Source organism: Geobacillus sp. FSL W8-1251 (assembly GCF_038005945.1).
Taxonomy (GTDB): Bacteria; Bacillota; Bacilli; order Bacillales; family Anoxybacillaceae; genus Geobacillus; species Geobacillus stearothermophilus.
The window spans coordinates 282,069-339,739 of the sequence record NZ_JBBOUF010000001.1; the positions used below are offsets into that span (position 1 = coordinate 282,069).

Annotated in this window: 35 protein-coding genes and 6 pseudogenes (2 of these 41 cut by a window edge); 12 read left to right on the plus strand and 29 right to left on the minus strand. The window is 50.4% G+C overall.

Annotated elements, in window-relative coordinates; genetic code table 11:
- Positions 1 to 262, minus strand: the start of a protein-coding gene (locus NSS88_RS01565; protein WP_341082674.1) for a GDYXXLXY domain-containing protein. The gene continues 1,832 nt to the left of window position 1, outside the view; the window shows 262 of its 2,094 coding nt (coding positions 1-262); it begins with the start codon at positions 260 to 262; its stop codon lies off the left edge, out of view.
- Positions 263 to 403: 141 nt separating this feature from the next.
- Here NSS88_RS01565 and NSS88_RS01570 point away from each other — a divergent pair, with 141 nt between their 5' ends.
- Positions 404 to 1,282: an IS982-like element ISGsp1 family transposase gene (locus tag NSS88_RS01570; protein ID WP_047818946.1), complete on the plus strand. Its 879-nt coding sequence runs from the start codon at positions 404 to 406 to the stop codon at positions 1,280 to 1,282.
- A 146-nt stretch (positions 1,283 to 1,428) separates the two neighbouring features.
- Here NSS88_RS01570 and NSS88_RS01575 read toward each other — a convergent pair whose 3' ends face one another.
- The 4 genes from NSS88_RS01575 to gltB all read right to left on the minus strand — a co-directional run bounded on the left by NSS88_RS01575 (position 1,429) and on the right by gltB (position 9,384).
- Entirely contained in the window at positions 1,429 to 2,259 is an 831-nt protein-coding gene (locus NSS88_RS01575; RefSeq protein ID WP_341082679.1) for a hypothetical protein, read from the minus strand.
- Positions 2,260 to 2,435: 176 nt separating this feature from the next.
- Entirely contained in the window at positions 2,436 to 3,032 is a 597-nt protein-coding gene (locus NSS88_RS01580) for a phosphatase PAP2 family protein (protein ID WP_055358757.1), read from the minus strand.
- Positions 3,033 to 3,196: 164 nt separating this feature from the next.
- The gene (locus tag NSS88_RS01585; protein WP_055358758.1) at positions 3,197 to 4,681 is read right to left on the minus strand and encodes a glutamate synthase subunit beta; all 1,485 of its coding nucleotides are present in this window, start codon (positions 4,679 to 4,681) and stop codon (positions 3,197 to 3,199) included.
- A 143-nt stretch (positions 4,682 to 4,824) separates the two neighbouring features.
- The gene (gltB, locus tag NSS88_RS01590; protein ID WP_055358759.1) at positions 4,825 to 9,384 is read right to left on the minus strand and encodes a glutamate synthase large subunit; all 4,560 of its coding nucleotides are present in this window, start codon (positions 9,382 to 9,384) and stop codon (positions 4,825 to 4,827) included.
- Positions 9,385 to 9,509: 125 nt separating this feature from the next.
- Between gltB and NSS88_RS01595 the strand changes: the two genes are divergently transcribed.
- Complete coding sequence (locus NSS88_RS01595) at positions 9,510 to 10,421, plus strand: LysR family transcriptional regulator (protein WP_033016617.1); 912 nt, start codon at positions 9,510 to 9,512, stop codon at positions 10,419 to 10,421.
- A 162-nt stretch (positions 10,422 to 10,583) separates the two neighbouring features.
- On the opposite strand, the gene NSS88_RS01600 is transcribed toward NSS88_RS01595, so the two are convergent.
- Positions 10,584 to 12,134, minus strand: coding sequence for an IS1182 family transposase (locus NSS88_RS01600; RefSeq protein WP_201027872.1), 1,551 nt, complete (start codon positions 12,132 to 12,134; stop codon positions 10,584 to 10,586).
- Between the two features lie 254 nt (positions 12,135 to 12,388).
- Entirely contained in the window at positions 12,389 to 13,375 is a 987-nt protein-coding gene (locus tag NSS88_RS01605) for an NADPH:quinone oxidoreductase family protein (RefSeq protein WP_033016618.1), read from the minus strand.
- A 193-nt stretch (positions 13,376 to 13,568) separates the two neighbouring features.
- Here NSS88_RS01605 and NSS88_RS01610 point away from each other — a divergent pair, with 193 nt between their 5' ends.
- Positions 13,569 to 14,156: a Uma2 family endonuclease gene (locus NSS88_RS01610; protein WP_033011094.1), complete on the plus strand. Its 588-nt coding sequence runs from the start codon at positions 13,569 to 13,571 to the stop codon at positions 14,154 to 14,156.
- Between the two features lie 222 nt (positions 14,157 to 14,378).
- Here NSS88_RS01610 and NSS88_RS01615 read toward each other — a convergent pair whose 3' ends face one another.
- Both NSS88_RS01615 and NSS88_RS01620 read right to left on the minus strand, forming a co-directional pair.
- Positions 14,379 to 15,731, minus strand: coding sequence for an aspartate aminotransferase family protein (locus NSS88_RS01615; protein WP_341082697.1), 1,353 nt, complete (start codon positions 15,729 to 15,731; stop codon positions 14,379 to 14,381).
- Between the two features lie 29 nt (positions 15,732 to 15,760).
- Positions 15,761 to 17,227 carry a CoA-acylating methylmalonate-semialdehyde dehydrogenase gene (locus NSS88_RS01620; protein ID WP_055358506.1) on the minus strand — a complete coding sequence of 489 codons (1,467 nt, stop codon included), beginning with the start codon at positions 17,225 to 17,227 and terminating at the stop codon, positions 15,761 to 15,763.
- A 447-nt stretch (positions 17,228 to 17,674) separates the two neighbouring features.
- Between NSS88_RS01620 and NSS88_RS01625 the strand changes: the two genes are divergently transcribed.
- Positions 17,675 to 19,048: an IS1380-like element ISGsp2 family transposase gene (locus NSS88_RS01625; RefSeq protein WP_047752210.1), complete on the plus strand. Its 1,374-nt coding sequence runs from the start codon at positions 17,675 to 17,677 to the stop codon at positions 19,046 to 19,048.
- A 176-nt stretch (positions 19,049 to 19,224) separates the two neighbouring features.
- Here NSS88_RS01625 and NSS88_RS01630 read toward each other — a convergent pair whose 3' ends face one another.
- The 3 genes and pseudogenes from NSS88_RS01630 to NSS88_RS01640 all read right to left on the minus strand — a co-directional run bounded on the left by NSS88_RS01630 (position 19,225) and on the right by NSS88_RS01640 (position 23,493).
- Positions 19,225 to 20,838, minus strand: coding sequence for an IS1634 family transposase (locus tag NSS88_RS01630; RefSeq protein WP_340994618.1), 1,614 nt, complete (start codon positions 20,836 to 20,838; stop codon positions 19,225 to 19,227).
- Positions 20,839 to 21,137: 299 nt separating this feature from the next.
- Positions 21,138 to 21,833: pseudogene (locus NSS88_RS01635) on the minus strand (PucR family transcriptional regulator); the annotation flags it as partial.
- Positions 21,834 to 22,212: 379 nt separating this feature from the next.
- Complete coding sequence (locus tag NSS88_RS01640; RefSeq protein WP_012749092.1) at positions 22,213 to 23,493, minus strand: IS110 family transposase; 1,281 nt, start codon at positions 23,491 to 23,493, stop codon at positions 22,213 to 22,215.
- Positions 23,494 to 23,598: 105 nt separating this feature from the next.
- On the opposite strand from NSS88_RS01640, the pseudogene hydA reads away from it, so the two are divergent.
- The 4 genes and pseudogenes from hydA to NSS88_RS01660 form a co-directional block, all read left to right on the plus strand.
- A pseudogene (hydA, locus tag NSS88_RS01645) lies at positions 23,599 to 24,573 on the plus strand (dihydropyrimidinase); the annotation flags it as partial.
- A 79-nt stretch (positions 24,574 to 24,652) separates the two neighbouring features.
- Entirely contained in the window at positions 24,653 to 24,883 is a 231-nt protein-coding gene (locus NSS88_RS01650) for a hypothetical protein (protein ID WP_011230920.1), read from the plus strand.
- A 304-nt stretch (positions 24,884 to 25,187) separates the two neighbouring features.
- A pseudogene (locus tag NSS88_RS01655) lies at positions 25,188 to 26,078 on the plus strand (PucR family transcriptional regulator ligand-binding domain-containing protein); the annotation flags it as partial.
- 105 nt (positions 26,079 to 26,183) lie between these two features.
- Positions 26,184 to 27,464, plus strand: a complete 1,281-nt coding sequence (locus tag NSS88_RS01660; protein WP_014195603.1) for an IS110 family transposase — start codon at positions 26,184 to 26,186, stop codon at positions 27,462 to 27,464.
- Positions 27,465 to 27,847: 383 nt separating this feature from the next.
- On the opposite strand, the pseudogene NSS88_RS01665 reads toward NSS88_RS01660, so the two are convergent.
- The 7 genes and pseudogenes from NSS88_RS01665 to NSS88_RS01695 all read right to left on the minus strand — a co-directional run.
- Positions 27,848 to 28,291, minus strand: a pseudogene (locus tag NSS88_RS01665) (amidohydrolase family protein); the annotation flags it as partial.
- Between the two features lie 294 nt (positions 28,292 to 28,585).
- Positions 28,586 to 29,386, minus strand: a complete 801-nt coding sequence (locus tag NSS88_RS01670; protein WP_069303982.1) for an ExeA family protein — start codon at positions 29,384 to 29,386, stop codon at positions 28,586 to 28,588.
- Complete coding sequence (locus tag NSS88_RS01675) at positions 29,379 to 30,632, minus strand: IS481 family transposase (RefSeq protein ID WP_033017076.1); 1,254 nt, start codon at positions 30,630 to 30,632, stop codon at positions 29,379 to 29,381. The genes NSS88_RS01670 and NSS88_RS01675 overlap by 8 nt, the downstream gene beginning before the upstream one ends.
- A 140-nt stretch (positions 30,633 to 30,772) precedes the next feature.
- Positions 30,773 to 31,330: a DUF6431 domain-containing protein gene (locus NSS88_RS01680; RefSeq protein ID WP_341082712.1), complete on the minus strand. Its 558-nt coding sequence runs from the start codon at positions 31,328 to 31,330 to the stop codon at positions 30,773 to 30,775.
- 152 nt (positions 31,331 to 31,482) lie between these two features.
- Positions 31,483 to 32,709 (minus strand): annotated as a pseudogene (preA, locus tag NSS88_RS01685) (NAD-dependent dihydropyrimidine dehydrogenase subunit PreA); the annotation flags it as partial.
- A gap of 19 nt (positions 32,710 to 32,728) precedes the next feature.
- Positions 32,729 to 34,078: an NAD(P)-dependent oxidoreductase gene (locus NSS88_RS01690; RefSeq protein WP_200910079.1), complete on the minus strand. Its 1,350-nt coding sequence runs from the start codon at positions 34,076 to 34,078 to the stop codon at positions 32,729 to 32,731.
- 74 nt (positions 34,079 to 34,152) lie between these two features.
- On the minus strand, positions 34,153 to 35,043 hold the full coding sequence (locus tag NSS88_RS01695; protein WP_055359056.1) for a nitrilase-related carbon-nitrogen hydrolase: 891 nt from the start codon (positions 35,041 to 35,043) through the stop codon (positions 34,153 to 34,155).
- Between the two features lie 326 nt (positions 35,044 to 35,369).
- Between NSS88_RS01695 and NSS88_RS01700 the strand changes: the two are divergent.
- Together NSS88_RS01700 and NSS88_RS01705 are read left to right on the plus strand one after the other, a co-directional pair.
- Positions 35,370 to 36,873, plus strand: a pseudogene (locus NSS88_RS01700) (NCS1 family nucleobase:cation symporter-1).
- 261 nt (positions 36,874 to 37,134) lie between these two features.
- Positions 37,135 to 37,446, plus strand: a complete 312-nt coding sequence (locus NSS88_RS01705; protein WP_055359055.1) for a hypothetical protein — start codon at positions 37,135 to 37,137, stop codon at positions 37,444 to 37,446.
- A 102-nt stretch (positions 37,447 to 37,548) separates the two neighbouring features.
- Here the strand turns inward: NSS88_RS01705 and NSS88_RS01710 are convergent, their stop codons facing one another.
- The 6 genes from NSS88_RS01710 to NSS88_RS01735 form a co-directional block, all read right to left on the minus strand.
- Positions 37,549 to 38,982, minus strand: a complete 1,434-nt coding sequence (locus tag NSS88_RS01710) for a site-specific DNA-methyltransferase (RefSeq protein ID WP_055359054.1) — start codon at positions 38,980 to 38,982, stop codon at positions 37,549 to 37,551.
- Between the two features lie 227 nt (positions 38,983 to 39,209).
- Positions 39,210 to 41,834, minus strand: coding sequence for a DEAD/DEAH box helicase (locus NSS88_RS01715; RefSeq protein ID WP_055359053.1), 2,625 nt, complete (start codon positions 41,832 to 41,834; stop codon positions 39,210 to 39,212).
- Entirely contained in the window at positions 41,779 to 43,059 is a 1,281-nt protein-coding gene (locus tag NSS88_RS01720) for a hypothetical protein (protein ID WP_055359052.1), read from the minus strand. Before NSS88_RS01720 ends, NSS88_RS01715 begins: the two co-directional genes overlap by 56 nt.
- Positions 43,056 to 43,727 (minus strand): OmpA/MotB family protein, encoded by a 672-nt coding sequence (locus tag NSS88_RS01725; RefSeq protein ID WP_055359051.1) that lies wholly within the window; start codon positions 43,725 to 43,727, stop codon positions 43,056 to 43,058. Before NSS88_RS01725 ends, NSS88_RS01720 begins: the two co-directional genes overlap by 4 nt.
- A complete protein-coding gene (locus tag NSS88_RS01730) occupies positions 43,724 to 45,670 on the minus strand; it encodes a MotA/TolQ/ExbB proton channel family protein (protein WP_055359050.1) in 1,947 nt (648 codons plus the stop codon). Before NSS88_RS01730 ends, NSS88_RS01725 begins: the two co-directional genes overlap by 4 nt.
- A 407-nt stretch (positions 45,671 to 46,077) precedes the next feature.
- Positions 46,078 to 49,839, minus strand: coding sequence for a bifunctional RecB family nuclease/DEAD/DEAH box helicase (locus tag NSS88_RS01735; RefSeq protein ID WP_341082742.1), 3,762 nt, complete (start codon positions 49,837 to 49,839; stop codon positions 46,078 to 46,080).
- Between the two features lie 171 nt (positions 49,840 to 50,010).
- Between NSS88_RS01735 and NSS88_RS01740 the strand changes: the two genes are divergently transcribed.
- On the plus strand, positions 50,011 to 50,697 hold the full coding sequence (locus NSS88_RS01740) for a hypothetical protein (RefSeq protein ID WP_328058704.1): 687 nt from the start codon (positions 50,011 to 50,013) through the stop codon (positions 50,695 to 50,697).
- A gap of 38 nt (positions 50,698 to 50,735) precedes the next feature.
- Here the strand turns inward: NSS88_RS01740 and NSS88_RS01745 are convergent, their stop codons facing one another.
- The 3 genes from NSS88_RS01745 to NSS88_RS01755 all read right to left on the minus strand — a co-directional run bounded on the left by NSS88_RS01745 (position 50,736) and on the right by NSS88_RS01755 (position 55,793).
- On the minus strand, positions 50,736 to 51,695 hold the full coding sequence (locus NSS88_RS01745) for a siderophore ABC transporter substrate-binding protein (protein WP_341082744.1): 960 nt from the start codon (positions 51,693 to 51,695) through the stop codon (positions 50,736 to 50,738).
- A gap of 526 nt (positions 51,696 to 52,221) precedes the next feature.
- On the minus strand, positions 52,222 to 53,943 hold the full coding sequence (gene cysI, locus NSS88_RS01750; protein ID WP_341082745.1) for an assimilatory sulfite reductase (NADPH) hemoprotein subunit: 1,722 nt from the start codon (positions 53,941 to 53,943) through the stop codon (positions 52,222 to 52,224).
- 26 nt (positions 53,944 to 53,969) lie between these two features.
- Positions 53,970 to 55,793, minus strand: coding sequence for an assimilatory sulfite reductase (NADPH) flavoprotein subunit (locus NSS88_RS01755; RefSeq protein ID WP_055359046.1), 1,824 nt, complete (start codon positions 55,791 to 55,793; stop codon positions 53,970 to 53,972).
- A gap of 242 nt (positions 55,794 to 56,035) precedes the next feature.
- Here NSS88_RS01755 and NSS88_RS01760 point away from each other — a divergent pair, with 242 nt between their 5' ends.
- Positions 56,036 to 56,923, plus strand: coding sequence for a LysR substrate-binding domain-containing protein (locus NSS88_RS01760; protein ID WP_049625584.1), 888 nt, complete (start codon positions 56,036 to 56,038; stop codon positions 56,921 to 56,923).
- Between the two features lie 31 nt (positions 56,924 to 56,954).
- Here NSS88_RS01760 and NSS88_RS01765 read toward each other — a convergent pair whose 3' ends face one another.
- On the minus strand, positions 56,955 to 57,671 hold the 3' portion of the coding sequence (locus tag NSS88_RS01765; RefSeq protein ID WP_341082749.1) for a cation diffusion facilitator family transporter. It continues 213 nt past the right edge of the window; only the last 717 of its 930 coding nucleotides appear in the window; its start codon lies beyond the right edge, outside the window; its stop codon occupies positions 56,955 to 56,957.

Here is a 57,671-nt window from a genome sequence, read left to right on the forward strand (position 1 = left end):
GCGAGTTGTACATTTGACCGACCAACGCCAACGCAATGCCAAATGACAACACTCCGCTGATCAACATCCAACGCCCTAAGAAACGACGGCGGCCCCAAAGCGCCGCGCTTGCGATGTAAAATGCCGCCATCAAGCCGATGCTGATCCCGACTTTCACCTCTCGCTCCATCTCCGGCCAATTGGCGGCAAAAAAATACACCATCCCGGCAATCATGCACAAAAACGCCAACGCATACCCCGTTTTCACGACGCGGGCCGCCATATCGCTTCCTCCCCTTGTGGCTCGGATCTTTCTCTCTACCCGTGGTGCTAGATAAACTTGATCAAGCATAAAAATAGCCCTTGCTGGCGGATCTCCAGTAGAATGAAAGTGTCACCCAACATTCGAAAGGAGAGATCCCCCATGCAAGAGCACTTTCATTTTACTACAGATCCAGCCAAACTTCAAAAACAATATGCCGCTATTTTCTGTTTTGTTTCTGCCCAACTGTCGTTGATTCAAATGTATCTTCATCGCCGCAACCGTCACTTGGTCAAGCAAGAAGACGAAGTGGTCATGGCGGTTCACCTTTTGGGGAAGCTGCTGGGCTTTTCTTCCGAACGAGCCTGGCATCGTTTTGTCACGGGAAATTTGTTCACAAACGGCTCGTTTCTTGAACGCTCCCGATACAACCGCCGCTGCCGAGCGCTTGGTTTCGCCATCAAATGGATCCGTCATGAGCTGGCGAAACGTGGCCAACACCATGCTTATGCGGTCGTCGACAGCTTGCCTCTTCCGTTGTGCCATCCCGCAAGAATGCAGCGCGTCAAGCGATTTCGAGGGATCGCGGATATGGGGTATTGTGCTTCCAAAAAGCAATGGTACTACGGTTTCAAGCTGCATCTTCAAGTGACCAATCAAGGGCTGGCCATGGGCTATGTCGTGACGGAAGCGTCCTGCCACGACGTCAAAGCCGCTGAAACGGTGATGACTCAAATCCCTCATCCCTACAACTTTGGGGACAAAGGGTACATCAGCCACGCTCTTCGAGAAAAGCTGTACGAAGAACACCAAGCCGCGTTCTGGACACCGTCTCGACACAATCAAAAGCACGGCCCATCCAAGGCATGGGAAGAATGGATCAGGAAAAAACGCAAAGTCATCGAGACGGTGTTTTCGATTCTCGTAGACCAATACCGGATCACCGACATTCGAGCGAATTCCATTACCGGGTTTGAAGTGGCACTCGATGGCATCTTGTTGGCGTATTCCCTGGTCACACTAGGGCTAGTTGAGCGCTGACGCTCAACTAGCACCACGGGTTTTCTCTCTATAAAAATATGCTGAAAAAGCTGTCTAGAAGACCAGTGAAAACACGCCTCATTCCATCGTATTTTCCTAGTTGCCGCTCACCCTTTAGACTGTTTTCTTTATTGCAGTACAGGACACTATGGTTGGAGATCATTTTTTAAGTGGAAAATGTCCATATCATGCTCTGCCACTTTTTTGATCAAATAGTTGATCGATGACTGTTGCGAAGAGAACTGCCGCGAAGCCATGTCAAGAGCGGCCTGATGCTTATGGAGCATGTTCTCGATATAGCGAAAGTGGCTCCGCATTTCTAGTGTGAGGTTGTCAACTTTTTCTTCGACCCGTTCAACTTTCCCTTCAAGCCGTTGCTGTCCTTCTTTCAATGTTTGCACATCGCCTTTGACCGCATCCATGTCGGCTTTCAGGGTTTGCACATCGCCTTTGACCGCGTTCATATCCACCTTTAATGTGCGCACATCCTCCTCAACCCGGTGAAGCCGTTGGTCCAAGCGGGCTTGTCCCTCCTGTAACAACTGCACTTCATCTTCCAAACGCGCCTGGCCTTCCTTGAGCACTTGCACCTCGCCTTCGAGGCGCGCTTGCCCTTCCTTGAGCACTTGCACCTCGCCTTCGAGGCGCGCTTGCCCTTCCTTGAGCACTTGCACCTCGCCTTCGAGGCGCGCTTGCCCTTCCTTGAGCACTTGCACCTCGCCTTCGAGGCGCGCTTGCCCTTCCTTGAGCGCTTGCACCTCGCCTTCGAGGCGCGCTTGCCCTTCCTTGAGTGCTTGCACTTCGCCTTCGAGGCGCGCTTGCCCTTCCTTGAGCGCTTGCACCTCGCCTTCCAAGCGCGCCTGCCCTTCTTGAAGCGCTCGGACATTTCCTTCGATCCGATCGAGCCGCACGTGGATGGGATTGAGCTTTTGGTCAAGCAGTTCGGCCATCATTTGCACGAGTTCGGCTTGGCTCATCGTTTCACCTCCTTTTCCCCATTGTATCATTGTCTCGGTCAACGCGATAGTATAGAAAAAGAGATTTTCTCCCTAATTTCGACAACGGCAAAGCTCGACACAAAGCCGCAAAATTTGCTTTTCACCGCGCGAAATCAAAACAAAAATCGTTTTTTGTCCATGTTCTAAAATCCGCTTCAGCGAGTGAACCTACGGTAAAGAGCCAGGCAGGCTGATACATAGGCAACCCCGAGCAAAAACCCACCAAGCACATCAGATGGATAATGCACTTGCAGACTTAACCTGCTTAAGCCAGTCAACAGAGCAAGCGCTCCAAAAACGCCGTAAATCGCGGCCCGCTCGCCTCGCTTCGTGCGCGTTTGCGCCAAAAAGTACGCCAAAATCAACAAGTAAATCGTCCCGATCATCGCGTGGCCGCTTGGAAAACTAAATCCACCGATTTCAGCACGAGGAGGTCGAGGCCGTCCAATGATATGTTTTAGCCACTCATTGATGCCATATCCCCCGCCAACAGCGGCCACAACCAACACCATTCCGTAGACGTCGCGGCGGAAAAACCATAAACCAATGACAAGCATAATGCTGATGGTACCAATCGTCTTTCCATTGCCAAGAAACGTAAACGGGTCAAGCCAATTCCAATAATCAAACAGACGCAGCCCCTCTTCATCCATTCTCTCCGTCCATCCAGCGGCCACGCCTGTCCAAACAAGCAAAAAAAGGCCCAGACTCATAGCCGCAGTGATCCATAATCGTCGATTCATGCTGAGCATCACTCTCCTCCCTCTAGAAATGTTGATTTATCAAGGCTTTTCGGCCCCTCAGGGGTGTCCAAAAAATATTTTTCGACAAAATCTCTTACATCCTCCTTATACCTTCTTTTCCAGAAAAACAAAAAATCCTCCTTAAAAAGCGGTGCTTTTTAAGGAGGGATCCATCACCACGGCAACTTCGTCTCTCCCATCAGGAACCGATCGACTTCACGAGCCGCCCCTCGGCCTTCATGGATGGCCCAGACAATTAAGCTTTGGCCGCGGCGGGCGTCGCCAGCCGCAAACACGCCCTCGATGTTTGTTGTATATTTGCCGTATGGGGCTTTCACTTTGTTGTTGATCGTTTCAACGCCAAACTGCTTCAACAACGGCTGCTCTGGCCCTTCAAACCCGATGGCGATAAACACCAAATCGCACGGCCATACTTGTTCCGTCCCCGGAATTTCTTTAAAGATCGCTTTGCCGTTTTCATCGATGATTTTTTCCATTTGAATCGTATGCAGCTCTTTCACGCGGCCGTGCTCGTCGCCAACGATTTTCTTTGTTTGAATGCAATATTGACGCGGGTCGGCGCCGAATTTCGCTTTTGCTTCTTCATACGCGTAGTCAAGCGTAAAGACGAGCGGATATTGCGGCCACGGATTATCGTCCGGGCGCTTGTCCGGCAAGGCAGGGTGTTTGCCGAACTGGACGACGCTTTTGCAGCCTTGGCGCAGCGCGGTCGCCACACAGTCGGCCCCCGTGTCGCCGCCGCCGATCACAATGACACGTTTTCCCTTGGCATCGATAAACTGGCCGTCGGCAAAATTCGAATCCAATAAACTTTTCGTCACGCCGGTCAAATAATCCATCGCAAAATGGACGCCCTCCAGCTCCCGGCCTTCAATGGCCAAATCGCGCTGCTTTTGCGCCCCGATGCACAAGACAATGGCGTCGTACTCGGCGCGCAGCTCCTCGGCGGTGATGTCCTTGCCAACTTCGGTGTTCGTGACAAACGTAATACCTTCCTCTTCGAGCAGACGCACCCGACGCTCGACCACTTCTTTTTCCAGTTTCATATTCGGAATTCCGTACATCAACAAGCCGCCGATGCGATCGGTCCGCTCGTACACCGTCACCGAATGGCCAGCTTGGTTAAGTTGGTCGGCACAGGCGAGCCCAGCCGGGCCAGAGCCGACGATGGCCACTTTTTTCCCTGTTCTTGTTTTCGGAATGCGCGGTTTCACCCATCCCTCGGCAAACCCTTTATCAATAATAGCCCGTTCAATCCCTTTAATGGCAACCGCCGGGTCGGAAATCGCCACCGTGCATGACCCCTCGCACGGCGCCGGGCAGACGCGGCCGGTGAATTCCGGGAAGTTGTTCGTTTTCAACAAACGATCAAGCGCTTCTTTCCAGCGGCCTCGGTACACCAAATCGTTCCATTCCGGGATCAAGTTGTGCACCGGACACCCCGAAGTCAGGCCGTTTAGCTCCAATCCCATATGACAAAACGGCGTGCCACAGTCCATACAGCGGGCACCTTGGCGGGCCAGCACGTCTTCGGAAAACGGCTGCGTGTATTCTTTCCAATCATCAAGACGGGAAAGCGGATCGCGCTTTTTCTCTTCCTCGCGTGCATATTCCATAAATCCTGTTGCTTTTCCCACGATGGTTCCCCTCCTTCTTTCCGTACGTATCCTCTCTTCTCTCATGCGGCCTTCCCGCCTGTTGGCCGATCAAAAAGCGGGCCCCGCGAAGCCGCGGAGCCGAAGCGGCGTCGTCACTTCGCGGCCAATCGCAAGCCACAGCGTTACTTCGCCACCGCTTGCAGCTGATGGACGCCGCCGACAGCCGCTTTTTTCTGTTTTGCCACCGTTTCAAACGCCGCCATGACAGCTTCTTCGTGCGAAAGCCCGGACTGTTCGAGCGTTTCGATCGTCTCAATCATCAGTTTGTAATTGCGCGGAATAACTTTGACGAAGCGGCGGACGTAATCGTCCCACTCGTCGAGCACCAATGCAGCCCGCGGGCTTCCTGTATAGCGGTAATGGTTTTCGATCATCCGGCGCACGTCGCGAATTTCTTCCTCGTCTTCGAGCCGCTCAAATGAGACGAGCTCAAGGTTGGCGGTTTGCTTCCAGCTGTCTTCATCGGCAAGAACGTAAGCGATCCCACCGGACATGCCGGCGGCGAAGTTTTTGCCAACCGAACCGAGGATGACAACGCGGCCGCCGGTCATATATTCACAGCCGTGGTCGCCGACGCCTTCGACAACAGCATGGACGCCGCTGTTGCGGACGCAGAACCGCTCCCCAGCGCGGCCGCGAATGTACGCTTCGCCGCTTGTAGCCCCGTAAAACGCCACGTTGCCAATGATGACGTTGTCAGACGCGGCAAACGGCGCCTCATGCGGCGGACGGACGATCACTTTGCCGCCGGAAAGCCCTTTGCCGACGTAATCATTCGCGTCGCCGACGAGCTCAAGCGTCATCCCTTTCGGCACAAACGCTGCAAAGCTTTGCCCAGCCGATCCGGTGAAATGGAGGCGGATCGTATCATCCGGCAGCCCTTCCTCGCCGTAGCGCTTCGAGATTTCGCTTCCTGTCATCGCCCCGACCGTGCGGTGGACGTTGCGGATGGCGAGGTGAAGTTCGACCGGCTCCTGCCGCTCAAGCGCTGGCTGCACCGCCGGTAAAATTTCCGTATAGTCGAGCGTCTCTTCCATTCGATGGTTTTGCCCTTTGCTGCCTGTGCGCGGGCCATCGACTTGATACAAGAGGCGGGACAAGTCAAGATGTTTCGCTTTCCAATGCGCTTTCGCCCGTTCGCTCACTTTTAAGACGTCAACGCGGCCGACCATTTCGTCGATCGTGCGGAATCCGAGTTCCGCCATCATTTCCCGCACTTCCTGAGCGACGAAATACATGAAATTGACGACATGATCCGGCTCGCCGGTAAATTTCTTGCGCAGTTCCGGATTTTGCGTCGCCACGCCGACCGGGCATGTATCCAAATGGCAGACGCGCATCATGACACAGCCTAAAACGACGAGCGGTGCCGTCGCAAATCCGAATTCTTCGGCCCCAAACAGCGCCGCCATCACAACGTCACGGCCGGTCATCAATTTGCCGTCGGTTTCTAGAACGACGCGGTCGCGCAACCCATTGAGCATGAGCGTCTGATGCGTTTCCACCAAACCAAGCTCCCACGGCAAGCCGGCATGCTTGATGCTCGTTTTCGGCGACGCACCCGTGCCGCCGTCATAGCCGCTGATGACGATGACATCGGCGTTCCCTTTCGCCACGCCAGCCGCGATTGTGCCGACGCCGGCTTTGGCGACGAGCTTGACGCTGATGCGCGCGTCTTTGTTGGCGTTTTTCAAATCGTAAATGAGCTGGGCCAAGTCTTCGATCGAGTAAATGTCATGGTGCGGCGGCGGGGAAATGAGCTCGACTCCCGGCGTTGAGCCGCGCACTTTGCCGACCCACGGATACACTTTATTGGCCGGAAGCTGCCCGCCTTCACCTGGTTTTGCCCCTTGCGCCATTTTGATTTGCAATTCGTCAGCGTTAACCAAATAATGGCTTTTTACGCCAAAACGCCCGGACGCCACTTGTTTAATCGCGCTGCGGCGCCAGTCGCCGTTGTCGTCTTTCACATAGCGGGCCGGGTCTTCGCCGCCCTCGCCGCTGTTGCTTTTTCCGCCGATCCGGTTCATGGCGATCGCCAGCGCCTCATGGGCTTCCTGGCTGATCGAACCGAACGACATCGCGCCGGTTTTAAAGCGGCGGACGATCGATTCAACCGGCTCGACTTCGTCAATCGGCACCGGAGGGCGCTTCGAATCGAAGTCGAACAAGTTGCGCAAAAACGTCAACTGTTCTTCATTGACCAGTTTCGAATATTGTTTATAGAGGTTGTAATCGTTTTTCCGGCACGCCCATTGCAACAAATGGATCGTCTTCGGATTGAACGCGTGATGTTCGCCGTTGCGCCGCCATTGCAGCTCGCTGCCTGCATCGAGCACATCGTCTTCATGCCGCGCTCCGAAAGCGGCTTCGTGGCGCATTTTCGCTTCTTTCGCAATTTCCGCAAGCCCGATGCCGCCGATTTGCGATGCCGTGCCGGTGAAGTATTCCTCAATGACATCGTCGCCGATGCCGACCGCTTCAAAAATTTGCGCGCCGCGGTAGCTTTGCACCGTCGAAATGCCCATTTTCGACATCACTTTGACAACGCCGTCAACGGCTGCCTTCATATACGTTTTCACCGCTTCGCGGTACGACAAGGCGATCGTGCCGTTTTCTGACGCTTGGCGGATCGTCTCCAGCGCCAAGTACGGGTTGATGGCGTCCGCCCCGTAGCCGATGAGCGCCGCAAAATGATGCACTTCACGCGCTTCGCCGCTTTCGACAAGCAGGCTGACGTTCGTGCGCGTCCCTTTGCGGACAAGATGCTGGTGAAGCCCGCTTGTCGCCAACAAAACCGGAATGGCGACATGTGTTTCATCAACGCCGCGGTCGGACAGCACAAGAAGCACCGCCCCGTTTTCGATCGCTTCATCCGCTTTGGCAAACAGCTCATCAAGCGCCTGTTTCAAATCATCAGTAAACAGCGTCGGCAGCACCGCGCACGCAAATTCCGGGTACGGATTGGCTTTTAACGCTGCGAGCTCTTCGTTCGTCAATAGCGGAGTTTCCAAGCGGATGCGCCGCGCCGCTTTGGCGTCCGGATGCAAAATGTTCCCTTCTTTGCCAAGCAGCGTCATCGTCGAGGTGACGACATATTCGCGGATCGCATCAATCGGCGGATTTGTCACTTGGGCAAACAGCTGCTTGAAGTAGTTGAACAAACTTTGCGGCCGCTCCGACAGCACGGCAAGCGGCGCGTCCATGCCCATAGCGCCGGTCGGATCTTTTCCTTCCGCCGCCATCGGCAAAATCGTTTTTTCCACATCTTCAAACGTGTAGCCGAACGCTTTTTGCAGTTTGACGAGTTGCTTCGGCGCTTCGACGTCCTCCGGAATTTCCAGATCGCCAAGCGTGATCATTTGCTCGTTGATCCATTGGCGATATGGCTTTTCATGAGCCATTTCTTCCTTGATTTCCTGGTCAGAGATGATGCGCCCTTGCTCGAGGTCAACCAACAGCATTTTCCCCGGGCTCAGCCGCTCTTTATATAAAATGTTGTTCGGGTCAACATCGATGACGCCGACTTCGGATGAGAAAATAATGTAGTCGTCTTTGGTGACATAATAGCGGGCCGGACGCAAACCGTTCCGGTCCAAAATGGCGCCGATTTGCTTGCCGTCGGTGAACGAAATCGCCGTCGGTCCGTCCCACGGCTCCATGAGACAGCTGTGGTACTCGTAAAACGCCTTTTTCGCCCCGTCCATCTGCTCATCCCAAAACCACGGTTCCGGAATGAGCATCATCGCGACATGGGCCGGCTTCCGGCCAGCGAGAACGAAAAATTCAAACGCATTGTCCAAAATCGACGAGTCGCTGCCGTTCGTATCCAAAATCGGCACGACTTTTTCCAAATCCGCGCCGAACGCTTCGGACACAAATTGTTTCTCGCGCGCCGCCATCCAGTTGACGTTGCCGCGCAGCGTGTTGATCTCGCCGTTATGGATCAAGTAGCGGTTCGGATGGGCCCGCTCCCAGCTCGGAAACGTGTTCGTGCTGAAACGCGAGTGCACGAGAGCAAACGCCGAACGGAACCGTTCATCTTGCAAATCCAAATAAAACGCATCGATTTGTTCCGGCGTCAAAAGCCCTTTATACACGATCGTTCGGCTCGAGAAGCTCGCTACATAGCACTCGTTGTGTTCCACACATTTTTCGAATTGTTTGCGGATCACATACAGCTTCCGTTCAAACGCCAACTCATCAGTCACGTCATCACTTGCCGCGACAAACACTTGACGGATGAACGGCTTGCTTTGCCGCGCCAGTTTGCCAAGCTTTTCACGATCAACTGGAACTGTCCGCCATCCGAGCAGCCGTTGCCCTTCTTGAGCGATGATCTCATTGAACATCGATTCATAGTACGCCCGTTTCGCTTCCTCTTCCGGCAAAAAGAACATCCCGACCCCGTAGCGCCCTTTTTCCGGCAAGTTCATCCCGCTGCACACCGCTTGAAAATACTCATGCGGAATTTGCGTCATAATGCCCGCGCCATCGCCTGTTTCCGGATCGCTCCCTTGTCCGCCGCGGTGTTCAAGCTGGCGAAGCATATGGAGCGCTTTTTCGATAATGTCATGTGACGGTTTTCCTTTCAAATGCGCATAAAACCCGATCCCGCATGCATCATGCTCAAATTCCGGGCGATATAACCCTTGCGCTTCCGGTAATCCGTAGTGTTTCATGCTGCCTTCCCCTCCCGTTCCGAATTGTCTGTAATATTCATTGTAGTTTTCAAAATTAATATAAACAATATATAATTTAGATAAAATCCATCTCTTTTTGCGATCAATCAAAAGGAGGGAGAAAAATGGAGCTGCGGCAACTGCAATATTTCGTGGAAGTCGCCCGGCGCGAACACGTCTCCGAAGCCGCCGACGCCCTCCATGTCGCGCAGTCGGCGATCAGCCGGCAAATTGCCAACCTCGAAGCGGAGCTTGGCGTGCAGCTGTTTGAACGGGAAGGGCGAAACGTGAAGCTCACCCCGATCGGCCGCCATTTTTTGTCGCACGCCGAAGCGGTGTTAAAGGCGGTCGAGGATGCAAAGCAACAAATCGAAGAGTATTTGGACCCGGAACGCGGAACGATTAAAATCGGGTTTCCAACAAGCCTGGCAAGCCACATGATGCCGATGGTCATCTCCGCCTTTAAAGCGGAGCACCCAAACGTCTCGTTCCATCTCCGCCAAGGGTCGTACTATTATTTAATCGAAGCGGTGAAAAAACGGGAGATCGACCTTGCCTTTCTCGGACCGATTCCGGTTCATGAAATCGGCATTAAAGGAGAAATTTTGTTTTCCGAACCGTTTGCCGCCCTCCTGCCGAACAGCCATCCGCTCGCCCGCCGCGACCGGATCGTATTGAACGAACTGCGCCATGATCCATTTGTAACGTTTCCAAAAGGATACATTTTGCATCAAATCGTTATTGACGCTTGCCACCAAGCCGGATTTTCGCCCAACATTTCATCGGAAGGCGAAGATCTCGATGCCATTAAAGGGCTTGTCTCCGCTGGCATCGGCGTGACCCTCCTGCCGGAAAGCGCCTTGTCGGAAAGCCTTCTTCGCTACGCCGCCAAAGTGCCAATCGAGATGCCGCAAGTAAAGCGCAACGTCGGCATTATCATTTCCGACCACCACGAACTCGCTCCGTCGGTAAAAGTGTTTTACCGGTTTGTGAAAGACTTTTTCGCGGAGCTCGAGCGGTATCAATTGCGGGGGTGAACGCTCCCCCGCCTACGCTCACGTCGAAAAACGGATTCGAGATCACAAAAAAAGGGGCTGACCCAAAAGTCCGCCAAAAAGCGGACTTTTGGAGTCAGCCCTCTCTGGTTTTTGTATATTTTACCAAACGGAACAAAATTCCGACTCTGTTCTCCCCCTCATTTACGCCACCAAGGACAATTGCTTGTCCCTAGCGGCTTTTTTGAGAAGATTGTGGGCAGCACAAACCAGCCCCCATTCGATGGAAACTTTTTGGAGGCCTCGCAGGACAAAGCGACGAAACCCGCGATTTTGTTTGATTTGCCCAAATACACTCTCAATGTCGGTTTGGCGTTGGCGGTATCGGGCTTGCCCTTCTTCACTCTCCAACCGTTCGCGGGCTTTCTGTTTTTGTTCATGATAGACGGGGTTCCATTGCGTGGTTCGTCCATACTTGGAAGTCGTGCAGGCCGAACGGAACGGACATCCTTCGCATTCATGGCATTGGTAGTGTCGGGTGACCGAGGTGTATCCTGATTCCGTGGTCTGTTTCGAAGTTCCGGTGCGAACCAGCTTTTTCCCATTGGCGCAAATCCAAACGTCTTCTTCTTCCACATAGGTCCAATTCTGCTGATGATGCGGATTTTTCTTGACCTTGCGCGTGTTCTCCTTCTCATACGTATGGTACTTGATCAAGGCCGATATGTGCTTCTCTTCCAGCTTCACGTAGTTCTCTTCCGAGCCATAAGCCGCGTCAGCGATCAAACGTTCGGGTTCCACGCCGTACTTCTCTCGAACGGTCTCCAAATGCGGGAGAAGACAACGAGTGTCGCCCGGCCTCTGATGAAGGGAATACCCCAAAATAAATTGGCCGGAAGAACCCACCTGTACGTTATAGGCCGGCTTGAGCTGGCCGTTTCGCATGTGATCCTCCTTCAACCGCATGAAGGTGGCATCCACATCGGTCTTGGAATAGCTGTTGCGATCCCCGCATACATGGAGTTGGTGTTCATACTTTTCACTGCGGGGCAAGTAGTCCTCCTTCATCTTCTTGATGGCCTTCTTCAACGGTTGGTTGTCCGGCTCGGCCTCCAACCGTTTTTCCCACTCCTCGGTTTTCTTTCGGATTTCTTCTGACGTAAAGGCCGGCGAAGGGTCGATGTCTTCCGCCTTTTCTTCTTCCACGATCACCTCGATCTGGGCAATCAGCCGATCGACATTGGCTTGGAGTTTCTCCTGGTACTTCTCAGCCGATTTGCGCCAAACGAAGGTGTACCGGTTGGCATTCGCTTCAATTTTCGTTCCATCCACAAAATAATCTTCCATCTTGACATAGCCGTCGGCCACGAGCAGCGTGATCATTTCCCGGAACAGGTCGTCAATCAGGTCTTTCATCCGCTCCGAACGAAACCGATTGATGGAACGGAAGTCCGGCTTTTGAAATCCACTTAGCCACATGAGGGGAAGGTGGACTTCGAGCTGCCGTGCAATCTCACGGCCATGATACATTTTTTGGGTGTAAGCGTAAAGGAGAATTTTGGTCATCATTTTCGGATGATAGGCGGAGGCGCCCCCTCCTTTGTAGTAAGCAAGAAACGTCTCCATCGGGATGCGTTCAACCATCTCATGAACCACGTGGGCCATGTTATCCCGTGGAATGAGATCGGCGATGTTGCTTGGCAAAGAGAGGTTGTCCATGGTATACTCTTTAAAGGAAATATGATCATGTTTCATAAAAGAATCGCCCTTCTTTCGGTGGTAGTGGTTTTGGTGACTCTATTCTACCAGAAAAAAGGGCGATTCTTCTATATTTGAGGCAAAAAAGTGGGGGCTGATCCCAAAACGCATTCGCGTTTTGGGTCAGCCCCTTTCCTTTCTTCTTCTGCACACTTCCCCTTTCCATCGCCTTCACTCATCAAGGATCATTCAAAAGAAGATGTGGAGAGCACCAAGTTCGGACGCTGCTTCCGTTCGATTGCGTCCGAACGTCATCCTAACCGCACGACCGTCCGGCCGCGCAGTTCGCCGCGCAAAATGCGCTTAAGCGCTTGCGGCAATTCAGCGAGCGAAATCTCTTGAGCAATCCGCTCCAAATCCGGCTTTAAGTCGCCAGCGAGCCGCTCCCAAATGCGGAGGCGCACATCCATTGGACAATAGACGGAATCAACGCCAAACAAGCTGACGCCGCGCAAAATGAATGGATGGACGGTTGTCGGCACCTCGACGCCGCCTGTCAACCCACTCACCGCCACCGCTCCGCCGTAGCGGATGCGGCTTAACACCGTCGCCAGCGTCCGGCCGCCGACCGGGTCGACCGCCGCGGCCCAGCGCTGCTTATCAAGCGGACGAATGCGTTCAGCCGTGACGTCTTCGCGCGTCAACACTTCCTTGGCGCCGAGGGCGCGCAAATAGTCGTGCTCCGCCGTTTTGCCTGTGCTCGCTTCCACCGTATAGCCGCGCTTGGCGAGCATCGACACGGCCAGACTCCCGACGCCGCCCGTCGCCCCCGTGACAAGCACCGGTCCGCGTTCCGGCGTCAACCCATGCTCCTCAAGACGGTGAATGGACAGCGCCGCTGTAAACCCAGCCGTCCCAATCGCCATCGCTTCTTTCAACGTCAACCCTTTTGGCAGCGGCACGAGCCAATCGCCGTGCAGGCGAGCATATTCACTGTAGCCCCCGAAATGCGTCACACCGATTTCATATCCGGTCGCGATCACCTCGTCCCCTTCGCGGAAGCGCGGATGGTGCGACGAAACAACCACCCCGGCCAAATCAATTCCCGGCACGAACGGATACGTTTTCACAATTTTGCCATCCGGAATGGACGCCAATCCATCTTTGTAATTGACGCTCGAATAATGGACGCGGACAAGGACGTCGCCTTCCGGCAAATCATCTATGGACATCGTCTGCACACCAGCGGTAAATTCTGTTTCGGTTTTGTTGACGACAAACGCTTGAAATGCGGACATCATTCCTCTTCCTTTCTTCATGCATTCTTCTCTCATGTCATTCGACAACCAAACGCCAGATTCCTTTCTGAACCAAGAAAACCCTCGCTTCCGGTTGTCAGCGTAGGCGGGTGATGAATAAATGTCTCATAAAAGTCCTTCCTACACTTCCTTGACTTCGTTATGTTAAACTGTAAACAAACATATCTTTAAGATGAAAGAAGGTGAAACAGTGGGCAATACCCCTGACTTGAACAAAATTTACACGTACGCTGACTGGAAAACATGGGAAGGCCGCTGGGAACTGATAAATGGAAAAGCCTATAATATGACACCTGCTCCATCTTCGGAACATCAATTTGCCGTCGGAGAATTGTATTTTGCTTTGCGCCATTTTTTCCAAAACCAACATTGTTACGTCTTTATGGCGCCGTTTGATGTATTCCTTAGCAAAAATGAAACGTATGAAACCCCTGATGACATTGTCCAACCCGATATTGCCGTGATCTGCAATAAAAAACAGATTGTCCAAAAAGGATGTTACGGGGCGCCTGCGCTAGTTGTTGAAGTTTTGTCACCTTCAACCGCTTTAAAAGATTACAACGAAAAATTTTACACGTACCAACACTATGGCATTGCAGAATATTGGATCGTCGATACGGCTAACAAAATGATTCATGTATACCATTTGCACGAAGGAGCCTATCAACGGCATGCCACATACGGGCAACAAGACACGCTGCATTCCGCACAATTTGAGGACTTAGCTATTCCACTAACGTATGTATTTGGATGGAGTTAAAACGGTTCTGACCATTCAGTGTTCATGATCGATCTTTCGTCAAACGCACAGGAATCGATGATCGGGCAGCCTGCCCTAAGGCAGATGTCTAAAAATCTCCCATCTCGAAACCGGGAGAACGTCCAACCCTAGCGACAGCGGCCTGCTTCTATGTTTTGCCGAATGTCTGCACGAAGGCAAACAAAACACCAGCCTGTCGACCCAAGCTGGCGTTTGTTCTTCTTATTGAATGGCCGCTAGCGCCCCGCTCAAGACGCGGACCACAAACGAAAGTTCATCATCCGTGATGCAAAGCGGCGGCGACAAGGTGAGCACGTTGTTGTACCCGGCGACCGTCGTTCCGTTTTTGCCGATGAGGAGGCCGTTTTCTTTGCATCGATGGATCACTTGATTGACAAGCGACACATCGAGCGGCTCTTTCGTCGCTTTGTCAGCGACAAGCTCAATGCCGACAAGCAGCCCTTTGCCGCGCACATCGCCGACATACGGGTGGCCGGCTAGGTTCGTTTTGAGCTCATCAAGCAGCCGTTCCCCTGCCTCGCGCGAGCGATCAAACAGCCGCTCCGTCTCCATGATCTCAATGTTTTTCAGCGCCACCGCGCACGAAGCCGGGTGGCCGCCAAACGTATTGACATGGCGGAAGTAGTCGTATTCATCCGTTCCTTTGAACGCTTCATAAATCTCTTTTCGCACTGCCGTTGCCGCCAGCGGCAAGTAGGCGCTCGTGATGCCTTTTACCATCGTGATGATGTCCGGCTTAACGCCGTAGTGTTGAAATCCAAACGCCGCTCCTGTCCGGCCGAAGCCGCAGATGACTTCATCAACAATCAGCAAAGCCCCGTGTTTTTCACACACGTCTTTGACCGCTTTCATATACCCGTCCGGAGGAATGAGTACACCGCCCCCAGTAATGATCGGCTCCATAATGACGGCCGCAATCGTTTCACTCAACTCCCACGTCATGACATCATCAATGGCCTTGACCGCCCGCAACCGGCGCGGGTCATCCGCCGCATCCGGGTCGCGGTACACATCCGGCGGCGGCACGTGGAGGAACCCTGGCGCGAGCGGTTCGTATTTGTATTTCCGTTGCGCCTGCCCGGTCGCTGAGAGCGCCCCCATCGAATTCCCATGGTACGCCCGGTAGCGGGAAATGATTTTGTACCGGTGATGCTCCCCGCGCTGCTGATGGTATTGGCGAGCGATTTTAAACGCCGTTTCGTTCGCTTCCGACCCGCTGTTGGAAAAGAAAATCACATACTCATCGCCTAACAGTTCGTTGAGTTTTTCCCCGAGCTCGATCGCCGGACGATGGCTTTGCGTGAGCGGGAAATACGCCAGCGTCTTCAGCTGCTCATACGCCGCTTCGGCAAGCTCCTCGCGCCCATAGCCGACGTTGACGCACCAGAGCCCAGCCATCGCATCCAAATACTGGTGTCCAGCTGCATCCGTCACCCAGCAGCCTTTCGCTTCGGCCGCAATCAGCGTTGCTTGTGGGTTATACGGCTTCATCGAATGCCAGATATATCGGTCGTCTTTGTCGAGCCACAGTTGGTGGGGTTGTTCAGTTTGCATGATTCTCTGCCCCTTTCATCCAACACAGGTTAAAAATCAAACCGGGAAGTAATCATCTTTTTGCGCGTGTAAAAATTCACGCCATCTTTTCCATTCACATGAAGATCACCGTAAAACGAATCTTTCCAGCCAGAGAACGGGAAAAACGCCATCGTCGCCGGCACGCCGACGTTAATGCCCAACATCCCCGCATCGGCCTCTTCACGGAATTTCCGGACGGCCTTCGCATCCTTTGTATAAATCGTCGCCCCGTTCCCATACCGAGACTTCCGAATATAGCTGAGCGCTTCATCTAAATCATTGGCCCTCAGCAAACTTAATACAGGTGCGAAGATCTCTTCTTTCGCGATCGTCATATCCGGAGTGACATAATCAAAAATCGTGGGACCTAAAAAATTGCCTTCGGGTCTATCATCCATTTCCTTTCGCCCATCGCGCAGCAATACCGCGCCCTCTTCAATCCCCTTTTGAATGTAGCCTAGCACCTTTTCACGATGAGACTGCCGAATGACCGGGGTTAATAACACTTCCGGATCCATGCCATTCCCAATAATCAACTCATCTGCTTTTTGTTTCAACCGACGGACGAACGTTTCGTTTTCCCCGACAATCATGACTGCACTGCAAGCCATGCAACGCTGGCCCGCGCTGCCAAACGCTGAGCTGATCACATGTTGTACGGCCGTCTCTACATCCGCATCTGGCATGACAATATGATGATTTTTCGCCCCCGACAACGCCTGCACTCGTTTGCCTTGCGCTGCTGTCCGTTCATACACGTACTTGGCCACTGGCTGTGAACCGACAAATGAAATCGCACGAATATCCTCATGATCAATCAAGGCATTGACCACCTCATGCGATCCATGAACGACATTGAGCACTCCAGGAGGGGCACCTGCCTCCGTAAACAGTTCTGCTAACTTATTGGCCAAAATGGGCGTCCGTTCCGATGGCTTCAATACAAACGTATTGCCGCACACAATCGCCAACGGGAACATCCAAAGCGGCACCATCATGGGGAAGTTGAACGGAGTGATCCCTGCCACAACTCCCAACGGATAACGAAACATTTCCGAGTCAATCTCTTCGGCAATATTCGACAGCGATTCCCCCATCAGCAAAGTCGGAGCGCCGGCCGCAAACTCCACGCATTCAATCCCCCGTTGAATTTCTCCGTACGCTTCTTTATACGCTTTGCCATTTTCCTGTACGACAAGCTCCGCTAATTCCTCATGATGCTGGTTTAACAAATGGTGAAATGAAAACATAATCCGCGCTCGTTTGGGAACAGGGACATCTTTCCACGTCGCAAACGCTTTCTTGGCTGCTTGCACCGCTTGATCGACATCCTCTTTGGTTGAGATCGGAACACGCGCCAACACTTCCCCAGTCGCCGGGTTCGGGACTTCTAGCGTTTCTGTGCCACTCGATGCCACCCACTGTCCGCCGATATAGTTTTTGAGAACCGTTGTTTCCGGTTTGGTGATGGACATCAGATTCTCCTCCTTATTCCTATCTTTGTTCATGATCTAAATATTTTGTATTGTTACACAAAATTATCCTCCAGTTTTTGATTACCTTCACTAGACAAAGCGTAAAAGAGATTAGCCTATTTATTCCACAATGTGACCAAATTTTGAAAATGTGCGCGTCTTGGACTGAGATTTTCATGTCGGTGGAGAGCAAAAAATTGCTCATGGATGTTTTTACGAAAGAAATCCCCCTAGAAGCCTACGGCATCTTCTGCTTTTCGCTTCTCAGGGGGGGAGACTTCTTACTTACAATCTTCGCAACCGATCATGCTGTACATATTTGTTTTCCATACTTTGCAATTGTAAATATTCCCTGAATCCGTGACAAAACATCTTTACAATGGTCGCAAACCGTTGATACGATAAGGGAAAACGACGTTGACGATTCTTCATCAAGTAGGTGATATGATGAAAGATTTCCCGATTCGGTTTGTATTGACAGATGAAGCGATTACCCCAAGTGCTGGGCTTGCTCTCGTTGGCTACTTACTGCACCAAACGAAACTGGATAAACGGGTAAACGCACTTCGGCTTCCAACGGTTCGTCGAGAAGTGCACATTTCCCATAGCGATGTCATTCGCTCGATGATTGGCTTGCTTGCCACAGGAAAAACGGATTTCGATCATATCGAAGCGTATCGTCAGGACGATATCTTTTCGGCATCGATGGGGATTCAGCACGTGCCTTCCTCTCCAACCTTGCGACAACGACTCGATCAGCTCGCTTGTCTTCCGATGACCGAAACGATTCTTTGGGAGGAGTCCATACGTCTGTTGATTCAACGACATGCCACTTTGTCCCCTTGTTGGACCAAAGGAAAGACGACATGGCTTCCCCTTGATATAGATGGTTCCCCATTTGACAACTCCGATACGAAAAAAGAAGGAGTCAGTCGAACGTATAAAGGATTTGACGGTTTTACACCGTTGTTTGCGTATGCAGGGAAGGAAGGGTATCTCGTTCATGCCGAGTTGCGTCCAGGGAAACAACATGTGCAAGACAACATGCCCTCGTTTTTAGTCACCGCTATCCGTCGAGCTCGTCAACTGACTTCATCTCGTCTGCTTGTTCGCATGGATGCAGGAAACGATGCAGAAGCGAATGTGCACGTATGCCTAAAGGAAGACGTGGACTTTGTCATCAAGCGAAACTTACGCCGAGAATCGAAAGCGCTTTGGTTCCAGATCGCTTCGCAAAAGGGCAGACGCGTCGATGATGGACAAAGCGAAGGAGTACAAACGTATGAGTTATGCCTTCCACAGACCGCAGCGATCGATGGAAACACGTATACGTACGTTCAAGTCACCCAAGTGACGGAACGGACGATGGAACGAAATGGACAGCTGATGCTCGTTCCTGATTATGAAGTGGAAAGCTATTGGGTGCGGCTCAAAGGATACGAGCATGTTCGAATGAGCGATGTGCTCGCGTTGTATCATGACCATGCGACATGCGAACAGTTTCATAGCGAACTGAAGAGCGACTTAGATTTAGAGCGGCTTCCATCTGGGAAGATGAAAACGAATGCGCTCGTGTTGGTCATGGGAGCCTTCGTTTACAATCTTCTTCGTCTGATTGGACAAGATCTATTAAGCGATCCGAGACATCCGTTGCACCACAAAGTGAAACGCCGTCGCATCAAGACGATTATTCAGACGGTGATCACGATGGCAGGTCGACTCGTCCGCCGATCACGACAGATCTGGATGAAACTGACGCGAAGGAGTGGGTACAGTATACTCCTACTGAATGTGTATCAAAAATGGAAAGAGGCAAGATAACAACTCACATTTCGCACCCTAACAAGGTCAAAACAAAGGATTTTTTATTTAGTTTTTCAGAATAACTTTTTGACCAACACGACGAGCGATGGCAATCCTTTTTTTACCATCGATGGTCGTTCCGTATGACGTTACACGTAAATGCTCTCATCCAGCCCCAACCCCTGCAGAATCCTTCATTGTTCAGGGGTGAGGGAGCGATCCAGTGAGCGTTGGATGCGCCCATCCGGCAGCTCCAGCAGGATGACGTTCACATATTGAAACAGCTGAAAAATCGCCCGTCCCGTCGGTCGGGTCAGCTTGCGGCCTCCGGCGCCCTTTAATGGGTGTTCGGGTGTGATGAACTGGCGCACTCGGCGCTGAAAGACGCGGTAAATGGCCAAGGCCAAGAGAAACAAATAGCCCAATACCGCAACTCGTTCTGGCTTTTTGACATAGATCTCATCCGTGAAAAAAGGGTCTTTCAAAAAAGCGAAGTTCATTTCCACCGAGATCTGCCCTTTATACAGCTTCAAGATCTCTTGGGCATCCATGGGTTGGCCCTTCCATTCCTTCGGAACGGTCGTGACGAGGACAAACCGGGACGCTTTCCGTCTCGCCTGTTCCCACGCGTCTTGGTCGAATTCGACGTCAAGGTGCAAGAAATACAGCGTCTCCACCTCGGGTTCCGCCCCTTTTTTCGGCCGTCCGCGCCGTTTTTTCGGGCGTACGATCTCTTCGACCGCGGCCTCAACCCGATGAAACCGGGGGCGAAGGGACGCCTTGAGGGACGCCAAGGCTTGTTCGGCATCTTCCCGGCAGGAGAAGGGGTGACGCTCCCAACGGGCTTGTTCCTCGCGAAGAAGCTCCGCTTCTTTGGTTCGTTCTTTTTCAAGCGTCTTTCCTTTGCGCTGGTCGAGCGCGCTCGATTCAACAACGATCAGCCGAACGGGGTGGCCTTCATACGTCGAGGCCGTTTCCCATACCCGGTACGTGGCGCCGTTTCTCTCCGCCAACGTAAAGGGATCGCTCCACGTCGTGTCCTCAGCATCCGCTTCGGCCAGCGCGGTTTTCACGATCCGGAGCGACGAAGGGCCTCTGGTGATCAAAAAGGCGTTGGCCGCTTTGGTTTGCGCCAGGGTCTCTTTCGTCATCGCGGCAGAATCGGCCACGTAAATCCATTCGTCTTCGATTTTGGCCTGCTTCAGCTGTTCGTGGACACGGGACAGCACCTCCGGATTCCACGTTTTGTCAGGCAGGTTGCCGTCGTGCACATCGCCGTAAAACGGGATGCCGTCCTCGTTGCCGACCAGTCCGAAACCGATCTGTTTTTGCCAACGATGATGGCGGTTATAGCCATGTGTGATCTGCAAAGCCTCTAATGAGGCCGATTCATACGCGCCGTAAACCGTCTTGTCCGTCGTATCGGCGTGAAAGGCTCGGAGGGAAAGGCCTTCTTTGCGATAAATGTGAATCAAGCAAGTGCTGATCACCTTGTGAATATCGGCCTCATACAAGCGGTCGAGATGACGAGCCAAGGCATCGTCGTTCAACCAGGAAGGATGGAGACCGGGACGGATGAGTTTCTCTAGATCGATCTCCTGAGCCCATCGTTCCACGTGAACGAGGGCTTGCCGGCCGTCAAACATATTGTAGATGATGGCCTGAACGGCATCGCTGACTCGAGTCTGGCACTGTGGATCAACGGGAACGAGATGGTCAATCAATTGGGGCAGGCCCAGTTTCTTGAATAGGGCACTTATTATATTCAAATAATAATTGCGATAGACCTTTTTGACTTGAACGTTCATAAGAGAAAAACTCCTTTACGTTCCTTGTGTGTCAAGGATTCATTCGACATCGGAACGAAAAAATCCTCCCGATTTTCGTTGAGAGGGTGCGAAATGTGAGATAACAAACAGATGTTCGGGTACTCATATCCATCACTCCCCCCTGTACTTTTTTTGTCTCTTTTTTGGTTTGTATCTCCATAAAAGAGGATTTATCTCGTTTTCAAACATGAAAGTGGTGCAGGGAATCATCAAAAAAAGGGATGTATGGATCATATATCCATAGAACTAACACCAAAATCAAAGTTGATTTCCAACCATCACGGATTCAGGTATTCATATGCCTTGATCATAAACTCAATAGCGAGCCGCTTTTCCGGATTCATAAAATCCTCTCCTAAAAGCGATTCTAGTTTTTGGATTCGATGATATAGCGTTTGCCTAACGACAAATAGTCTTTGTGCGGTTTCTTTTTTTGAACCGTTACACGCCAAATATACCTTTAACGTTTCCAACAAGTTTCCATTATATTTTTCATCGTATTGAAGAACAGGCTCTAAGTATTCCATGACAACTTCATACAAATCATTGTATTTATGAATAAGGGAAATAATTCGATAAATATGCAAATCCTCATAAAAACAGCTATTGGCCCTGCCGCCAAGATGATGTTGAATTTTGATCGTCTCTAAAGCTGTCCGATAACTTTTGTCCATATGAGAAACATTTTCGATAAATTTTCCGACCCCGACAACAAATTGAGGTAATTTCTTCTTTTGAATATAATCCGATTCAAGCAAAGAATTCAGTCCTATTTTCATTCGACTTTTCCATGTTTTCATTTCCCTGTTATTGATCATAATAAATACGATGCTGCTGTGAAAATCGACAGGAAATGTTGAAAAACCTTGTTGTTCAAAAATCGTCCGGCATAGCATTTTAAAGTAAATCATGTCTAAATTCGAGCATTGCTTCATTGAAGATTTAAAACGGACAACAAGCACTGTCCCTCCCTCTAGAAATGTTGATTTATCAAGGCTTTTCGGCCCCTCAGGGGTGTCCAAAAAATATTTTTCGACAAAATCTCTTACATCCTTTTTCAGTTTTGTGTATATCTTACAGACCTAGGGTGCGCTTCGCGGCCACGGCTGGTTATATTTTCCTGCCGTGGGGGAAGCGTATTCGATGCACCCTTTGGATCTCCGCGTCGCTGATGAGGACGAACCCTCCCATGTCTCCGGGCGTCTTCGCGCCAACATTCCCTCGTTCGGTCTCGTCATCAGGCGGAGGCCGGCCAAGCTCCTTTGGGGACTCAAGGTCGAATGGATAAAATCACGCCAGCTTCTCCGGTGTCATCTCGTTGTCCAACGATTCTTCCGTTCGCAGGGGGAGGCCTTAGGCCGCCCGTTGCACCTGGGACAAGACGTCCTGTTTCATTCGCTCCGCGTCAAACGCTTGTTTCTTCGTACAAATCGCAAACAGCACATTCAACAGCTTCCGGCACAAGGCGACGATGGACTGCTTTCCGGTCAGCGGATTGACGGATCGGGTCGTATAATACTCATGCAGCTCGCGAAACGCCTCGTTGTGCCGAATCAGCGGAATCATCGCCCGAAACAGCACCGAGCGCAGCCGTTTCCGTCCCCGTTTGGAGATGTGCTTTTGCCCTTTGCGCTGGCCGGAGGAGTTCTCCTTGAGCGTCAGGCCCGCCAACTTCACCAATTGGCGCGGGTCCCGATAATGGGCGAAGCTGCCGATCTCCGCCAGCAGATCGATGATCGTGGCGTCTCCCAACCCGTCGACCGTTTTCAACCATTGGTACTCCATCGTCGTTTGAACCAATGCCTTCAACTCGGCGTCCAGTGCAGCGATCTCCGCCTCCAATTGGCGGTATCGGCGGACGAGCGCGGCGATCTCAAACCGGGCCATCGCTGTCCCTTCCGTCACCCCAATCGAGTCCTTCGCGGTGTTGATCAACGCCTGAATTTTGGCCTTCTGCGGGCATTTCATCCCTTCGCTTTGCCGGTACACCTCAAGAAGCTCCTCCACCGTCCGGCCGGCCATATCAGCCGGAAGCGGCGTCCACTCCAACACCGAAAGCGCCGTTTTCCCCAAGTCACGAAACACGGTCCAAAACTCTGGAAAATACCGATCCGTCCAGCGGACGATCGCGTTTTTCACCGCCGTCTGTTCCTTGCGGAGCTTCTCTTTGAGCGTGCTCCCCACGCGCAAATCGGCTTCAATCTCGTGCAGCAGCCGGGGAACGAGGAATCGTCCGTCTTTTGCCAGTCTGGCAATGACCAGGGCGTCTTTGGCGTCGTGTTTCGTCGGCAGGTTGTCATCAAGTTCTTTCGACCGGCACACATGCGCCGGGTTGACCATGACCAACGGGATCCCGTGCTCCTCGAGGAAGTAGGCCAGGTTCAACCAGTAGTGCCCGGTCGGCTCCACGGCGACGATCACCTCTGACTTCCCGAACGCTTGCATCGCCCCCTGAATCGCTTTATACAGCTGTTGAAACCCCTCTTTCGACTGGAAGATCGGGAACGATTTGCGAAGCACGCGCCCCCGGTCATCCACGAAGCAGGCGTAGTGGGTTCGTTTCGCGATATCGATGCCCACGACAAGCGTTTGTTCCGTAACTTGATCAATTTTATAGTTTTGTGTACAATTCATCTGAAGTCCTCCTTGGCATGATGGTAGGTATTGTTTGACACCCCTGCATCATACCAAGAGGGCTTTTTTTGATCAAGTCCCCGGAAAAGCTCCTAACGGGAATGCTCCTTTAAAGTATTTATGGCGTATAAAAATGTGTTTCAAGCTGATGATGGAACCTTGTATCGGACGCTAGTCGCGGCAAAAGAACTCGGAGCACTTGTCATGGTGCATGCCGAGAATGGAGACGTGATTGACTATTTAACGAAAAAAGCCTTGGAGGACGGGCATACTGATCCGATTTATCATGCATTAACGAGACCTCCAGAGCTAGAAGGAGAAGCGACGGGGCGCGCCTGTCAATTGACAGAACTCGCTGGTTCGCAATTGTACGTCGTTCATGTATCGTGTGCTCAAGCGGTAGAGAAAATTGCCGAAGCGCGCCATAAGGGGTTGAATGTATGGGGCGAAACTTGTCCGCAATATCTGGTGCTCGATCAGTCCTATTTAGAAAAACCGAATTTTGAAGGTGCTAAATATGTATGGTCACCGCCGCTTCGTGAGAAATGGCATCAAGAAGTACTATGGAATGCCTTGAAAAACGGCCAGCTGCAAACGCTCGGATCTGACCAATGCTCATTTGATTTTAAAGGCCAAAAAGAATTAGGAAGGGGAGATTTTACCAAAATCCCAAATGGTGGTCCTATTATTGAGGATCGGGTGAGTATTCTTTTCAGTGAAGGAGTGAAAAAAGGGAGAATTACCCTCAACCAGTTTGTTGATATTGTATCAACAAGAATCGCCAAATTGTTTGGTCTATTCCCGAAGAAAGGAACCATTGCCGTCGGTGCGGATGCGGATTTAGTCATTTTTGATCCAACGGTTGAACGGGTGATTTCAGCCGAAACACATCATATGGCTGTGGATTATAATCCGTTTGAAGGGATGAAAGTAACAGGGGAACCCGTGTCGGTTTTATGTAGAGGAGAATTTGTGGTACGTGATAAACAATTTGTCGGGAAACCGGGGTACGGCCAATATGTTAAACGCGCGAAATATGGGGCGCTAATGGCCGACCAAGATGTGGTGAAAATGTCCTAACGTAAATAAATCATTGAACACCAACAAGCTGTGCCTGGCGGTAAGGATGCGGGTTACGACGAGAAGCGGGGGGTGTGTGATGACTTACCATCAGTTTCTACGTGAGCGAGAAAAGATCGATTACTTAATTGAACAAGGATACTATATGAAAAGCGTAAAAGAAAATTTAAGCGGATCGTTTGTTGAATTTGAGAAAGAAGACTCTTTGTCAGAAACAAGAGATATCCAAACACTGCATATTACAAACGCTGATGCACGCAAATATTTTTCGTCATTATTAATCCGCCAGCTCAGAAAACACCACGAATAGAGAGAAGAATGATGCACGTCACGATAAGCGCCGGAACGAGTTCCTCTATATATCCTTAATCATTATAGAGGCAGGGCCGGCGCTTTGGTTTTCATGAAACAGAGCGCGAATCGCCTAAATGAATGTCACATTTCATAACATAAAACGCGATCGATGATGTTGCTTTCTGTATAATGAAACGTAGAAGGCCATATATAGCCAAGCCGTTACATAAAAATTTGTGATAGAAGCAGGAACGACCGTTTACGCTGCCTAATTAAAATGGTATTGCCATGATTGGTGTAAGGGGAGTGAAACAAAGTGTATGAAGACTCCTACATTAACGGTTTCTGATATTCTAAAGCGGAAACATTTTGAACATGTTGAAGTGGTTGCAGGGCATAATGGGCTCAACCGCACTGTAAAATGGGTGCATGTTGTCGAAGTTGCGAAAATCCATCATCTGTTAAACGGAAAAGAGCTGATTTTATCTACTGGGGTAGGATGGAAGGAAAATGAGGAACTGTTTCGATCGTTTGTAGAACAGCTTATCAACTGTGACGCTTCGGGATTATGTATTGAAATCGGTATGCATACTCCTTCTGTTCCGCAAGAAGTAATCGATTTAGCGAATGCGCATCACTTTCCGATCATTCTCTTTCTTAAAGAAGTGCCTTTCGTTGAGATCACCCAAGACATCCACACTTATTTAATTAACCAACACTATGAAATCATCTCCGGACTAGAATCATATTCACAGCAATTAAACAAAAAATTACTTTCAATGGACCATTATAGTGAAATTTTAAAACTATTGCACCACTATTCGGGACATCAAGTAGTTTTTAAAATAAACGGCAGAGAGGTGGAGATATTTCCTAAATACAGCAAAACATTTAAGGAAGAACAGTTGATAGTTGACGACAACGCAGCTTCCAAGAAAAGAGTGGCCACCCAACCGATCCAATTTCTTGGGAATGAATATGCCGAGCTATCCATTGTGTCAACCGGAAAGGAAATCAGCGAATTTGATCTGCTGATTTTGGATCGTACGGCAACTGCGCTGGCACAGCATCTGCTTCGTGATTTGTATGTCGATGAAAAAAAGAGAGTAGAAGAAAATGAGTGGTTGAAAAGCTGGCTAGAGGGAGAGCATCCCATTGAAAATGTGTTTAGTTATTTGGCTGAGTATGGGGCAGACCCAAATCCAAAAGGAGCATTCCCGTTAGGAGCTTTTCCGGGGACTTGATCAAAAAAAGCCCTCTTGGTATGATGCAGGGGTGTCAAACAATACCTACCATCATGCCAAGGAGGACTTCAGATGAATTGTACACAAAACTATAAAATTGATCAAGTTACGGAACAAACGCTTGTCGTGGGCATCGATATCGCGAAACGAACTCACTACGCCTGCTTCGTGGATGACCGGGGGCGCGTGCTTCGCAAGTCGTTCCCGATCTTCCAGTCGAAAGAGGGGTTTCAGCAGCTGTATAAAGCGATTCAGGAGGCGATGCAAGCGTTTGGGAAGTCAGAGGTGATCGTCGCGGTGGAGCCGACCGGGCACTACTGGTTGAACCTGGCCTACTTCCTCGAGGAGCACGGGATCCCGTTGGTCATGGTCAACCCGGCGCATGTGTGCCGGTCGAAAGAACTCGATGACAACCTGCCGACGAAACACGACGCCAAAGACGCCCTGGTCATTGCCAGACTGGCAAAAGACGGACGATTCCTCGTCCCCCGGCTGCTGCACGAGATCGAAGCCGATTTGCGCGTGGGAAGCACGCTCAAAGAGAAGCTCCGCAAGGAACAGACGGCGGTGAAAAACGCGATCGTCCGCTGGACCGACCGATATTTTCCGGAGTTTTGGACGGTGTTTCGCGACCTGGGGAAAACGGCGCTTTCGGTGCTGGAGTGGACGCCGCTTCCGGCCGATATGGCCGGCCGATCCGCCGAGGAGCTCATCGAGGTGTACCGGCAAAGCGAAGGGCTGAAATGCCCGCAGAAGGCCAAAATTCAGGCGTTGATCAACGCCGCGAAGGACTCCATTGGGGTGACGGAAGGGACGACGATGGCCCGGTTTGAGATCGCCGCGCTCGTCCGCCGATACCGCCAATTGGAGGCGGAGATCGCCGCGTTGGACGCCGAGTTGAAGGCATTGGTTCAAACGACGATGGAGTATCAATGGCTGAAAACGGTCGACGGGTTGGGAGACGCCACGATTATCGATCTGTTGGCGGAGATCGGCAGCTTCGCCCATTATCGGGACCCGCGCCAATTGGTGAAGTTGGCGGGCCTGACGCTCAAGGAGAACTCCTCCGGCCAGCGCAAAGGGCAAAAGCACATCTCCAAACGGGGACGGAAACGGCTGCGCTCGGTGCTGTTTCGGGCGATGATTCCGCTGATCCGGCACAACGAGGCGTTTCGCGAGCTGCATGAATATTACACGACCCGATCCGTCAACCCGCTGACCGGAAAGCAATCCATCGTCGCCTTGTGCCGGAAGCTGTTGAATGTGCTGTTTGCGATTTGTACGAAGAAACAAGCCTTTGACGCGGAGCGAATGAAACAGGACGTCTTGTCCCAGGTGCAACGGGCGGCCTAAGGCCTCCCCCTGCGAACGGAAGAATCGTTGGACAACAGGATGACACCGGAGAAGCTGGCGTGATTTTATCCATTCGACCTTGAGTCCCCAAAGGAGCTTGGCCGGCCTCCGCCTGATGACGAGACCGAACGAGGGAATGTTGGCGCGAAGACGCCCGGAGACATGGGAGGGTTCGTCCTCATCAGCGACGCGGAGATCCAAAGGGTGCATCGAATACGCTTCCCCCCACGGCAGGAAAATATAACCAGCCGTGGCCGCGAAGCGCACCCTAGGTCTGTAAGATATCCACAAAACTGAAAAAGGATGTAAGGGATTTTGTCGAAAAATATTTTTTGGACACCCCTGAGAGGCCGAAAAGCCTTGATAGATCAACATTTCTAGAGGGAGGTAATTCCTTCTTCTTCGATCACTTTTGGAAGCTCTTCAAGCACATCGTCCGTTATTTCACTGATCATCAAATGGAACCCATAATCGATCACCGCTTTCCCCGTCGCTTTGTTATGCCAAGTTTCAATCGCTTTTTTCAGGGGCTCACCTTTATTCGTTAAGCAAAAATCAATAATGGTCGTCGTCCCGCCAAATGCGGCGGCAATCGTCCCCGACTCAAAGTCGTCTTTTGTCACAGTGCCGCCAAACGGCATATCTAAATGGGTGTGCGGATCAATGCCTCCTGGAAACACATAACAACCTGTGGCATCAATCACTTCCGCTCCGCTCTCATCTAAATTTCTTCCGATTACTGCAATTTTCCCATCTTGAATGAGAAGATCGGCTTCATATATATCTGTAGCGGTAACAATTGTTCCATTTTTTATCAATTTTGTCATCATGATACCCTCCTTCATTTATAATGATTTGATATCCACACTGCAACCGCTTAGCTGGCCAAGGGCCGCTTGCCGTTCATTCCATGTTGTAAACTAGCACATTATTTCAGAATCCCTTTTTCAAATTATTTCAGGCGGATTCGGAAATAATGTGCAAAATTTTTGCGGATTGTTCCGGATTTTGCACATTCTTTCGGAACGTTTGCACGCTCTTTCAGATGAAGATTTCCAGCGCGCCTGATGGACCTATGGAAAAGAGAAAGCACAAAAGAGGCCGATTCGGCCCCTTTCGTGCTAATACCCCATTTCCTCTGCGGCCATGCGCACCATTTCTTCGTCAATGGCGTCCTTTTTCAGCTGATACCCGTATAACAGGCACGTCGTGGCCAACGTGTTGATCACCCGAGGCCATCCCCGCGACTGCAGGGCAATCGCCTCTAACGCCGATGGGGTGAAGATCGGATGCTTCGCCCCGGCCTGTTTCATCCGATGTTCGATGTAGCCCGCCACCTCTTCCTTCTCCAGCGGCCCCATCCGGTATCGCATGATGATCCGCTGGTCGAGAGGGCGGTGCTGATTGAGCCGCAGCTTCCCCTGTAAATGGGGCAGCCCGGCCAAAATCAAGACAAATGGGTTGGTCGAATCCATCTCAAAGTTGAACAAGATCGCGATGTCCTGTAAAAATGCATCCTTCGCTAAATGCATCTCATCCAAAATGAACACCGGCGTGATCCGCCGTTCATGATACAATCGCTCGATCGCCTGCTGGATTTGGCGGAAGAGGTCTACCTTGCGGTACTTCGGTTCCTCTCCTAATCCCAAGGCCAGTCCACGGTAAAAATCCATCACGCCTCCGGTGGATAACGGAAAGTAGACGACATGATACAATGATGGATTCAATGACTCTTTCAGCGCCCGAAGGGCGAACGTCTTGCCCGCCCCCGGCTCTCCGATCAACAGCCCGATCCCCCGGGTTCGTTTCACGTACTCCAGCGCCCGCAACGCTTCCTGAAATGACGCCCCTTGATACGCCTCGGACGGGTCTGTTTCTTTCGCAAACGGCTCCCGCGAAAGGGAGTAAAACGATTTATACACCGTGTTCTCCCTCCTTCGCCGGAATCGCCGCAAACGGGGACCGATGGCGTTTTACATAGGCATTGTCCTCCAAACGCACCCGAATGGCTTCCGCCACCCGTTTGCCATCTTCGTACACATAGACGCCTCGTTCGTCATAGCGGAGCTCAATCGATTGCCCAATGAACCGAGGCGGCACTTCGTATAGCTGTTTATTCAGGGTGATCGTGCCATCGGCTTTCACCTTGCGGTGCTCCCGTTTCAGAAAAATCGCATCCAGCCAATCGCCATCTTCGATGAACGACACGAGATGCACTTGCGATTGAAACACCTCATGCGGCGTTTTTCCGTCCAGTGAGGCGTGCGGTTTTCGATGATACTCCTCTTCAAGCCACTTCCAAAAACGCTCGTTCAACTCGTCAAGCGATTTCGGCGGATTCAGCTCCAACAGTGGATAAAACCGTGTCTGTACGGTGCGGAAGAACCGTTCGATTTTTCCCTTGCTTTGCGGGTCATACGGCTGGGTGTGGATGAGTGTAATCCCCATCTCGGCGCACGCATACTGCAGCACCTCGGACCGATAAATTTTCCCGTTGTCCGAGTAAATGCGTTTCGGCTTCCCGCAACGAAGCACCGCTTCCTTCGTGACGATCCGCAGCCCGTCAAACTTCTCCGAAGGGAAAAATTGGGCATATGGCACTAACCGCGAGCAGTCATCGATATACGCGATCAAAAACGTTTTCTGGGCTTTCCCATGGACGCGAATCGTGGGTCCATGGGATAAGTCCCCTTGCCATAGCTCATTGATCTGGTCATACGCAAAACGCTTTCGCTCCGGCATCGGCAAGATTTCTTTTCCCACCAGGTTGTGTTTTTTCAACAATCGGTATATAGTAAAGTAAGAGGTATGATTTTCTGGGATTTCCCCCTGCTCGATCAGGTGTTCGTAGAACACCGTCACGGGCATGGTGGGATGTTCTTTTCTTAGGGCTAAAATATGATCCTCATCATCGGGCGACAGACGCCTTGAGTGGCCGCGGTCCGAACGGCGCTTCGGCTTTAAGGCGTCAAAGCCCCCTTTTTTGTATCGGGTGCACCAATCGAGGATCGTCTTGGCTGCGATTCGTTTGTCGCCCTGGTGGGGAACATGGTGCACTCGCTCGCTCACCTCTTTCAGATACGTCTTCGGTTCCACCTGCCCATTCACCAACGGAGCGATTAGCCCGTACCGAAACAGGGCAATGTCGTGTCTCATCGACTCATCCATTCGAATCTCCTCCTTGTCTCACTTGGAATCAGGACCTTTCCGGTCCGTCTGCCCTTATCGTACCGGATCGCTTTTTCTCCGTCGATAGGAAAGGTTTGTGGGAACCTCAACTATTTCCAATTTAGGATATGTATGTAAAATCAGGATCCCATTTGATTCGCAAAAGGGTGTCGGAATCCGTCCTTCCACATGTCTCTGATGACCGAATCAAGACCGTGTTTCTCCAACGTCCGGATCCACCAGGAAGCCCGTTCCTTTTCTTTTTTCACGATAGGGCCTATGATCCTCCACCGCCTCGCAAAAAAGCTGTGAAGGCTTGATAGGTTTCGGTAGAACCGTCGGACATAAAAGATGATGCCGTCCTTTGTCAGGAGGAACGGAGCCCGGTTCGTCCCCTCGGTCAATCCCAACTGCTCTTTCACGACTTGCCATATGGCGGACAACGTATACTGAAAATACGGGAGGAGAAAGGAAGGCAGCACACTCACCGTCTTCAAGCATTCCCGACAGCGATACCGGACAATCCAAATGCGATAATCACCATGTGGGGTCAATGCGTTTCGCTCATAGTAACCGTGGCGGTGCAACGGGCGCTTGGCCCGGCAATGCGGACACTTTTTCAGAAGAGGGAAGTCGTTTTCTTTTCCACGCTCTGCATACGTTTGGACGTCAATGCCAAAGTCATGAAATTGAATCACGTCCTCCTCCCCCTCCTATGAACCGATGGATTTTCTCTTCCGAAATAATTCACAAAAAATTTAGCACATTCTTTCAGAAAAGGGGAGAGGGCTTTCTGAAGGAATGTGCAAAAAAATGTCTCTTTTGTTCCGAAATAAAGTGATAATTTACACCATGTCATCGGGGGATGTTCGCTTGGCACTTCGACCATCTCAATCGCTCCGTCAACCGGACAGACGATGGAACATAAATTGCATCCTACACAATCTTCTTCGCGCACTTTTAAATATTCTTTTCCGTTTTCGTCTACGAGACGCTCAATGCATTGATGGGAAGCATCTTCACAAGAAATGTAGCACTTATTGCACTGAATACAGCGCTCACGATGAATTCGCGCCACAACCTTATAATTGAGGTCCAAATCTCCCCAATCAGAATACTTTGACACTGATTTCCCTACAATATCCATTACGGAAGCAATTCCTTTTTCATCAAGATAGTGATTCAACCCTTCAATCATATCCTCGATAATCCGAAACCCATGGTGCATAACCGCCGTGCACACTTGAACTCCTGTCGCTCCCATTAACATAAACTCAACGGCATCTCTCCAATTGGAGATCCCGCCAATTCCCGAAATCGGGATGCGGATACGCGGGTGTCGCGCGCATTCGGCCACCATATTTAAAGCAATGGGTTTTACTGCTGGACCGCAGTATCCCCCGTGCGCCCCCTTTCCTGCTACATGTGGAATCGTATTCCACGTATCTAAGTCCACCCCCATGAGACTATTGATTGTGTTGATCAAACTGATGGCATCTGCCCCGCCTTGGGCAGCCGCTTCAGCGGTCGCCGTAATATCGGTAATATTAGGAGTTAATTTGACAATGACAGGGGTGCGTGCCACCTCTTTGACCCAATATGTTTGTCGTTCGACCAATTCTGGCACTTGACCTGATGCCGATCCCATCCCCCGTTCCGCCATTCCATGCGGACAGCCAAAATTGAGTTCCAACCCATCCACGCCCACATCTTCTACTCGCTTCACAATCTCATGCCATTTTTCGCGCTTGGGCTCGACCATCAAAGAAGCAACGACAGCCCGGTCAGGAAAACGTTTTTTCGTCTCATAAATTTCCTTTAAATTTTCCTCAAGAGGACGATCTGTGATTAATTCAATATTGTTAAAGCCCATGACTCGCTGTCCGTTAAAACTGATTGCCGCAAATCGGGACGATACATTCAAAATAGGTTCCCCTAATGTTTTCCATACCGCTCCTCCCCAACCCGCCTCAAATGCCCTTTGCACTTGATAACCTGAATTGGTGGGAGGGGCGGAAGCGAGCCAAAATGGATTGGGGGACTTGATTCCCGCTAAGTTAATGCTTAAATCAGCCATTGCCGTTCCCTCCTCTCATTTAGGCCGTTTCACTTACTGCCTTTGTCAAATATCGATGAATCCCGTAAGCTGCTTCCTTCCCTTGCTGCGCTGCCACCACCACCATCGCTTCGCCTTTTCCTCTTTCAAAAATCACATCCCCACAAGCAAACACCTTCGGATTCGACGTTTGATAAGTTTCAGGATTCACCTTGACTACGCCATGATCGTGCTCTAATCCAAAAGCTTCAATCAATTCGATATGGCGCTCTTGTCCAATGGCTTTAATAACAACATCAACCGGCATAATAAATTCCGATCCCTTAACCGGAAGAGGGCGACGGCGGCCATCAGCGTCTGGTTCTCCCAATTCCATTCGAACGCATTCAACATGAGTAACCTTACCCTTACTGTCGCCAATAATCCTTTTGGGTGCTGTTAGCCAACGAAATTCGACACCATCCTGTTTGGCAAACTCATACTCAAATTCATAAGCTGTCATTTCTTCTTTCGTTCGGCGATATAAAATTTTTACATTTTCCGCTCCTAGACGCACCGAACAGGTAGCTGCATCAATCGCGGTATTTCCCGCACCTATCACAACTACCCTTTTCCCTACCAGCCGATCAGTCAACGGTTTTGTTTTCGTCTCTTTAATCAACTCAATGGCATCATATACTCCGTCCAAATCTTCTCCCGGGATTCCTAACTTTGGCACTTTCCCCATGCCAACAGCTAAAACAACAGCATCATAATTTTCTAGGAGCTCGTTTACTTCAATATCCTTACCAACCCTTGTATTCGTGCGGATTTGCACACCTAAGCTTTTGATTTGATTGACTTCCCACAACGAGATATTTTGAGGGAGGCGGAAAGAAACAATGCCATACGTGTTTAGCCCGCCTGCTTGGTTCTCCGCTTCAAAAATGGTCACTTCATACCCAAGACGAGCTAGTTCTCTGGCCGATGATAATCCAGCAGGTCCGCCGCCGACAATCGCCACTGTTTTTCCATTTTTTCGTCCCGCTTGGAATAACACTTCTTTATTTCGGATCGCCCAATCGGTCGCATATCGCTGCAATTTTCCAATCATAATGGGTTTTGTAGAATGATTTAAAACACAAGCCCCTTCACATAATTCCTCTGTCGGACATACTCTTGCACAACTGGCGCCAACCGGGTTTGACAACATAATCGTTTTCGCTGACCCTTTTACATTCCCAGAAGCAATTTTTTTGATAAAAGCGGGGATATCAATCCCTGTCGGACAAGCTCGAATACAAGGAGCGTCATAACAGTACAAACATCGATTCGCTTCTTCCATTGCTTCTCGATCTGTCAAGCCAGGCTCTACTTCTTCAAAGTTCTTTTCCAAACGTGATTGCTCCATCTCCATCCCCCTCGACGCGTCATTTTTAAAGAAAGGGAATAGAGTCATTCCCTCCTCCCCTTTCTCGTTACTTTCTATGGAAGTAAGGCCGTCATTTCACTATAGGTTTCCGGACGACGATCACGGTAAAATTGCCAAGTATCGCGCACTTCCCGAATCATCTTCTTATTCATGACGCCAATCACCACTTCATCTTGATCACGGCTGCCCATGGCCACAAAGTTCCCTCTAGGATCAACCAAGTAAGACTGCCCGTAAAACTCTCCCATGTTCCACGGCGCTTCATATCCAACCCGATTGATGGCAGCCACGTAATAACCATTGGCAACGGCATGAGCCGGTTGTTCCAGTTTCCATAAATATTCGGAGAGACCTGCTACCGTAGCGGATGGATTGAACACAATTTCAGCGCCTTTTAGTCCTAAAATTCGCGCTCCCTCTGGGAAATGACGGTCATAACAAGTATAAACGCCGATCTTGGCAAATGAGGTATCAAATACCGGATAGCCTAAATTTCCAGGCTTAAAATAAAATTTTTCCCAAAATCCACAGCCCTCGTTTCCTACCCCGACATGCGGAATATGCTGTTTGCGATACTTTCCTAAGTAGGTTCCATCGGCATCAATGACAGCTGCCGTATTATAGTAAGTAGCAATTCCTTCCCTTTCATAAATCGGTAGAACGATCACTACCCCCAGCTGTTTTGCTATTTCCTGAAACATTTTGGTCGTCGGACCATTTGGAATTTCTTCCGCCGCCTCATACCATTTTGTATTTTGCTCGGCGCAGAAATACGGGCCATAGAAAATCTCTTGCAAACAGATGATTTGTGCTCCCCGATCTTTTGCCTCCTTGACAAGCTTGATGTGCTTTTCAATCGCCTTTTCCTTATGAACCTCGACCGGCTCGTCCCCATGCACATTATGAGAAGCTTGGATCAAACCGATGGTCACTTGATCAGCCATGCTCCAATCACTCCTTCTTCATTTTATCGAACTTTAAGAATATTCTACATAGTAAATCACCAGCTTTTCATTATACATTTTGTTAAATAATAGAAAACATTGATTGTTCACTATGTAAATTTCAGCGAAATAAATATACAACTAGACCAAGTTACTCCCTAGGATTGAGAACATCAAAATGTGAGGAATAGTTACACATTTTACATAATGAATAGATTTCTCTTTTTCTTATTTAACAAATCGTATAATGAAAAATGTACATATTATAGATAGAATTTTCTTAAATTTATCTTTTATACACTGATTTTTAAAAAAGGGGGATATGAATGAAAACACAAATTGAACACAATGGGATTGTGGTCTTGACGGAGGAAGCCGCACAAGAAGCCAGTAGAAGTCCTTTATGGAATGATGACTTGCGTCCGACAACAAGGCAAGAACATTCATGGAAAGGAATCAATTTTGCTACATTGTGGATTGGAATGTGTTTATGCATCCCTTCATACACCATGGCCAGCGGCATGATTGCTTTAGGAATGAACTGGTGGCAAGCTGTTGGTACCATTTTTCTGGGGAATGTGATCGTCCTTATTCCGATTTTATTAAACTCTCATGCAGGAACAAAATTCGGGATTCCTTATCCTGTGTTTGCCCGGCTTTGGTTTGGAGATAAAGGCGCCCATATTCCCACTTTAGCCCGAGCCCTTGTAGCAGCCGGATGGTTTGGAATCAATACGTGGATCGGAACAGAAGCCATTGACACATTACTCATGGCATCATTCTCTTCGTGGGGGAATTTACCGGGACATACAGCCATTGTATTTGCATTATTTTGGATCTTAAATATCAGCATTGCTTATAGAGGCCCAGAAGGCATCAAAAAGCTAAGCGCAGTGGCTGCACCTGTTGTCGGGATTTCTTCCATCATTTTGCTCATTTGGGCATTTACGAACGCCGGAGGATGGGGACCGATTTTAGAGACTCCTTCTAAGTTCGAAACAACCGGTGAATTTTTGAAAGTCTTTTTCCCTTCTTTAACTGGCGTCATCGGCTTTTGGGCCACATTGGCATTAAACATCCCTGATTTTTGCCGATACGCACAGAGTCAGAAATCACAAATGGTTGCCCAAAGTTTATCCTTGCCTATTACAATGACTGTTTTTTCATTTATCGGAATTGCCGTAACCTCAGCAACCATTGTGATTTTTGGTCAAGCCATTTGGGATCCAGCTGTTAGCTAAATTTCCCCCATTTGTCATTCTGTTAGGGACTATTATTATTGTCATCTCTTCTGTAACTATTAATGTGGGTGCCAACGTGGTTGCCCCTGCCCGAGCGATCGAAAATTTATATCCGAAGCGAATTACATTTGGAATTGGCGCAATTATCACAGGACTATTCGCTATTTTATTGCAGCCATGGTATATTATGTCTAATTTTGGAAATTATATATTCGGCTGGCTTGGCACATACGCCGCTTTGCTTGGACCCATTGATGGCATTGCTATTGCGGACTACTGGCTCGTTCGCCGAAGACAGTTGCACCTAAAGGAACTGTACAAACCGAATGGCCGTTACAATTATGCAAATGGGTTCAACAAAAACGGAGTGTACGCACTGATTGTAGGAGTTGTTATTCCTGTCCTTGGTTTATTCATACCACCGCTTCGTTTTCTTTGGGACAACGCGTGGACATTCGGATTGTTCATTGCAATCGTTGTCTACACCTACTTAATGAAACACGACCAAAGCGTATTAAAGGAAGGAGAGTATGAACAAATCACCCTTTTCGATTCAAAACATCCCTGTCCTACAGAAATGGCAAAATAATGAGTCATTTACACCTAAACAGCCTATCGATGACAGAAGGCAAGCAGTGTTACTGGTTAAACGCTGACATCGCCCTCCCACGAGGGCGATGCCTTTTTGCAGGAAGCTGCTATTTTTCCTTGTCAATCCTGCCCCCAACCTTATCTACGCTTGGCATACAAAATGACAACTTTTCGAACTTTCCACAACATCTATTATATCGACAACGACTACGTTATATAATGACATTGAGCATAATTTCACAAATCAGGAGGCCTAAACATGATCGTCCACGAACTGACGGACATCGAACATCTATTCACTGAACAATTGCAAGAAGGCTACTATGTCATCCGCGAAACGTACCAAAACGTACTCGTGGAGCCGGAAGACGGCGACACCATCCGGCAAGTGGACGCTGGAACGGAAGAAGTCGTCACCATCGTATTTGATCCCGGCGACGAATACTCCCTCATTTGCCTTGACACCTACACGTTCGCCGAAGGCATTCCGTCCTTGGCGGAGCTTAAAGAAACGATTGCTGCGGAGTACGACGTCTTTGTCAACGACCGTTGGGCTGAGGCGTCATTGTAAAAAGCGCCTGAAACGACGGACATCAGGGACTCGGAACATAGACGCAACGCCTGTTTTACCAAAGCGCTTTTCATCAGCCGAATCGAAAAGCAGCCCGTCCACCTAGCGAGCGGGCTGCTTCGATTTCTTCTCGAACCGAAATACGCGAAAGCCAATATCAAGCTCTGTCTTCCCCGTTTCACGGACGATTTTCTCTCCCGCACGGCGGATGCGCTCGCGGCCGATGTCGCAAATCGTTCGAAACCCCACCCGATAGGCCGCCGACGTTTCCGCAAGCGGCTCGGGAAGTTGCACCATGAGAAACGACCGCCGGCCGCCGTCTTCAGCGTTTTGCTGCATGACGGCATGGGCCGTTGTCGCCGAGCCGGAAAAAAAGTCGAGGATGATGTCATTGTCCTTCGTTGTCAACGCCACCATGCGCTGAATGAGCTTCACCGGCTTCGGGTAATCCATCACCGCCAGCCCATCGAACAGCTCCTTCAGCTCTTTTTTCGCCTCCTGCGAATGGGACACCTCATCATGCGTCCAAATCGTAAGCGGTGTCACCGTCGGCTTCACTTCGCTTAAAAACCGCTTCAGGCGCGGCACCCCATTGCCGTCTTTGCCAAACCAAATGCGGTTGTCTTCCACCAGTTCGGTGAAGCGCTCTTTCGTCACCCGCCAGCAATACCCGTTCGGCGGGGAAACGACCCGGCCGCCCGGGGTCACGATGTCATAAATTTTTTCCGGAACCGGCGGACCGACCGACAAATCTCCTGACGTCCACGGCCCGCGCGGGTCGTTGTCCGGATTGGCATACCGCCCGTTCGCTTCCGGATGGCGCGGCAAGCCGTACCAAGCTAAACGATCGATATTTTTCGCGTAACAGAGGATGAAGTCATGGTTGCGCGAGGCAAACTTGTTCATATTCACAGGGGAAAACGCCCGCTGCCAAATGAACGTGGCGACAAAATTCCGCTCGCCAAAAATTTCATCGCACATTTTTTTCAAATTCGCCTGCTCTGTATCATCAATAGAAATAAACATCGCCCCTGTCTCCGCCAACAGCGTTCTCGCCACCCAAAGGCGCGGGTACATCATATTCAGCCAGCCGGCATGGCCGCACGCTTCTTCCTGGATCCCGCTAGAAACAACGGCTTTCCCCTTGCGCCAATTGTCTTTGTACGTGAGCACTTTTCCTGTATTGTACGGCGGGTCGATGTAAATCATTTGGATGGCCCCTGCATGCGACGTCCGCAGCAGTTTTAATACTTCTAAATTGTCCCCTTCAATATACCAATTGTTTGTTGTCTCCCACTGCTTGCTCGCTGCCTGATCCGGCCGCAATACTCCGGACGCAGGCGTTTCAGCGAGCCGCCTCGCCTCTGCCTTCCCCGGCCACATGAACTCATATGCTTCCTGCCGTTTGTGACCGCCAAACACCCTCTTCAGCCACTCCCAATCGATGCCCCCATCCACAACCGCTTCCGGAAAGAGCTTTTTGATCACCTCAAGCCTTGCATCCGACACCGGTCTTCTCCCGCCGGCATTTGCCATGGCACGCCCTCCCTTCCCCTCCGCCATCTTGTCCGCAACGTTTTTTTGTCCACGAAAAAGAGATCGTATTTCCAATATTTCGCCATGGCAAACCGTTTTCCTGCCACAACTCTTAGCTAAAAAATATCCCCACCTCCTGCAAACGGAAGCGGAACGTAGAACGTTTCATGCGAAGCGATTCCCTTATCAGACAAGAGAATCCGCCGATCGAACACGAAAACAACGCTTTACACAAGCTGTCTTCGCCCCACCACCTTCTCAGCGACCGCTTGCTGGATCTCGCTCATATTAAACGGAATAATGACATTTTCGGCTAAATGGCGCTTGCTTTCAAGCAATTCATGCATCAATTCCTCTACTGTTCCCTGCGGAAAGTGGGAACTGTCCCTCGTAATAATATGGTAGACATACACGTCCTTTTGCTGGCCGATGCGATATGCACGGTCAGTTGCTTGATTTTCGACCGCTGGATTCCACCATCTTGTGTAATGAATCACATGGTTGGCACTTGTGATCGTCAAGCCGACGCCGGCCGCTTTTGGGGATAAAATCATAATGCCAAAGCCTTGCATTTCATTAAAACGTCGAACAATCAATTGCCGATTTTTCGTATCGCCATCAATCACTGGAACAGAAATGCCGTATGTCTCCATAAAGATTCGTTTTAAAAGAAAGTGTAGTTTGCGAAATTCAGTAAAGATGAGCACTTTCTCTCCCTTTTGCCGAATCGTTTCAATGATGTGCATCGTTTCTTTCAGCTTCGGCACTTCTTGATAAGAGAGCTGTTCATATTTCGGAATGACCGCACCGGGATGGCCGTACAGTTGACGGAGTCTCATAATCATATTCAAAATGGCGACCTGACCAACTTCTTTTGTGGCCAGCATTGACTGGGCAATCTCCTTCTGTATGGGCGAAGCTTCAACATAAATCGGCGGAACAAGGTGTTTTTTAGGCAAACGGCCATCGAGAATTTGTTGCTTCGTGCGGCGCAAATAGTACGGTTGGAGGGCCGCAAGCAACGCATCATAGTCCGACGTTTCTACATAGCGGAAGCGAAATTCTTTTAGAGAGCCTAAAGCGCCGGGCTGGACAAAGTCCATAATCGCCCAAAGTTCGTCTAAACTATTTTCGACCGGCGTACCGGTCATCGCTAAACGGAAACGTCCTTGCATGGCGCGAATGGCGCGTGAGCGCTGGCTAGTATGAGATTTAATGTTTTGCGCCTCATCACAAATAATCGCTTGAAATTCAATTTTCCCCAACAGAAGCTGGTCCATTTTGAGCGTGTCATAGCTTGTCAAAACGATATCAAACTGTGAAATGAGCTGCGACGAAGACAACCGTCCTCTTCCTTTATGAATATATAAACCGTCCAACAAGCTTGGGGCAAACTTTTCGATTTCCGCCACCCAGTTCTCAATAAGGGCTATCGGCAGGACGATCAACGTCGGCTTCAACCGCCCATTTGCTTTTTGATGCAGCAAAAACGCAATGACTTGAATGGTTTTTCCAAGCCCCATATCATCGGCAAGCAGGCCGCCCCTTTCTTGCTCTGCCAAGTGACAGAGCCACTCAAAGCCTTCGATTTGATGCGGAAAAAGCTCCGCTTGCAGCTCGGATGGAATCGGATAGCGCCGGCATGATGCCTCTTGGGCGCTGTCTATCTTGTATTCAAGTTGTTCTTCGTTATCTTTAATATCAAGAATATACCGGCGCTTCAACGCTTCATCGGCGTCTTTCGGCAGCTGCAGCAGCTTCCGGCGCAATAAAGGATCTAGGTAAATCCATTTGCCGTTGTATTCGACATATTGCTGATCCGGATATTTTTCCATCAGTTCGCGCAAAAACGTCTCATCGTACGGAACGGTATGCCCGCTCTCCTCATCAAACCATTGCATTCCGGTCCGCTCATGAAAAAAAGGGCGAACCCGTTCAATCGGGATAAGGCCGCGGACACGTTCTGAAAACTGGTCCAAATCAAATAAATAATCATGCTCAGGCAAGACGGCAGCCGGATTTTCCAAAAACAGCGGCACTTCTTCTCCCGTAATATGCCGTTTTTGCTGCAAATGCATCATATCAGCATGAACCTGCTCCGTGCTGACGAAACGGCTGCGCCCATGGCCTTTTTTTATGCTGCTAACCCGTTGCAGTCGTTGAAGATGGCGGGTTTCCTCCTCATTTCGTCCTTTAACGACAAGCTCGATATGGTCATGGCGGTGCACAGCAACGTCCACATCGTACGCATCAACGACGTGATACGTTTCGTTTTGTAAAAAGTTTTCAAGTTCAATTCCTGCTTCGTTGGCCAGCTGTTGGCAAATGCCGATTTTTTCATATCCTGATTCGTACGATCCCAAAAGCGCTTGTTTCAGCCGATATACGCGTTCCGGGAGCAACATGAGACGGTCTGGCAGCACATAAATCGCCCCAGCCTGCTTCCCAACCCGATCTAAGTTGCGCCCGCCTGCATCAAACAGTTGCAAAACTAAGTCCGCTTCATGCGGCAACGAACGAAGTGAGAGCTTTCCGCCCACTTGCTCCTCAACAACGGGAAGCCCTAAATGTTGGAGCACTTCTTTGGCGCTTTCGTCTTTCAGCAATTCATAATACTCGCTATACGGCAAAGTCGAATCGACAAGAACGCCCGAGTCGTAAAGCTCCTCCCAAGCGACATACTGCTGAAATCCTTGCACTTTGTAATATTTTTCGATGTCTTCTTTGGCCATAGGCAGCTTCAGTTCGGCGACGGTTTTGCCGTCATGCAACTGAAACGAAAAATGAATCCCATCCTCATTCGGCGTCAAAACTGCCTTCATCATTTTCCGTTTCTTTTTGAAGAAGAACATCCCTTCTTACCTCCCAGCCGAGTTCTCGGCGAAGCCATTCATCAAATTTCCATTGCCACCCACCGTTATGGCGCAGCCAGCCGCCTGGAATTGTCAAATCTCTATCCATCAGCTCGGTTCGTTTCACTTCCCGCACTTTTCGCCACGCCTTGTTGGCAAACTGCTCGCGTTCGGCGAGCATCCGGTCGATTTTGGGCTGAAAATGGCGCCGGAATACGTCGGCGCGGTAAATATAAACCGCCCCAGTTCCGAGCACTTCCATAATGACAACGTCATGAAAATACATAATCAACGTCGTGCGTTCATCCGTCACAACGACATCCTCTAGCTTTGGAATAAACTTTTCCCAATATTGAAACCGTTCATGGTTTTTATTCACGCCGCCAAAAAAGTCTTTCAATTCCAACCTCATAATCCACCGAGCAAACCGCTGCTTTTCCTCTTCCCCGACATATCTCCATAGCATTGGTTTTCTGTGATACGTTTGCAACTTTTCAAATATCAATCTTCCGAGCGGCTTGACGTGATTCAGTTTGCACTTTTTGATCAATGCGTTCGCCATTTTTTGTTGCTGCTCATTTGTCGAAGAAACAAACATATCCCGGTACAACTCTTGTTCTTTGAGAAAAAACGATTCATCGGCCAGCTGGAAAATTTCCATCAGCACGAGTTTAAACAACGGGAAATTTTTCGTTAAATAAAACGTCTCCAATTCCTCTAAAATGCCTTTCTCGCTTTCATACGCCGTCGTCGCCAAATATACAATCGGGTCTTTGCTTGACAAATAACGCCGCCATTTTTCGCTCTTTTCTTTTTCCATTCTTTTTTCAATTTTTTCGATATGAGAGGCATAAGCATAGCGTAAAAGCTTCCAAATTTCATCCAAATCACATGTTTCATACAACACATCGACCAACACACGAAAAAGGCGGCGCTCATGACGAACGTGTTGCTGGATCACATCAATCATCGCTTTTTTCATCTCTTCCGGAAGCTCTTTTTTATATAAGTTTGGCAAAAGAATCTTTTCCCGCCTCGACAACTGTTTGACCCATTGTTCGAATGCCGAAGACGGTGCATCGACTAGCCCCGCAAACTGGTCGGACAGCCGTTCGAGCAGCCCCCGATATTTCTCATTGCTGTTTTCCATTGTTTTCTCCAAAAGAGGCGGACGCACTTCGCGCAGCCATCGTTTCAGCAATACCGGTTCATACTCATACTTCATTCGTTCACCAACTTTTCAATGGCTTTAATTGCTTCATCGTCCTTAAGACGGAATAAAAATTCAACCCGGCGTGATCGGTCAGGATCATACTTGCCGTTTTCATCCGTCAGCGGATTGCTGAAGCTCCGGCCATTTGCAGTAATGTACTTTTTCGACAGCTCCCGCTCTTTAAAATTAGGAAACTCTTTACTATAAATATACTCTAAAACGGCGTATGCCCGTCGCTGTGACAAAGACATGTTGTACATGTACGTCCCATTTCGGTCGGTATGTCCTTCGATAATGATACTTGAAATTTCATCTTTAAACCGATCCTGCAATAAAATCCCCATATACTTAGGAATAAATTGTTGCAAAAACGCCTTCCCCTCCGGAGAAATTTCCGCCGAGTTCGATTCAAACAAAATGCTGCCGGGAAAGCGGATGGCTCCTGTTTGCTGATCAATCTCAATGGCTAGATTCGACTTCTTAAACGCTTCTGTTAAAGCCCGAATGATCTCCGTTTTGACGCTGACAACCTCTTCAATTTGTTTTTCTTTCTCTTCTAACAATTCACGGTAGTCAAGGATGACAAACATCAACAACAAGGCAAACACCATCAACATGGCGCTCATTAAATCCGCATAGGACATCCAATAATTAACTTCCGTCCGTCTCCGATATTTCATGTTGAAGCCCCTGCTTTCCATTTATCCAGATGATCGACTAAGTCTTCCATATTCTCAATGAAATCGTTCTGAACCTCACTGAACTGATAAACGAGCCCGCTCACTTCCTGAACGGCTTTTGTCAACGTCTCATCAAAGTGTTGATACGTTTTGCTTAGACCGCTGTCAATGTTCTCCGCAAAATCTTTCATTGAAAGATGAAGGGCTTCTGTAATCTTCGCCAACTGTTCTTTCGTCATCGCCCAGTTTTGCTGCAGCGTCGCGATTTGCTCTGTCATCTCATTCATGTACACTTTCGTCGTTTGTAATGCTTCCTCCACCGTTTCATTTGTCTGCGCACGCAGCTGCACAAGCTCTGGAAGAAGCTGTTTTTGCGCTTCCTGCATTTTAAGCAGCTGCTCCTTCAGCTCGCGAACGCGATTGAACGTTTCGCGCAATTCGGAAACGAGCGGGGACAGCGCAGCCACAGCCGACTGGACATCGCCGAGCAGCTGCTGCGAATCATGCAGCGATTCTTTTTGAATGCGGAGAGACTCCTCAAACTTGTTCGCCATCGTTTGAAAGGACGCGGAAAGGGAAGATGCAGCATGAACAAGCTGTTCGAGCAACTGGCTGTAATGCGTTTCGACCTGCGCATTAAAGTGGGTAAAACGATCCACCAGATCGTCGTATTTTTGAGCGAGCAACTGGTTGCTCCGCATCACTTCTTGTTGGACTGGGAGATGGTCTTTTGTCAGCTGCTGCAACTGATAAAACGTTTCTCCTAATCCGTTCATTATGCCTGCCGTTTTTTGATAGCTGTCCTTCATCAGCTCAAGTTCTCCAGCCATCTTTTCAAATTGCGCAAACATTTTTTCCGTCCGCTCAAGCGTCATCGCCTGTCGCTCTTCCGTATAAGCAAAACGGCTTGTGAATGACTCAATCGTTTTCATCATTTCTGAGTGAAGCACTTGCGATTGTTGGACAAACTCTCTAAACTTTCCAATCGACTGTTGTGTCCCGCCTGTAATCTCATCAACAAGCCGACTCGTCACATCGGCGCTTGTACTTTTTGTCAACTCAATTTGCGACTCAAGCAGCTTCGCCTGCGTCTCCATCCCTTCATGCAGCTGGGCGAACTGGTCATGAAGCTGACCGAACGCTTGCTGCAGGCTGCCGTGCGACTGCTGAAGCGATAGAGCGATCGGCTGCATCGCCCTTTCAAGCGCATCAGTCAGCAGCGTCTTCAGATGGTCAGCCTGGTGGCGTGATAACTTTTCTAAACGGTTAAGAAACAGCTCCTCATCATCGGTGCTAAGCAAAAAGTCAAGCCGCTCGGAATGCCAGTCGATATTGCGCTCAAGCACGCCACTGATCCAGCGGTCGAACATCGTCCATATTAAAGAAAGCAACACGCCCCATACAGAAGTGTAAAAGGCGACTTTCATCCCATTTATTAAACTATCAATTCCAGACCGCAACATTTCTGTATCACTGACATGCAATTGAGCCAATCCTACCGAGAGACCAACGAAAGTGCCAAGAACACCGAGACTGACGTGAATGCCCGCCCCCATGTCCATCAATGTTCGGTAGCCCATATGATGGTACATCACATCAAATCCAAAAAACGGCTCTACATTAATGCGCTCATCCTCATTTTTCTGCGATACGCGATTATAATACCGCTCCCAAAGTTCTTTATATTTCGACTTTTTCACTTGGGCAAAAAGATTGTGAATGGCCTGATCAATCTCGTAGACGCTTCCATCTAAAGGACGGTTTAATTCCAAAAGCTTTGGCTTCAACTGGTTCATCACCGCAATCTCCCTATGAATGCGGACAAACTGCCAAACAGCCATCACCAAAAACAAACTAAACTGAAAATAAAGAAACAAATCAGTAAAACCTTCATTTCCGATTTTGTTAATCAAGGAAAACAACGTCTCAAAAACGGTATACAACGTCCCTCACCCGCGCTTTCTATTGTGTAAAGTTATCTGTTGCTAAGAAAAATCCAATCCGTTCCATTCGTCCCCTTCGCTGTTCATCTGATTATTCACTGGAATGGCAAAAAGCGTTCTTCTCTCCGATTCTTACAAAATCATTTTACAGGCGTTACGACCTATCGGCAATATGTAACAAAATAACAATTATATAGATGACTTGGCCGTCCAAAAAAATCGCCATGCCCTCCCTCCTCCGGCACAGAAAACAAAACGAGCCAACAAACGGAGAAGGCGGCATAGCGGATGGCGACTGTTTATGCGGTTTTTGAGCAAGAAAATGGGGGATTCTCGGATGCATCAAAGAATTTCTCAAGTTGAACAGCGCCTTGATTCATCCTTTTTTCCTGTCAAACTCAGCAGCTTCATAGAGTGTCCATGTTTTCCATCTTCGGACGACTGACTCGGTACATTTGCAGCGCAACACCGTCGACCATAAACGTTTGCGCTTCCCCATGACGTAAAGCGTACTGCTCAAGCCCAACCATAAAGTTGACTCCTTCACGGTATTCCTCGTTGCCGATCACCTGAAGCGGCGGCGACATGAGTTGGCGTGAGAGGAAGAGGATCGCCTTTTTCCGCGCCCGTGTGAGCGAAACGTTGAGGCGGTTCAAACTGTAGATGAACTCCCCTTCCATCACAGCCAGTTCCGGATCGGCGACGCCGTAGCTGATGATCGCCGCATCCACTTCTTGCCCTTGCATTTTATCAACCGTATCGACGAAAAACGGCGGACGCAGTCCTTGGTGTTCAAGGGCACGGCGAATGGCGCGGATTTGCGCCCGATGCGGCGAGATGATAAACAGCCCGCGGCGCCAAAACGCTTGGTCGCCTTCTGATGAGTCATCGTACCGTTTTTCCTCGCTGTCGAGAAGCCGTTCCCGCAACACCTTCGCGATGCTCGCCACCCAGCGCGCTTCCGCCTCGTTTTCTTGGGCACCGTACACGCCGTCATACGTGCAGACGACAAGCGGATAGTCAGGGTCGATCGCTGCTTCCACCCATTCATCGGCAGTTGGGGCATCGGCGAGCGCCAACGTTTGCTCGGCAATCTGGCGGGTGAACGCGGTATACTGGGAGCTGTAAATCCGCTCGGCCGGGTAGCGGCAAAGCGCCTCGTTCATGCGGAAATTGTCCGTCAGTTGGCGGGTATACCGCTTCTCCACATCCGCGTCAAACAGCAGGCGGAAAATCGAGTCGAACAGGTGCGGTTCCCCTTCCGTGGCCGCATACGTCCCTTGAATGATTGGCGGCAGCTGGAAATGGTCGCCGACGATAAGCAGCCTGCCTGCTTTTTTGACATGGCGCAGCGCCAACAGTGAATCGGCCACGCGGATTTGCGACGCCTCATCCAGAATGACGACGTCAAACTCTTCTAGACAGCCTTTTTCATACGCTCTTTGAATGCCGTACAGCGTGGCGCCAAGCACCCGATGCCCGCCGTTGCCCAGCCATCGGGGAAGGTCACGGTCCGCCACCTCGGCGATTCCTTTGGCGTTTTCCGTCTGAATCTCACCAAGTTTCGCGATATGGACGCTGCGCCGCGGCGCAAGCTCCTGAATTTTGCGCAGAACGTTTTCGATCGCCGCATGGGTGAAACCCGAAACAAGAATGGCAAGCCTGCGCCCCTGCTTTTCGTAAATCGGCATAAGCAGCCGAAGAGCGACGGCAATAAAATGCGTTTTCCCGGTGCCAGGCGGCCCCCAGACGAGCGTCAACGTATGACGGAGAAAGTGGAGAAACGCCTGACGCTGGCTTTTTGTCAACCCGCTTTGGCGGAGAAGCGCCTTGACTTCCTCTGCATCCCAGTTGGGACGAAACGTTTTCCGATAGCGAATCGGATCGCGAATCAAGTCCAAGATGCGATGATTGTCCTTATCCAACTGTTGCAACGCCTGCAAGACGCGCGGGGTGGTAAAATCCGCATGCCGAAGCGACAGCCAATACTCCCCTCCTTCCACAAGCGGGAACCGGTCGAGCCATTTGGGCAACTCGAGCTCGAGTTCAGCTGTCTTGCCATTATCTTCGATGGCGCGAATGCGGGTAAAGTACAAATTGACCCGTTGGGGCGTCTTCCATTCACTGGCGTACTTATGATCAGAAAACGTCTGTTGCGCCTTTTCCCCTTCCTCATTGCACTCCGTCAAAAGCCAGCTCGCCTTCTGGTCGATCGCTTCAAGCGCCTGGCGGTTGTTCAATCGGAACCGATCGCCGCCAAGGTACGTGACATGAAGCGTCACTCCGTTCTCAAGCCGCTCCGAAAGCGGGAGCAGGCGCTTTTGGCGAATATCCAAGTAGTTTAATAGCGCCTCGTAGCGCGCCATAAACGCCAGCTTGGACACAAGCGGATCGCGGTAATCAGCCGAATGAGGAAACGCAAATTTTTCCGGCCAGACCATAAGTGGCGAAGGATCGACGCTCTCGGCCCACGCACGGATTCCTTGAATGATGCTGTGAGCGGCCCAAAGGCGGCGGCTCAGCTCCTTCTCGACCGCTTTTCGTTTTTCCTCGTCCCCCGTTTGCCAGGCGTCGTGCAGCATATCCAGTTTCATGGCGTTTGTCAAACGAAATGAAAAACGCTCACTCGCCGAGTACAGAAACGGCGAATCATGGTAGGCCGCAATATATCGCGACAAGTCTTCAAGACGGTACGCGACATGCGCCGGCAAGGCGAACAGCTGGCTCACAGCCGTTGTCAGCACAACGACAGGAAGCGGAACCATTTCGCTTGGGTGGTCGCTGGCACTTGCTAGTGAGCTGCTATGAAAATACGACAGCAGCCGAACAGCTTTTTCGTTATAGTCTGGATCGAACAAAAGCGCTTGAAGTAGCTGCTGCACATTGTCCCATTCATAGTTGTCGATGACATACACCTGCACCGATTTTTGCGACCGCCACTCTCGCTCCCGGTTGTAATCGTGCACCGTCTGAAGCAGGCGGTCCAGCGCATCGGCCAGCTTTCGGCCAACCTCGTCGCATTCCTCAAACGAACCGGCGATAACATGATGCATTTCCGATCCCGTTCCAAACACGTCTGTTCCACCAACACGGTACAACGATGCCGCCGCAATCTTCCCCGTCAACGGATCGCGTTGCGCGGTGAGAATCAGACGGATGTCTTCCCATATCGGCATATGCGTCACCGCCTGGTCATACGGAACGACCTTTTCCTCCGCAATCGCCTCAAGCTGCGCTTCAAGCCGCCGAAGTTGACGCGCCAATCCAGCGTTTTGTTTTAGGACGTGTCTCGTTTCTTGACGCTCAAGAAGTTGGCGAAACTCATCGATCGTCTCCGGAAGCTGCCGCTCGCGGATAAAGCGGGACGCATGACTCGATAAGTACGGAACGAGGGAAATATGCGACTGTTTCCGCGCTTTGTCGAAACAGTAATCATAGAACGGGCACCATTCACAGCGATAATCCAAATGCCAAAACAGCTCATCAAGTTGCTTCCCAGCCAGCGCCGTCAATTCGCTAGCCAAAAACTGCTCAAGAAACGGAAGCAGCTGTCCGATATCTGTCAGCTGCGGCTGCTCGGTTTTGTACGTCCATATCCCGGCTTCGCGCAAATCGACGCTGCCCTTAACACCGTGCTCCTCTAACACCGAGGACAACATCAACGCGTACAGCGCCGTTTGCACGCGGTGGGAAATCTTTAACACATCTGATGATTTGATGTCGATGATGCGGAACACAAAGCCGTTTTGCCCCGGAATGCACTCAATCAAATCCGGACGGCACGCCGCAAATCGGATCACTTTCAGATCCAACCCGTACCGTTCGTAAAAGCGCGGCGGCGCGATCAATGTCGGCTGGTATAAATAGCGCTTGCTCGGCTGCTTCAGCTCGCGGATCGTCTCCTCTCCATCCAAATAGCAGTGGGAAATCGGTGCGCCAGGCTCTCGCTTCCCCATCTGCACTTGGCCGGCCAAATAGGTCGTAATCACTTCCTCTTCCCACTCAACCCCTCGGCGCAGCACGCTCTGATGCACCGCGGGCCGCTCAAACAGCTCTTCCGGCACATCGAGCTCGCTGCGCCGTTCTTTCGCCAACGACTGAAAATAAAAATTCCGCTCGCACTCGTGATAAAAATAGCTTGCGATTTTGGCAGGAGAAACGTAAAGCATACATCGATCCCTTTCTAAAAACATACTAGCCGACATCCGCACTGGGACTTGTCAGTTTGTTTATTCATTGTATCATATGTTTGTACGCTTTCCTATATACACCATTCGTGCTTGTCCGACAAGAACATATGTGCTATAATGAAGGAAATTAGAATGAAAGAGGGGCCAACCATGAGCGAAGAGATCCTCTTGCAGTTGTTCAACCGCCTTGGTCATATCGAGAACACGCTGCACCTCCTCGTCGAAAGCCACAAACGGCTGGAAGCAGAACAACAAGAAATGCGAAAAGAACAGCAGGAGATCCGAAGAGAACAACAAGAAATACGGAAAGAGCAACAGGAAATCCGAAGAGAACAACAGGAAATGCGGAAAGAACAGCAGGAGATCCGAAGAGAACAACAGGAAATGCGGAAAGAACAGCAGGAGATCCGTAGAGAACAACAGGAAATGCGGAAAGAACAGCAGGAGATCCGTAGAGAACAACAGGAAATGCGGAAAGAGCAAGAAGAATTCCGACGCATCCAGCAAGCTCTCCTTGAAGGCCAAAAACGGTTGGAAGAAGAACAAGCCCATATCAAAGCCGGCCAAAAAGAGCTGTATGACTTGATGTCTGCCCTGCTTCACCGCCAGGATGAAACCGACGCCGCACTCGACGCCCTCGCGATGGACGTGCACAAACTTCACGGTGAAGTTTCTTCCATCCACCAAAGACTCGACTCCTTAGAGAAAAAAGTCGATTCCCATGCCCAATCATTCAATGAACAGCTGAACAACATCAAACTTGACATCACCTTCCTCTCGAACAAAGTCATCGAACACGAACGGGAAATCTACAAAATTAAGAATGTCATTTTATGACGATAAAGCAGGCGGGCCGCCTAAGCCCGCCTGTCCTTTTATTTCAATCCTTCTTCCACCTGTTTGATCATTTCCGACACCGACGTCAATCCGCCGCCTGAGAGATACCAATAATTTGGATCCAAGTAGACAATGTGGCCGTTTTGATATGCTTTCGTCTTTTTCACAAGTGCATTTTCAATCGTTTGCTTCGCTGTCGGCTTTCCTTCTACAACGGCGTCGCGGTCAATGACAAACAAGTAATCCGGGTTTTTCTCGGCAATGTACTCAAATGATACGCTTTGTCCATGAGGATTCGTCACTTTCAAATTCGGGTCTGCGGCTGGCACGCCGAGCACATCATGGATGAGCCCAAAGCGCGAACCTTTGCCGTACGCACTCACTTTCCCACCGGTCGTCAAAATGATCAGCGCTTTTTTGTCTGCAGCCTTTGTCTTCACTTCTTCGATTTGTTTTTCAATATTGGCCAGTTCCTCATCTACTTCTTTTTCTTTGCCAAACATTTGCCCGATCAGCTTCATATTGTTTGTAAATGAATCCCAATAATGTTGAGTGTCAATCCCTATATACACGGTTGGGCCAATCTCTTTCAACTTGTCATACAAATTTGCTTGACGACCGGAAATAAAAATGACATCCGGCTTGATTTCGCTCAATTTTTCAAAATCCGGCTCCATCAGGCTGCCGACGTTTTGGTAGTCGCTGCTTTTATATTTCTCCAAGTATTTCGGCACGTTCATCTGCGGCAAAGCTGTCACCTTCACCCCTAGTTTATCAAGGGTGTCCAGCACTCCAAAATCAAAGACAACCACTTTCTCTGGATTTTTCTTGACTTTCGCCTCTCCAAGCTGGTGCTTGATCGTCATTTCCTCGGCTTGTTCCGTTTTCTTCTCGTCATTCTTCCCACTTGCTCCGTTGCTTGTATTCTCCTTATTGCCGCAAGCAACCAGTACGACAAGAAGCAAAGCAACCACTACCATCAACCAACGCTGTTTCATTGGCTATACCCCCCTTTGGAAATTCAAATTATATGTTGACGGCTTTCGTATTCACTCGACAAGGGGCGCCCTTTCTTGCCGATGTCAACATGAAAGCCGGCTCAACCATTTTTTACTTAATTGGAACATTGTCAATATTTTTCATCGTTTTTTTGTAAGCAAACCGTTTGCTCGCCGACAATCGCCTTCACCAATGGCTTGACGCTAAAAAAAAGCGCCCTGCCTAAACAGCAGCGCACTTTCATGATCTGAAAAATACAAGTTCATAACACTACTATAATATAGTTGAAATATTTTGTGAATTATATAAGTTGCAATTTTTTACATAGCATTGTTCGCTCTTTTTGTCACCGTGCCAGCTTTTCAAGTGATAAAGATAGGACATGGAATCGGAAATCCTTTATTACAACCTCATATAGATTGAATGCGGCTACAATGAACAAAACACCGAAGCCATTGCATGAAAGCAACAAAAAACCAACCTCCCCTAAACCAGGAGAGGCTGGTTTTCATCCATTATTCGGCCTCAATCATGAAAATTCGTCCCATCCGTCACTTCTTTGACGATGCCGGCGCGGATGACGAAGTCGCCGAAATGTTCGCCGTCGAGCCGCTCTTTCGCATAGCGGGATAGGAGGACGCGCAGTTCGCGCAAAATTTCCTCCTCGCCGATGTTTTCGCGGTACAGTTTGCCAAGGCGCGTGCCGTTGAACGCAGCGCCGAGGTACATGTTGTATTTTCCGACCGCTTTGCCGACGAAGGCGATTTCCGCGAGCACGTGGCGGGCACAGCCGTTCGGACAGCCCGTCATGCGGATCGTGATTTCTTCGTCGCGCAAACCGTTTTCGTCGATAATCTCCTCGATTTTATCAAGCAGCTTCGGCAAGTACCGCTCCGCTTCCGCCATCGCCAAGCCGCACGTCGGCAAGGCGACACAGGCGAGCGCGTTGCGGCGCAAGGCGGTGTACCGGCGGCCATCGGTCAAGCCGTATTCGGCGATGAGTGCCTCGATTTCCGGCTTTTTCTCGCTCGTGACGTTAGCGATGACCAAGTTTTGGTTTGGCGTCAGCCGGAAATCGCCCGTATGGACTTTCGCGATTTCGCGCAGGCCGGTCATCAGCTTGTAATCGTCGTAGTCTTTGACGCGTCCGCCTTCGACAAAGAGTGTGAAGTGCCATGTCCCATTGACGCCTTCGACCCAGCCATAGCGGTCGCCGCTATGCTCGAAATGGTACGGGCGCGCTTCGCCGAGCTTCCAGCCAAGGCGGCGCTCAATTTCTTCTTTCACCGTTTCAAGGCCAAGGCGGTCGATCGTGTATTTGAAGCGGGCGTGTTTGCGCGATGAGCGGTTGCCGTAGTCACGCTGAACGGTCATAATTTTCTCCGCCACCTCGACCACTTGATCCGGCCGGCAGAAGCCGATCACTTTCGCCAGTTGCGGATACGTCGTTTTGTCCCCATGGGTCATCCCCATGCCGCCACCGATGGCGACATTAAACCCGGCAAGCTTGCCGTCTTCGACAATGGCGATGAACCCGATGTCTTGCGAGAACACATCGACGTCGTTCGACGGCGGGACGGCGATGCCGATTTTAAACTTCCGCGGCAAATACGTCGGTCCGTAAATCGGCTCTTCTTCGCCGTCAACCGCCGGCGTGCCCGCCACTTTCTCGTCGTCCAGCCAAATTTCGTAGTACGCCCGCGTCCGCGGCAACAAATGGTCGCTGATCAGCTTTGCCCACTCATATACTTCCGCATGCACTTCCGATTGGTACGGGTTCGGGTTGCACATGACGTTTCGGTTGACGTCGCCACACGCCGCAAGCGTCGTCATCAGCGCGTTGTTAATGGCTTGCATCGTTTTTTTCATATTCCATTTTAAGATGCCATGCAGTTGAAACGCTTGGCGCGTCGTCAGCTTCAACGTGCCGTTCGCATACTTGCGGGCGAGCTCATCCATGACAAGCCACTGTTCCGGCGTCGCCACCCCGCCCGGCGTGCGGACGCGAACCATGAACTGGTATGCAGGCTCCAGTTTTTGTTTTTGCCGCTCGGTGCGCACGTCGCGGTCGTCTTGCAAGTAGCTGCCGTGGAATTTCATCAACCGGTTGTCATCCTCTGGAATTCCTGCGCTGAGCGGGTCTTCCATCGTTTCCGCGAGCGTGCCGCGCAAGTAACGGCTTTCCTGCTTGATGCGCTCCACATCGCTTGGCGGTCCGTCCGGCGCTTTTAACACGACTTTCGCCATTTTCGATCCCACTCCTTCTTTTGAGATTAATAGACGTCGCGTTGGTATCGTTTTTGCTTTTGCATCTCGGTGACATACGCTTCCGCCTGTTCGCGGCTCATTCCGCCTTCTTTTTCGATAATCTCGATCAACGTCTGATGTACGTCGCGCGCCATGTGTTGTTTGTCGCCGCATACGTAGACAACAGCGCCATCCTCGAGCCAGCCGAACAGTTCTTTGCTTCGCTCGAGCATCCGGTGTTGAACGTATATTTTTCGCTCCGTATCGCGCGAGAAGGCGACATCCATTTTGGTCAGCACACCGCTTTTCAACCATGCGAGCCATTCGGTTTGATACAGGAAGTCGGTCATAAAGTGTTGGTCGCCGAAAAAGAGCCACGATTTTCCTTTCGCCCCGATGGCCTCGCGCTCTTGCATAAAGGCGCGGAACGGCGCCACTCCGGTGCCTGGACCGATCATAATGATCGGCGTGTCGGGATCCTTCGGCAACTTAAAGTTCGGGTTCGGCTGCACAAAGACCGGCAACGTATCGCCGATTTGGACGCGTTCGGCGCAGAACGTCGAGCACACCCCTTTGCGCAGGCGGCCGTGCGACTCATAACGGACCGCGCCGATCGTCAAGTGCACTTCATCTGGATAGGCCGCTAAGCTGCTCGCGATCGAGTACAGGCGCGGCGGCATTTTGCGCAAAATCGAGATGACTTGTTGCGGCGCCGCATCCCATGGGCCGAAGTCGCGGAACGCATCCAATAAGTCGCGGCCTTTGGCGTATTCTTTCAGCTTCACCTCATTGCCTGGGGCGACGAGCGCTTGAAGCTCGCTGTTTTTCGACAGCGGCGCAAGCTTTTGCAACAGCGCTTTGGTCAACACGGTGATTTCAAAATGGGACGTGAGCGCTTCTTTGAGCGACCGCACTTCCCCGTCTTTGTCGATCGTCACCGTTTCTTCCGGGTTCCATTTCATTTCTTGAATGATGAGATCGACAAGCTCCGGATCGTTTTTCGGGAAGATGCCAAGCGCATCGCCCGGTTCATACTTCAACCCCGATCCTTCAAGAGACAATTCGAGATGGCGCGTTTCTTTGTTCGATCCGCGGCCGTTTAAGTTGATGTTTTCCAGCACCTCAGCCGAGAACGGATTTTTCCGCGAATAGACGACCGCCGGTTCGGCTTTCGGCACGGCCGCAGCGGCCGACAACACTGGTGCGGCCTCGGCATTAGTCCCCTTGCTCAGCTCGGCAAGCACGCCGTCAAGCCATTTCGCCGCCGCTTCCTCGTAGTCGACGTCACAGTCGACGCGCGGATAAAACCGCTCTCCCCCGAGCTCCTCGAGCCGCTTGTCAAAATCTTTCCCCGTCTGGCAAAAATGTTCATACGACGTATCGCCAAGCGCCAAGACGGAAAAGCGTAAATGATTCAGCTTCGGCGCCCGTTTGCTGTGGAGAAACTCGTAAAACGACACCGCGTTGTCTGGCGGATCGCCTTCCCCATGCGTGCTCACGACGATGAGCAGCGTCTCGACTTTCTTCAATTCATTCGGCTTAAAGTCAAGCATGGACGACACTTTCGCCTCGAATCCGCGCTCCTTAAGCGCCTTGCCTGCTTTTTCGGCCAGTTTTTGCGCATTGCCGGTCTGCGAACCGTACAGAACGGTCACTTCTTTCGAAACCGGTTTCCCGCCCCCGACAAGCAGTGCGGGCGCTTCGGCGTCAAGCACAGCAGCGGTCGACTCGGCGGCGGCCAAATACCCGCTCAGCCAAAATTTTTGCGCTGGCGTCAACGTCGGCAACAAACGGTTCAAGAGCTCAATCTGCTCCTGGCTAAACGGACTGTTGGTTACTTGCAGCTGCAACGGTGTCCACCTCACAATATAAAAATAAGATGGAATCGATTGGCGTTGCTTAACCCGCCATCATGGGCGGACGCCAAATTCCATTAATCCCTATAAACAAAGTATACTTTATCCAAAATATCATATTTACACTTTACCGCAAAACAAAACATTAGTAAAATAAATATAAATTATCAAAACTATTAACATCACTAATAATGATCCGCAACAAAACAGTCAGGCTGCATGCGAGGGGTTGGCCAATGTATTACGACGAGTTGAAGACGTTCATTACGTTAGCAGAAGTGAAAAATTTCACAAAGACGGCGGAAATTCTCCATTTATCCCAGCCAAGTGTCAGCTTGCACATTAAAAATTTAGAGAAGGAGTTCCAGACGAAACTGTTCATCCGCTCCCCGAAGCGGTTGCGCATGACGCCGACAGGTGAACTTTTGTACGATCGCGCCAAACAAATGATGGCGCTCTATGAACAAACGAAGCAAGACATTTTGGAGCACCATCACTCAGTGAAAGGCAAATTGACCATCGGCGCCAGCTTTACGATTGGAGAGTATATTTTGCCCCCGCTTTTGCCCGATTTCCAAAAGCGCTATCCAGAATTGGAGCTTGAGGTGATGATCGGCAACACGAAAGAAATTGTCGAACTCGTCAAATCGTATCAAGTCGACATCGGCTTGATCGAAGGGCAAACGAACGAAAAAGAATTGTCCGTCCACCCGTTTATGCAAGACGAGCTCGTCATCGTCGCCTCCAAGCGGCACGAGCTAGCGCAAAAAGGCGAAGTCACGATCGGCGAGCTGCAAAACGAGGCGTGGGTGGCGCGCGAAGTCGGGTCGGGAACAAGGGAATATTTCAACCATTTCATCCGCTCGAACGGGCTGAAAATCCAATCGCTCATGATCATCAGCAGCAACCAAGGCATTAAAGAAACGCTGATCAACGGCAACGCCCTGTCCTTGCTGTCGCGCAGCGTCGTCGCCCGCGACATCGAGCACGGCCATCTGTCCATCGTTCACTTGAACCATCCACCGTTTTACCGAATGTTTTCCTATATTTGTGCACCGATTATGGAAAACAAGCAAAATGTACGTATCTTCCTTGAAACGTTGCAACACAATTGGAGATCCTAAAAAACACGGGGAGAAGCTTGGCAGCCCTCCCCTATACTTCCATCTCCCCATGGCGAATATGCGGCATTTCGATTTGAATCGTCGCATGGCGAATGTGAAAGCGCGTCTCGATCAAATCAATCGCCCGCTGCAAAACCGCCTGCCCATCGCAACCTTCCTCAATGAGCAAATGGCAGCTTAACGAATCAAGCCCCGAGGTGATCGTCCAAATATGCAAATCGTGCACATCGATCACGCCCTCAATGCCGGAGAGCGCCGCTTTTACTTCCCCATGGTCAATCGCCGCCGGCGTTCCTTCCATTAAAATATGCACTGTCTGTTTCACGACGGCCAACGCTCCTTTTAAAATCAGCACCGACACCGCAATGGAAATGAGCGGATCAGCCGCGTACCAATCGAACAGCCAGATGACAAGCCCCGCCGCCATCGCCCCGACCGAGCCTAACGCATCGCCAAGTACATGAAGATAGGCGCTGCGGACATTGACGTTCTCTTTGACATCCCCTTTGCGCATTAACACCCAAGCGCTTGCCAAATTAGCCAGCAACCCTATGACAGCAATGGCCATCATCGGCCCGCTCGCGACAGCAGGTGGATTCACAAACCTCGCGACCGCTTCCCAAATAATCCAAGCGGCAATCCCCACCAACGCAACCCCGTTTACGAGCGCCGCTAAAATCTCGAACCGGTAAAATCCATATGTCCTCTTCGGCGACGCAGGCCTCGCCGCAAACCACACCGCCAACAG

What these genes read in the sequence shown, in the direction of transcription:
- NSS88_RS01580 (WP_055358757.1), bottom strand. Translation starts at nt 3,032, where the DNA reads ATGCTCAGCATGAATCGACGATTATGGATCACTGCGGCTATGAGTCTG.
- NSS88_RS01610 (WP_033011094.1), top strand. Translation starts at nt 13,569, where the DNA reads ATGAAAGAAGGTGAAACAGTGGGCAATACCCCTGACTTGAACAAAATT.
- NSS88_RS01625 (WP_047752210.1), top strand. Translation starts at nt 17,675, where the DNA reads ATGAAAGATTTCCCGATTCGGTTTGTATTGACAGATGAAGCGATTACC.
- NSS88_RS01620 (WP_055358506.1), bottom strand. Translation starts at nt 17,227, where the DNA reads ATGTCCATCACCAAACCGGAAACAACGGTTCTCAAAAACTATATCGGC.
- NSS88_RS01710 (WP_055359054.1), bottom strand. Translation starts at nt 38,982, where the DNA reads ATGGCAAATGCCGGCGGGAGAAGACCGGTGTCGGATGCAAGGCTTGAG.
- NSS88_RS01600 (WP_201027872.1), bottom strand. Translation starts at nt 12,134, where the DNA reads ATGAAACATGATCATATTTCCTTTAAAGAGTATACCATGGACAACCTC.
- NSS88_RS01690 (WP_200910079.1), bottom strand. Translation starts at nt 34,078, where the DNA reads ATGGAGCAATCACGTTTGGAAAAGAACTTTGAAGAAGTAGAGCCTGGC.
- NSS88_RS01695 (WP_055359056.1), bottom strand. Translation starts at nt 35,043, where the DNA reads ATGGCTGATCAAGTGACCATCGGTTTGATCCAAGCTTCTCATAATGTG.
- NSS88_RS01735 (WP_341082742.1), bottom strand. Translation starts at nt 49,839, where the DNA reads ATGCTTTACGTTTCTCCTGCCAAAATCGCAAGCTATTTTTATCACGAG.
- NSS88_RS01615 (WP_341082697.1), bottom strand. Translation starts at nt 15,731, where the DNA reads ATGCAAACTGAACAACCCCACCAACTGTGGCTCGACAAAGACGACCGA.
- NSS88_RS01595 (WP_033016617.1), top strand. Translation starts at nt 9,510, where the DNA reads ATGGAGCTGCGGCAACTGCAATATTTCGTGGAAGTCGCCCGGCGCGAA.
- NSS88_RS01745 (WP_341082744.1), bottom strand. Translation starts at nt 51,695, where the DNA reads ATGAAACAGCGTTGGTTGATGGTAGTGGTTGCTTTGCTTCTTGTCGTA.
- NSS88_RS01675 (WP_033017076.1), bottom strand. Translation starts at nt 30,632, where the DNA reads ATGGATGAGTCGATGAGACACGACATTGCCCTGTTTCGGTACGGGCTA.
- NSS88_RS01605 (WP_033016618.1), bottom strand. Translation starts at nt 13,375, where the DNA reads ATGTCCGCATTTCAAGCGTTTGTCGTCAACAAAACCGAAACAGAATTT.
- gltB (WP_055358759.1), bottom strand. Translation starts at nt 9,384, where the DNA reads ATGAAACACTACGGATTACCGGAAGCGCAAGGGTTATATCGCCCGGAA.
- NSS88_RS01740 (WP_328058704.1), top strand. Translation starts at nt 50,011, where the DNA reads ATGAGCGAAGAGATCCTCTTGCAGTTGTTCAACCGCCTTGGTCATATC.
- NSS88_RS01660 (WP_014195603.1), top strand. Translation starts at nt 26,184, where the DNA reads ATGAATTGTACACAAAACTATAAAATTGATCAAGTTACGGAACAAACG.
- NSS88_RS01725 (WP_055359051.1), bottom strand. Translation starts at nt 43,727, where the DNA reads ATGAAATATCGGAGACGGACGGAAGTTAATTATTGGATGTCCTATGCG.
- NSS88_RS01570 (WP_047818946.1), top strand. Translation starts at nt 404, where the DNA reads ATGCAAGAGCACTTTCATTTTACTACAGATCCAGCCAAACTTCAAAAA.
- NSS88_RS01630 (WP_340994618.1), bottom strand. Translation starts at nt 20,838, where the DNA reads ATGAACGTTCAAGTCAAAAAGGTCTATCGCAATTATTATTTGAATATA.
- NSS88_RS01720 (WP_055359052.1), bottom strand. Translation starts at nt 43,059, where the DNA reads ATGAAGTATGAGTATGAACCGGTATTGCTGAAACGATGGCTGCGCGAA.
- NSS88_RS01650 (WP_011230920.1), top strand. Translation starts at nt 24,653, where the DNA reads ATGACTTACCATCAGTTTCTACGTGAGCGAGAAAAGATCGATTACTTA.
- NSS88_RS01760 (WP_049625584.1), top strand. Translation starts at nt 56,036, where the DNA reads ATGTATTACGACGAGTTGAAGACGTTCATTACGTTAGCAGAAGTGAAA.
- NSS88_RS01575 (WP_341082679.1), bottom strand. Translation starts at nt 2,259, where the DNA reads ATGAGCCAAGCCGAACTCGTGCAAATGATGGCCGAACTGCTTGACCAA.
- NSS88_RS01640 (WP_012749092.1), bottom strand. Translation starts at nt 23,493, where the DNA reads ATGAATTGTACACAAAACTATAAAATTGATCAAGTTACGGAACAAACG.
- NSS88_RS01705 (WP_055359055.1), top strand. Translation starts at nt 37,135, where the DNA reads ATGATCGTCCACGAACTGACGGACATCGAACATCTATTCACTGAACAA.
- NSS88_RS01715 (WP_055359053.1), bottom strand. Translation starts at nt 41,834, where the DNA reads ATGTTCTTCTTCAAAAAGAAACGGAAAATGATGAAGGCAGTTTTGACG.
- cysI (WP_341082745.1), bottom strand. Translation starts at nt 53,943, where the DNA reads ATGGCGAAAGTCGTGTTAAAAGCGCCGGACGGACCGCCAAGCGATGTG.